Raw genomic sequence first — 57,671 nt, forward strand, 5'->3', positions numbered from 1 at the left:
TGGGGTTTCCCCATGTGAGAGTAGGTCATCGTCAAGATTAAATTCCAGAACCCCTGTTTGCTAACGCAAACAGGGGTTTTGTTTTGGGCGGTCGAAAAGTGCTAGGAGGAAGGGTTTGTCACAGTTCCTGTTGCCGTAGTCCGAGCCTCCATGAAAAATCCTCCATCCAGCATACCGTTGGGGAAATCGATACAAAGTGTTTCTGCATTTTTGGTATGGTGCAGCACATTTTCACAGGGATTGATTTTTCATCCGCAGGACGCGGCGTCGACCTTCTTCAACGAGATGCTGTAGAAATGCCTGAACCGATACCGATCAAAGATCACGAAAAAGAAAACCGCCTGGTCAACAAGCGCCTGCTCGCCTGCGCACTGTTAGTGATTGGCATCACCTGCGCCTTGGTAGGCCGTATGTATTTCCTGCAGGTGGTGCAGTACGACTATCACTCCACGATTTCTGAAAACAACCGTGTCCACGTGTTGCCCATCACACCAACGCGCGGGTTGATCTATGACCGCAATGGTGTGGTGCTGGCCGACAACCGCCCCAGCTACAACTTGACCATCACCCGTGAGCGCACAACTGACCTCAAAGGTGAGCTGGACGCCATCGTCAGTTTGCTGCACCTGCCGACTGAAGACCGCGCTGTGTTCGACAAGGCGCTGAAACAGGCACGCCACCCCTTCGTGCCTGTGACATTGTTTTACGAGCTGACCGAAGAACAGATCGCGCTGCTGGCTGTGAATGAATTCCGCCTGCCTGGCGTAGACGTAGAGCCGCAATTCGTTCGCCACTATCCTCTGGGTGCCCACTTTGCCCACTCCATCGGGTATGTGGGGCGGATCAATGAGAAAGAATCCAAAGCCCTCGACTCTGTGGAGTATCGCGGTACGCAATCCATCGGCAAGACCGGTATCGAGCGCTTCTACGAGTCCGAGCTGCACGGTCACGTAGGCTATGAAGAAGTCGAGACCAATGCTCAGGGCCGCGTACTTCGCGTGCTCAAGCACACGGATCCGATCCCGGGCAAAAACATTGTGCTGAGCCTCGACGTTCACCTTCAGGAAGCGGCAGAAGAAGCCCTTGGTGATCGCCGTGGCTCGGTGGTTGCCCTCGACCCGCAAACCGGGGAAGTGCTGGCCATGGTCAGCAAGCCGAGTTTCGACCCAAACCTGTTCGTCACCGGCATCAGCTTCAAGGAATATGCCGCATTGCACGACTCCATCGACCGGCCACTGTTCAACCGGGTCCTTAGAGGACTTTACGCACCGGGCTCGACCATCAAGCCCGAAGTCGCCATTGCCGGCCTCGACAGCGGTGTCGTCACACCGCAAACCCGCGTCTTTGACCCCGGTTACTATCAACTGCCGGATTTTGACCACAAATACCGCAACTGGAACCACAGCGGCGACGGCTGGGTAGACATGGATGCCGCCATCATGCGCTCCAACGACACCTACTTTTACGACCTGGCCCACAAGCTCGGCATCGACCGCCTGCATGACTACTTGGCGGAATTCGGCCTGGGCCAGAAAGTGTCGCTGGATATGTTCGAAGAGTCAGCTGGCCTGATGCCATCCCAGGCCTGGAAGCGCGCCACAAGGCGTCAGCCGTGGTTCCCGGGTGAAACCGTGATCCTCGGCATCGGCCAGGGCTATATGCAAGTGACGCCGCTGCAGCTGGCCCAGGCCACTGCGTTGATCGCCAACAAAGGTGTGTGGAACCGACCGCATCTGGCCAAGACCATCAACGGCGTGCCGCCCGTGGATGAAAACCCCATGCCTAACGTGGTTCTTAAGGACCCCCGCGATTGGGAACAGGTCAACCATGGCATGCAACTGGTGATGCACGATCCACGCGGTATTGCCCGCGCGGCCGCACAAGGAGCGCAATACCGCATTGCCGGCAAGAGTGGTACGGCGCAAGTGGTGGCGATCAAGCAGGGTGAGCGTTACAACCGCGAAAAGACCCTGGAGCGCCACCGTGACAATGCCTTGTTCGTCGGCTTCGCGCCAGCGGAGCACCCAAAAATCGTGATCTCGGTGATGATCGAAAACGGCGAGGCCGGCGGCCGCGTCGCGGGGCCGGTAGTGCGTCAGATTATGGATGCCTGGTTGCTCGATCAGGAAGGCCACCTGAAGCCGCAATATGCAACCCCGGCCAAGGCGCCTGGCGACCCAAAGGTTTAAATCAAACCTGCCATTCCTCCCACTGCTCTACGCCTTCGTAGGCAAGCCAGGGCACATCATGGGCTGTCCAGATATGCGCGGTGGGCGTGACGCCTGGATCATCATCCAGCGTCGCCACCCGCACGATGACATGGGGTTGATGCCCACGCTCTGCCATCAGATGTGAGCCACAGCGCGAGCAGAAATGCCTGAGTTTGCCTGGCGAAGATTCGAAAGACGCCAGCAGCTCCACGCCCCGCGTCCAGCGAAAGTGTTCGCGCATCACGCCGGCCGTCGCCACAAAGGCCGCCGCGTGCACCTTGCGGCAGCTGTTGCAGTGGCAATGGCTGATGGGCATGTCGAGGCAGTCCACCTGGTAGCGCACGCCTTTGCAGAAGCAACTTCCATTCAATGGGTCAGTCATAACGTATTGCCGGTTCAAGGAAGGGTCATCATCATTGCTTACAACCCCAGGTTGCGCATTGTTTGATGTCGCCTACTGTCAATGGAGGAGGTGACTTATGCACGTATTAGATCGCATAGAACGTAAAGTCCTGCTCGACGCATCACGTAAACAGGTGTGGGAAGCCCTCACCGACGCCGAGCAATTCGGCGATTGGTTTGGTATCGCCCTCAAAGGTAAGACCTTCGTTGTGGGGCAAAGCATCGAAGCGCCGATCACTTATCCGGGTTACGAGCATGTGGCCTGGAAGGCCAGGATCGAACGCATCCTGCCGCAAACGTTGTTCTCTTTCTGGTGGCACCCTTTTGCGGTAGAGGCGGGGGTCGACTACGACCAGGAAACCCCGACACTGGTGGAATTTACCATCGAGGACCGTGCACCGGGCATTCTGCTGCGTGTGGTCGAGTCCGGTTTTGACACTGTGCCCGAAGCCCGTCGGCAAAAAGCCTTCAAAATGAACTCCCGGGGCTGGGATGAGCAAATGGGCAACATCGAAACTTACCTGAGCCAAGCCCGTCAGGCTTGACCGCAACGGGCATCAGGGTTGATGCCCGCCTCTGCACCGTACTCAGCTTTCGTGAGCGGTGGTGATCTCCAGGGTGTCGGTGTAAGTCACCACCACACTCTGCCCGACTTTAAGGTCTTTGAGGCCGGCGCGAATCTCCGGTTTTTCAACGTTCAACACTTTCGTCGCACCCGCTGGATTCTCCAGGGTCACCTGGTTTTTCTTCAGGTCGATATGGGTAATCTTCAGTTGCACCTGCACCTGGCGGAAGGCTGCACCGCCGGGGTTGGGGTTGTCGGCAATGGCACGGATTACGCCGGTTTTTTCGCTGGCATCCGGTGCGCTCTTGTCTACGTCGGTATCCAGCACGGCCGCGACCGAGTGTGTGGTCAGCACCTTGACCTAGTCGCCGACCTTGAGGTTTCCCAGGTCCTTGGCAGCGTCGGTGAGTTGCACATGCACCTCACGGCCCTCAGCGCCTGCAAGCACAACCTGATGCTTGGCCGCGTCCACCGCCAGCACCTTTGTGGTGACTTCATCGGCTTCAAGGGATTTGGACAGCGGGATATCGGCGGCGTGGGCCACCAGGTGGCCGGCGGACAGGAGGGTAGCCAGGGCAACCGCCTGGCGCAGGGAACGAGATAGCCTCATTGATGAGACTTCCATGTGAGAGGAGTCTTGAGTCTAGTGATGAGTCAGCGATGCGCAAATTCTTCTTTCGCGCACTTAGCCTGCCGCGTGATCGCGGATGCCGAGTAGAATCACGCCCTGAAAGCGATTCCTGAGGTGCGTTACGGTGGATTTACAGCAGGGTTTTGTCCTGACCCGGCATTGGCGTGATACCCCGGCGGGCACGGAGGTGAGCTTTTGGCTGGCGACCGACCACGGCCCTAGGTTTATACGCCTACCCGTGCAGACCTCGGTGATGTTCATCCCCGAAGCCCATCGCAAGCCGCTGGATTGGCTGCTCAAGGGTGAGCGCGATATCGAATTGCGCCCGTTGCAGCTGTGCGATTTTCATCATCGCCCGGTCCTGGGTCTCTACACCCGCCAGCACCGCCAGGCGATGGACGTGGAAAAACGCCTGCGCGCTGCCGGTGTGGATGTCTACGAAGGTGACGTGCGCCCGCCCGAGCGCTACATGATGGAGCGTTTCATCACCGCACCGGTGTGGTTCGGTGGCACTCCCGACGCAAACGGCGTGCTCTGCGACGCGCAGATGAAACCCGCGCCCGACTACCGCCCGCCGCTGAAACTGGTGTCCCTCGACATCGAGACCACTGCCCAGGGCGATCTCTATTCCATCGCCCTCGAAGGCTGCGGCGAGCGCCAGGTGTACATGCTCGGCCCGCCGAACAAAACCGACGCGGTGAACTTCAAGCTCGACTACTGCGACACCCGCGTGCAATTGCTCGAACGCCTCAACCAATGGCTTGCCCAGCACGACCCCGATGCGATCATCGGTTGGAACGTGGTGCAGTTCGACCTGCGTGTCCTCCACGAACACGCCCAGCGCCTCAACGTGCCGCTGATGCTTGGTCGTGGCGAAGAGCCGATGGCCTGGCGCGAACACGGTAGCCGTAATCACTACTTCGCAGCGGCGCCGGGGCGGCTGATCATTGATGGCATCGAGGCCCTGCGCTCGGCGACCTGGAGCTTCGAATCGTTCAGCCTGGAGAACGTCGCGCAAACCCTGTTGGGCGAGGGCAAGGACATCTCCACGCCATACCAGCGCATGGACGAAATCAACCGCATGTTCGCCGAGGACAAGCCCGCCCTGGCACGCTACAACCTCAAGGACTGCGAGCTGGTCACGCGGATTTTCGAGAAGACTGAACTGCTCAAGTTCCTGTTGGAGCGCGCCAGCGTCACCGGGTTGCCGGCTGATCGCAACGGTGGCTCTGTCGCCGCGTTCACCCATTTGTATATGCCGTTGATGCACCGCCAGGGCTTTGTCGCGCCAAACCTGGGCGACAAACCACCCCAGGCCAGCCCCGGCGGGTTTGTCATGGACTCGCGCCCCGGCCTCTACGAATCGGTGTTGGTGCTCGATTACAAAAGCCTCTACCCGTCAATCATCCGCAGTTTCCTGATCGACCCGGTGGGCCTGATCGAAGGCCTCAAGTACCCCGATGACAGTACGTCGGTGGAAGGCTTTCGCGGGGCGCGTTTTTCCCGCACCCGGCACTGCCTGCCCTCAATCGTCGCGCGGGTTTCCGAAGGCCGCGAAGTGGCCAAGCGCGAACACAACGCGCCGCTGTCCCAGGCCCTGAAAATCATCATGAACGCCTTCTACGGCGTACTCGGTTCCAGCGGCTGCCGTTTCTTCGATACGCGGCTCGCTTCGTCAATCACCCTGCGCGGTCATCAGATCATGCGCCAGACCCGCGAACTGGTCGAAGCCCAAGGCTATGAGGTGATCTACGGCGACACCGACTCCACCTTCGTCTGGCTCGGCAGTGCGCATTCCCAGGAAGAGGCCAGCGGCATCGGACGGGCGTTGGTGCAGCACGTCAACGACTGGTGGCACGAGCACCTGCAAACGGCGTTCGGCCTGCAAAGCGCCCTGGAATTGCAATACGAAACCCACTTCACGCGCTTCCTCATGCCCACCATTCGTGGCGCGGAGGAGGGCAGCAAGAAGCGCTACGCCGGCCTTGTCGTGCGTAGCGATGGCAGCGAAGAAATGGTTTACAAAGGCCTGGAAACCGTGCGCAGCGACTGGTCGCCCCTGGCTCGCCGATTCCAGCAGGAGCTGTACCAGCGCATTTTCCATCGCCTGCCCCATCAGGACTACATACGCGACTACGTGCGCCGTACCCTGAGCGGCGAATTCGATGAGTTGCTGATCTACCGCAAACGGCTGCGCCGACGGCTGGACGATTACGAGCGCAACGTGCCGCCGCATGTGCGTGCTGCGCGCCTGGCGGACGAATACAACGACCGCCTGAACCGCCCCCGTCAATACCAGCGCGGTGGCTGGATCAGCTACGTGATCAGCGTCAACGGCCCGGAACCCCTCGAAGTGCGGCAAGCACCCATCGACTACGACCACTACGTCACCCGGCAATTGCAGCCGGTGGCCGACGCGATCCTGCCGTTTGTGAATGACGATTTCAGCACGCTGGTCGGCGGGCAAATGGGCTTGTTTTAAAACACTTGATTCGACTCCGTGGTTACTTGCACTCTTGGGCACAGGCACCGCTAGGAGGACAGGCCCATGTACACGCTCTACGGCATCGACGAATCCGGTTCCTGCATGATTGAAATCGCCCTGCAACGATGTGCGGTGCCGTGGCGAAGGGTAGACGCGGCCTCCTGGGCGGAAGGTGAGGGCAGTGATGAGCTGGCCCGTATCAACCCGCTCAAACAGGTGCCCACCCTGGTCACCCCCGACGGCCAAGTGCTGACGGAAAGCGCAGCGATCCTGATCCACCTGGGCCTGGAGTTTCCCGGCTCCGACCTGCTGGCCGGAAACCGTGCGCAGATCATTCGCGGCCTGGTGTATATCGCAGCCAATTGCTATTCGGCGATCGGCATTATCGACTACCCGCAACGCTGGATCGGCGACGTCGACGAAACGGTGCAGGCGCAGCTTGTTGCGGGCACCCGGCGCTACCTGCACCAGGCCTGGGTGGTATTTGCCGATCAGTTTGCCGGGCAGTTGTTTGGCCCGAACCACACGCCGAATGCACTGGGCTTGATGGCCGCAGCGGTGTCGCGCTGGGACGAGGCACGGGACGCGTTGAACGGGCTGGCGCCGAGCTTTGCGCAGAGCCTGGGGCAAGTGGATGCCGATCCCATTGTCGCCCCCGTATTTGCGAGGCATTGGCCGGAGTGGAAGGTCGCATGATGTTTCCGCAATCAGTGGAAACAATGACGGTTGAACCCATCAAACCCTTGCGCAGCGGGCGCCCTGACCTACGCTTTCTTAAAGTGGTGTAGGAATCATCCTTGAATTTGACTGTCGCAGACATGAAACTCAAGAACCCTGCATGGAATTCAAAGGAGGTGCGCATGCTCATCCGGTCGCTGACCCTGGCTACCTTGATGGCTTTAACGGGGCCGCTGTTGGCTGCTGATGATATCAACCCGCTCAAGCAGGACTTGGGCAAAGCCCGGCCGCTGGTGGTGGTGGAGCTTGATTCTGGCAACGACACCTTGGCGACCCTCAAGAAACAGTTGGACGAGCCTGCGACCAAGCAGTCCTTTGAAGAGCGCAGCATGGTGTTCTACACCGTGAAATTCGGCAGCATCGGTGCCGAAGGGGAGAAGTTTGCCAAGGACCCAAAGGACAACAAAAAGCTCACGCCGCCTGAAACCAACGCGCTGATTCGTGCCCTCAAACTGGGCGCCGGCAGTGGCACTAAAGTGATCCTGGTGGGCAAGGACGGTGAGAAGAAAGTCGAGAAGACCGTGCCACCGGATACCCTTGATCTGAAGGAGTTCTTCAGCGCCATTGACCAGATGCCGATGGCCGAAAAAGAAGCTGCCGCCGCTGCAGAACCTGAACCCGCAGCCCCCGCTGCTGCGCCGGCCAAGGGTGCCAAACCGGCCAAGCACGGCAGCAAGCCAGCCCCGCAACAACTCGACGACTGAAATAAACAACCCACTGTGGGAGCGGGCTTGCCCGCGATGGCTATAAGTACCTACACAACCCTGTAGTGAGCGGGCTTGCCCCGCGCTGGGTGGCGAAGCCGCCCCCATAGAGGCACCGCCGAGTTCCAGACAAAACCAAGTCGCCTGGTTTGGGGCGGCTTCGCCACCCAGCGCGGGGCAAGCCCGCTCACTACAGGTTGCTCTCGAGATGTGTAGCTACCAATGCCGCGCATCTTCCAGTGTTCCTTAAGTTGCCGCCTTCTCCCCGGTCGCCTTACGCAACGGAAAGTAGAAAAACCGCAAAAACGCCACCCGCTTGATCACTTCCCCGATCAACAACGGCACCACCACCGCCACCACAAAACTCACGCACGCCGCCGGCAGCGCAGGCAGCCCCAAGCGCTCCATCAGGTCGAAGGTCTTGTGCTGGATCTCGCCGTGGAAGATCAGCAGGATCAAGGTGTTCTGGCCGATGTAGGTCATGGCCCGCGTGACCCTGTCTGAGACCATCATTACTCGCGCCAGTGCCCAGCAGGCGTACACGCCGATCGCGGCCGACAGGGTGGTCCAGAACCAGTGGTCGTAGCGCCGCTGCGCCAGGTCCATGGTGTCCCAGGTGAAGGTGAACACCAGGGCAAACGACGCGATCGAGACCAACAGCGTCAGCCAGGAACCCGAGTGCCGGCGCAACCAATCGCGCAACAGGTAGCCGACAATGAAGTAAGTGCTGCTGATCAGCGTGATATCCAGGCTGAACGGCAGGCCGGGCAGCACCCACGTATGCTCGCCCAAGGTGACCGGCAGTTGCCAGAACCACGGCAGCATCCAGGCGCCCACGATCAATTGCAGTGCCACCAGCGCGAGGCTCAACCACAGCGACAGCTTCAAGCGCTGGATCAACCGCAGCATCACCCAACTGAACAGGATCGCCACCCAGAAGTGCGGCAGAAACCACAGCGCCTGCCACGGGATGGTGTCCACCGAGGCATACAGCACGCCACCCACATCCGGTAGCAGCGGCTGGCCGCGCAGAATGCTGCGCACGATCACATAGGTGAGCATGGTGAAGAAAAACGGCTTGAGCAGGCCATCGGCCTTGCGCACCGCCATCTCCACGAACGGTTGTTCAGGCTTGAAGAATACCCCGGACAAAAAGAAGAACAACGGCAAGATAAACGACGCCAGTACCGGGTACAGCAAGTCCGGCGAGGTGGCGACGAACCAGCTGTGGGCAAATACGATCACCAGGATGCCGATACCCTTGGCAATATCCATTTGAATCCAGCGATGTTTCATCTGAGTCGTCCCGATTGATCGTTCATGCCTTGCGCCACGGCTTCAGCCACAGCCCCATCCCGAGCAACACCACCGCGCCGGCCAGGGTGCTCAGCCCCAGTTGCAGCCACACGTCTTCAACCCGAAACAGCGCCAGCGCCGCCGCGCCCATCAGCACTGCGCTGAGCAGCCAATGCCGAGCCCAGTGCAGGGCGCCAAGCAAGGCCTGGCGCTGCATCAGCAGTAGCGCGGTGCAGATCACCCCGGCCAGCGCAGCCAGGGGAATGCCCGCCATGCCGAACACAAAAGGCAGAGCGCTGAGCAGCAGCACATTGACCAGGCTACCGAGCAATTCGCAGCGCAGTGGCTGGCGCGTATCGCCGGCGGCATAGGCATAGCGCGCGAGCAAGGCGTTCCAGGCGCCGAACACCAGTGGCACAGCAAACCAGGCCAGCAACAGCGGCAACGGCGAGTCCACCGATTGCTTGGGCAGCAGCAACGCCACCAGGCTCGGTGCCGCTGCCACCAGGCCAACGCCAGCGGGCAGGGTCAGCACGCTGGCGGTTTCCAGGCCGCGCTTGAGCAGGGCCAGGCGTTCATCGCCCTGGCGACGGCTCATCATGCCCAGCAGCACCTGGTTGAGGCTCATTAGCGCAATCAGCGGCAGGTTCATCAGCTTGCGCGCCAGGTTGACCCAGGTCACCGCGCCTTCCCCCAGCAACGACGCCACCAGCCGCTCGATCAGCGCCAGGCCCTGGCTCGCGCCATTGCTCAACAACAGCGGGCCGATGCGCTGACCCAACTCCCGTAGTGGCGCCAATGACAATTGCCAATGCCATGGCCGCCAACCCTGACGCCACATCGACGGCAGCAGCGCCAACGGCATCAACACGCTGCCGGCCAGGCAGGCCAGTGCCAGGGCGTGCGGTTGGGTGGCGGTGCCTGCGAGCGCGAGGTAGGTCACCGGCGGCAGGTTGAACAACAATGAGCCCAAGCCTGCCAGCACAAAACGCTCGCTGGCCTGCAACGGAATACTGAACAGTGCATGCAGCATCAGACCCGGCACGCACCACGCGACAATCTGCAAGTTGCTGCTTGCCAACGCCGTCGCACTGGCCGCCAAGCCCGGCCCGAGCAGTTGCACCAGCCACGGCGCCACCAGCGTCAGCAGCAGGCTGATGAACAGCGCGATCAGCAGCAATGCCGGAAACAACACCGCCAACCAGCCCAGCCGCTCGTCGTCTTTGCGCGCGAGATAAAGCGGCAGCGCAGCGGCACTCAGCACACCGCCAGCCAGGGACATGCGCAACGCCTCCGGCAAAAACAGCGCGATCAGGAACGCATCACTGCGCTCACCCGCCCCCCAGGCCGCCACCAGCAACCATTCGCGGGCGAAGCCCAGGCATAAGCCCAGCAGTGTCGCCAGGGTCAGCCAGACGGCGGAGCCCAGCATCAGGGTTGCGCGCCATTAATCAGCGGTTTGCGCAACGCCACGCTTTTTACCTGTGGCAGGCGCGCCGGAAACAGTCGGCGGGCTTCCAGCACATTGATCCCCACCATCAGCCAGAACAGCGCGACCATCACCACCGCAAAGCTGAAGTAGTGGTCGAACAGGCCGCTGACCAGCGCCGAGAGAATCCCGGCGCTGGTGCCCAGCCATAGCGCATTGTCCTTAGTCAGGCGGATCGGGCCGCTGTCCGGGCGCGCTTCACGCCACCAGCGCACCGTCACCGCCACAAAAAACAGCATGCCGACGATGCCGGTCTTGTAGATGAAGTTCAGCCACAGGTTCGAGATGCCTAGCAAATGCGTGCCTGGTACGGGCGGATCGACCTTGAAGCCAATACCGAACGGGTACGACACCACCGCCTGCGGGAACATGCGGTACTCGTCGAAACGCACTTCGGTACTGGCGTTATCCGACGAAAAGATCGTCGCCAGGCGCTCCTGCAACGGTGGATAAGCCATCACCAACGCCACCGTCAGCGCCGCGCCGATCATCAGCAGGCGGCCGGTGTAGGGCACCCGGCGCGTGGCCATCCACAGCAGCACCAATGCCAGGCTGACCATCGCGCCGCGGCTGCTGGCCAACAGCAGCGCCGCCGCGCCCAGGCACGCCACGCTCAGGCCCAGCGCGCGTTTCCAGCCTTGCTCGGTCATGCCGAAACAGAAGGCCAGGGGCAGCAGCAACGCCATGATCCCGCCGATGGCATTCGGGTGCATCCACGGCGAGCCCATGCGCGAAGACATGGCCTCCAGGCCAAACTTCAACATGTCGAAGTTGGCGTAGTTGAACAGCCCCAGGATCGGCGCAATGCCGGCCCCGGAGCGCGTGCGCACAAACACTGCAATCGACAGCACCAGCATCGCCAGGCTGCCCAGCAGCAGGGCGATTACCAGCGATTCGCGGTGCTTGTGGTCCACCAGCAATTTGGCGCAGAGGAATACCGCCGACAGGCTCAACAACCAGCGCAACCAGTTGGCCACACCGCTGGTGTCGGCGTGGATGGTGACCTGGCCGACGATAAACGGGAACACACTGAACAGCATCAGCCACAGCAGCATCTGGTCGGTAGGCCGGCGGGAGAGGCTCGGTGTGTCGGGCAAGCGTGCCAGGAAGTTGTGCCACAGCACCGCGCCCCATGTCAGCGCCAGGATGGCTTCGCTGACGGTACTGCGAATGCCCAGGTTGACCGTGGAGTACGGCATGAACGTGGCGATCAGGGCAAACAGCAACAAGCCCCAGAGCGGAAAGCGCAGAATGGTCACGGTCCCGGCCAGGCCGATCACGGCGAGGAACGCCTTGGCCGGTGACAGCAGCAGCGCGAGGGCGCCAAACAGCAGGCCGAAGAGGATCGCGAAGAGGCTGGGCAAGTTTATTTTCACTTCAGCTCCTCAATCAGTTCGCCCAGGCGCCTGCGATAGGCGTGATGGTTGAAGCGCTCCGCCCACTGGCGCTGTTGCTCGGGCAATTCCTCATTGGCGCGTTCGCCCAGGCTGATCATCAACTGCGTCAGTGCCGGGCCATCGGTGGGCGAGAAGCGCGGTGCCGACGGCGGGGTGATTTCATCCAGCGACGTACCGCTGGCCACCGCCACCGGGGTGCCCACGCTCAGGGCTTCGATCACAGGCAGACCAAAACCCTCGGCATACGAAGGTTGCCACAAGCGCGATGCCCGGCGGTACAGCGCGTGCAATTCGGCATCCGACACGCCACTCAGCGCGCGAATGCCCGGCAGGCTGCGCTGGGCTTCGGGCAAATGGTCGAGGCTGCCCACCAGCACCAAATCCGGCACGGCAGGGGATTGGCGTCGCGCTTTCTGCCAGGCCTCCACCAGGAATGGCACGTTTTTGCGCAGCTCGCGGGTGCCCACCAGCAGCCAGTAGTGCTCGGGGAGTTGGCGGGCGCTGAGGTCCGCCGCCAGTTCAGAAAACCCATCGACCTGATTGGGCAGCACACGAATCTTGCCCGCCGACTTGGGAAACAACCGCACCGTTTCATCGGCACTGTATTGCGACGGCGTCCACACCCGGTCGGCGCTGTGCACCGCGTAGGCAATCGACAGGCGATCGCTGGTCTTGTAGATCAGCGCCTTCAAACGGTTGGCGTGGTAGTTGTCAAGGGTGATTTGAAACAGGTCATGCAGCAGCACCACGGTGCGCAATCCTTTCGGCTTGGGCGGCAACGGCAGGCCCATGTTAAAGGTGCTGATGTACAGATCGATATGCTGCTCACGCAACGCGCGCGGTAGAAAACCGGCCTCGAAACGCAGGCGATTCTGCGGCTGGTGCATGGCGGTCTTCGCGCAGCCCCAGGCTGGGCAGTGGGCCTGCAAACGGGTTTCATCGCCCAGGGGCGCCACGGTAAACCGTTCAAGCTCAATGCCCGGCAGGCTGTGCAGGGCGCTTTCCAGCGCGTACACCTGGCGGCTGATGCCCGATTGCGGCGAGGTGCCGACGGTGCGGTAATCCAGGCCTACACGCATACGGGCTCCTTTTGATTCAACGGCGAAAGGCTCGCGTACACCTGCTCCAGCTGGCTGGCGGCGACGCTCCAGTCATGGGCGCGACGCACGTACGCGCGTCCCGCTTCACCCATGGGCACGGCGGCATCGGGGAACTGCAGCAGGCGCACCACGGCGTCTGCCAGGCTCGCGGCGGTCTGTCCGCCCAGGTAGTCCAGGCCTTCTACCAGGTCGAGCCCCGAGACACCTTGCTCGGTACTCGCCAGCGGCAGGCCGGCGGCCAAGGCTTCAAGCACCTTGAGTTTGGAACCGCCGCCATGGCGCAACGGCGCAAGAAAAACCGAGCAACTCGATTGCAGGTCTATCAGGTTGGGCACAAAACCTTGCCACTCAATGCGCGGGTCCTGCCAGCGCTCGCGCCAGCTGGCTGGCATGCCGAAACCACACACGCTCATGCGTGCCTGCGGGCAGCGTTCCCAGACCTTGGGCAGGATCTCATCCAGCGCCCACTCGATAGCGTCCACATTGGGGGCGTATTCGTAATTGCCCAGGAACAGCACGCGGCGTGCCGATGGATCGGGACGGGCCACCGCGAAGTGATCGCAATCCACGCCATTGACCACCACCGACACCGGTTTTCCGGCGATCTTCGTCAGGGTCTGTGCATCGCTGTCAGTCACCGCCACGACCTGCGTGGCCTGGCGCATCACACGACGTTCCCAGCGCGTGTAGCGCCATTGATCGTAGCGAATGAAGGGCAGCGCCCAGCTCGGCAAACGGTCATAGGTGGCCGCGCCGAGGGCCGACTCGACATTGTGTTCGGTCAGCACGAACGGCTGGGATTTACGCGCCAGCGCGTCCTCGTAAGGCTGGAAGCTGTAGCTGTGCTCAACCTGCACCACGTCCCAATGGTCACCCAGCAACCAGTTGAAGGTTTCCTGCAGTTCATTCGACAGGCCATTCACACTGGCCAGCAGCGGGTAGGGTGCAAACAGCCCGGCCACGAGGGTCTTCACACTGCGCAACGGGCGGCGCGGCAGGATGATCAGTTGTTCGAGAAATGCTTCCAGCACCTGGCGGTCTGTGAGGGAGACCGGGTGCTTGTCATGCAGCAGCAGGGTGATCCGATGCCCGCGCGCGGCCAGGCTGCGCAGCAGGTGAAACTGGCGCGTCTTGCCGCCGCTGGTGGCGGGCCAGGGTGAGTAGGGCAGGATCCATAAAATACGCATCGCAGGCCTCAATCCCATAACAGAATTTGCAGGTTCGACTTGACCGGTACAGTCAGGCCGTTGGTGCCGCTCACCGGGGTCTGGGTGCCGCGCAACGGGTCGTACAGGGTGGCGCTGGCCAGGCCCGGCAAATGTGCGTTGCCGCCCTGGGCCGACCAGAAAAACCACAGCTTGCGCCCGTCCGCACGGGTCCAGCCGATGCTGAACAAACCGCCGGGCAACTGGTCGGCAACCGGTGGGTCGCCCGGCGTGAGTTGCGGCCCGCTGACGTCGAGGAAGTTTTTCAGCGCGGTGTAGGCGGGCTTGGGGTTGGCGTCGATATCGAGCAGGCCATACGACTGGTCGCGCACGCTGGCGCGCTGGTCGAGGTCGCTGAGGGTGAACAGGAAGATTTTGTCGTAATCCATCGCGCTCATCAGCGCCACGCGCCGCACGATGTAATCGGCCTGGGCTTTTAGCGTGATGATGTCCTGGGCGTCTTTTGGCCCAGGGTAAGTCGACCAGCCCCACTCGGTGCTCCACAGGGTTTGCACGCCGCCGTTGCGCAGGGCCTGGTTGAGTTGGGTGGTCTTGGCGATGAAGTCCAGGTTCGCCGGATCGTTGCCTTCAGGCAGTTGGGTGTAGGGGTGATAGGAAATTACCGTATTCAAGCTGGCCACACCCAGCGCACCGAGGGCCGCGAGCATGGTCTGCCCATTAGGCATTTCACTGAAGAACGCCATACCAGCGGCCACCACCGGTTTGTTCGGGTTCACGGTGCGCAAGGCATTGGCGGTGGTCGTCAACAGGGCGGCATAACCGGCCGGGTCCGCCACCGGGCGCCAGAAGCCCAGCAGGTTCGGCTCGTTCCACACCTGCCAGGCATCCACACTGGGATAACGCTGGGCCAACAGCGCCATGCGGTTGGCGAACACGTTCGGATCCTTGGGCGGGTACTGATCCTGATACGGCGCACCGGCTGGCGCGGTGGTCGCGAAGGGCGCCGAGCCGACCAGGTAGAACACCGACTTGAGCTGGTTGTCCTGCAACTTGCCGACCAACTGATCCAGGGTTGCGACCTGGTACTGGTTCTCGGCAGGTTCAAGCTGATCCCAGTGCAGATCTAGGCGCACCCATTCCAGGCCCAGGGCCTTTAGGCGGTCGATCTGCATCTGGTAACGCGCAGGGCTGAACCACAGGAATTGCGCGTTCACCCCCAGGAAATCCTTCCACACCACGACCTTGCTGCCCTTGAGCACATGGTTCTCGGCATCGGCCTGGCGCCCCCACAAAAACGCGCTGAGACCCAGGGCTGCGACCACCGCCAGGGTGGCCAGGTAAGTGCGTTTACGCGACATGGCGGGCTCCGACGATGGCCTCGTCAAACAGCGTGACAAATTTCTGCGCCGTCAACGGCCACAACCGTTCGCGACCAATTTCCCCGGCACGCTCGGCCCAATCCCGCGCCAGCAGCGGCGTGCGTGCCAGGCGTAACAGTTGTTCGCCGAGCGCAGCCACATCACCCTCTGGGTAAATGGCGCCGTTGCCACTGGCGACTTCCTCGGCAAACGCGCGCGCATCGGAGGTGATCGCGCCGCGCCCGCAGGCGGTCGCCCAGGACAACGCCCCACTGGTGCCGCGCTGGCGCCCGAGCAGGCCGAGTTTTTTCGATTCGCGGTACGGCAGCACCATCGCATGGTGGGCCTGGATGGTGTGGGCAATTTCATCGGCAGGCAGGTTCAGCCGCCAGTCGATGGACGCGGTCAGGCCCAGTGACGCGATCTGCGCGTTCAGTTGCTCCAGGTAATTACCGCCCGCGCCAAACGCCATCTCCGGGGCAGTGCCGCCGGCCAGGGTCAGGCGCACGCGGTCGCGTAATTCGGGGGCTTGCTTGAACACATCCGCCAGGGCCTGCACCAGGTCTTCGATGCCCTTGCCGCGGTAGATGAAGCCGAAGTACAGCAGGTGCAGCGTGTCCAGTGACGGCAGCGGTGCCGGTGTAATCGCCAGGTTGGCATGGTTGATCACCACCACTTTGCCGGCGGGCAATTGCATGCGCTGGCTCAAGCACTCGGCACCCAGGCGGGTGAGGGTCACCAGCCGGGTCAGCCCTTTGGCGACCTGGCGTTCTTCGCGCAACGTCAGCGGGTCGGCCAGCACCACGGCCGCCTGGGGCAATGGGCTGGGTAAACGCTCCAGCAAGCTCAAAGGGAACGGCAGATGCTCACGCCGCCACACCATGCGTTCCGGGTCATGCACGGTGGCGGTCAGTGGCAGTTGCGGGTAAGCCTTGCGCAGCTCGCGCAGGGCCAGGAACTCCCCCAGCCGCCCGCCGCCCAGCTCGGCGTGCACCACGTCGACGGTTTGCCAATCGAAGCCAGCAATGGCCAGCTTTATCGCCTCGGCGTTGCCCGCCACTCCGGCCAACGGCGTCAGCACCGTCACACCGAGTTGTTCCAGCGCCGTACGGAAATGGTTCGCGTAGTCGGCGATGCCGTTTTTTTCCGGTGGCAAGGGCGCGAGCAGGGCGATACGCATCAGAACGCTCCCCGGTATTTGCCAATGGTCTGCAGCACCTTGCTCGGCACTTCGAACTTGCGCCGGTTAATGATGATGCCGTCCACCTTGCCGAACGCCGTGTTGAGAATCGACAGCGCATGCTCCACCACCGGCACGGTACTTTTGCGCGCCTCCACCACCAGCGCGATCAGGTCGGCGCGGCGCAGGGTCACAAACGCATCGCGGTTAGCCAGCAACGCCGAGGCATCCAGCAGCACCACCTCGCCGGGCGCCGCCGCTTCAAGCCCTCCGACCCGCACATTGATGCCGTTTTCGGCCAGCAACTGGCGCAGTTGTTCGACCACAAAGGTCACCCCCTCGCCGTGACGCGCCGAGGTCAGCCCGAGTGTCAGGCCCTGTTCAGCGATGCGGGCGGGCTGCAGCAAACTGTACAGCCGGTAGATGCTCGCATTGAACGCGTTGGCGCTTTGCGCGGTGGTGGTGTCCAGCTCGGGCAGGGTGGTCCACAGCGGCAGGCCAAACTTGCGCTCCACCAGGCCACCGTCGTGAATACGCTGGTCGAGCAGGTAGCACAGGTAGATCACCAGCAAGCCGACGACGATCGCAAACGGGATTGCCAGGACTAGCATCACCAGGGTTTTCGGGAAGATGCGGCCTGGGTTCAAGGTTGCTTCTTCGATCACGGCAATGTTGCTGATCTGGCTGTTGTCCAGCTCACGGTCGATACGCGATTTTTCTAGGTTATCCACGTACAACGCGTAATTGCGCTCGGTGGTGTTCAGCTCGCGGGAGAGGCGGGCCAGCTCCGGTTCTATCTCCAGGGCTTGCTTGCGCTGCGCTTCCAGGTTCACCAATTGTTTCTGCTGTTGAACCAGCTGCGTGCGCAGTGCCAGGTTGTTACTGGTTTCATCCAGCAGCACGCGCTGCAAGTGGATTTCCAGGGTGTTCGGCGCGCGGTTTTCCGAGGCTTGAATGGTGTTGCTCTCGCTGGCGACCTGGACCTGCATGGCACGAATCGACGCGTCCAGGGCTTTGACCGGCGGCGCATTGTCCGTGTACGTGCGCATCATGTCGGCCTTTTCCAGCAGCTTCTGGTTAAGCAGGCGACGCAAGTCCTGCTGCTGCGGGTTCAGAGCGATCTGGCGCACCGTGGTGACTTCCTTCGGCTGGCCCTTGAGTTGATTGCGCGTGCTCTGGATTGCGCTGTCGGACGAGGCGATCAGCCGCGTAGTGTTGAAGGTCTCGCCGCGCAGTACGTTGATGCGCTCGGACAAGTCTTCCAGGCGGTCGGTGATACTCGCCGCGCCGATCTCGTTGAGGTGCGTGAGGATCTGTTGCTTGTAGCTCTTGATCTCGGTCGCGCTGTTGGCCGCCTGGCCTTCATAAAAGGCATACAGGCTCTTGCGCCCCAGGGCCTGGGTGCGTTCGTTGATATAGGTTTCGACCCAATCCTTGACCACCGCCTGGGCGATTTGTGGGTCGCCCCACTTGAAGCTGATATCCATCACCGTCGAACCGGCGGCGTGACTCACTTCAAAGTTCTTCTCCAGGCCGGCGGCCAGGCGTTCAACCGGGGTAGTCTTTTCAACCACGCCAACGGTTTCCAACACCACGCGCAGGCCATCGAATACCGCACCCACGCCGCTCTTGACGTAGTACTTGGTGCGCTTCCAGAAACCTTCCGGCGGTGGCGCGTTGTCGATCACTTCCAAGTAGTGTTCAGCCACCGCGCGCACGATCGGGCGACCGGTGAGCAGGCGCTCTTCGTCGACAATCGGGTCACGCTGCGTGCTGGGCATCACCAGCGCCTGGCGGTTGCTGATCTCGATGGGCAGGGTCGAATCCCGCCCAGGCTTGACCAGCAGGCGCGCAGTGGATTCGTACTTGGCCGGCAGCAAGAAAGCCCCCAGCAGGATGATCACCAGTGCGGCAATCGCCGCCAGTTTGAACTCGCGCCGGAAAATGAAGAACAAACGCAGAAGATCACGAAAAGAACGGATCTCGATCATAGGGATGTCGCTCCTTTAGTTACTGCCGCCGCTGGTTCGTGTGTAGTTGTAGCCAACCCCAATGGACTTGGTGAAGGGGATCAGTTGGTTCAGGTAGGTATCCACCCCTTGGATGCGCTCGCCCACGTTGGATTTGGGCACGAACACCACATCGCCGCGTTGCAGGTGCACGGGCTTGCGCCCGTTGGGGCCGGTCTTGAGCAGTTGGCTGAAGTCCAGGAAGTAGGCGTGATAGGCACCCTGTGCGTCTTCACGCAGCAGGGCGACCATGCTGGCATTGCCCGCCGGGCTGACCCCGCCGGCACCGATGATTGCCTGCTCAAGGGTGTTGGCCGTGGCAATCTGCACTGCCGTCGGGTTGTTCACCGCGCCACCGACGATGATCGAGCTGCCCGGTGCCTGGTTGATGTTTACGGTCACGCGCGGTTCGCGGTAGGTCGGCGCGAGCTTGGTGGTCAGCTCCGTGGCCAATTCCGAAGGCTGGCGCCCGGCCACTTGGATCGGCCCCAGGAACGGGTAGTTGATCTTGCCGTCGGTCTGCACCGTGTAAAGCGTCAGCTCATAGATGGTGCTGACGTTGAACGCTGACAGCGTCGGCATCTCACCGGCATCGCGCACGATGCGCAGCTGGTCGCCGATGCGGATACGTTCCACCGCCGGCGGTAGCTGTGCGAGCTGGTCGAGGGCGCGCTTGCCTTCTTCGACGGTCTTGCCGTCCGGCGGCACAATGCGCGCCGGCGTGTTACAGCCTGCCACCGTCAGCAGGGCGAGCACGAGCAGGGTCTGTTTGATCAAGGGGGACTTCCTGTAGGTCATGATGCTCACCTCCAATAACCGGGAAACATGCTGATGCGCCGCTTGAGGGCGAGGGGGAGACGGCGCTCCAGATGGCCCAGCCGGTAGCCGAGCAATTTGAACGCGCTGCGCACCAGCACTTCGGGAATGCGGTGCAGGGCGCCGGCCTTGCGCAAAGCCCTGAGTTCAGCCAGCACATAGCGCTTGCCTTCGCCACCCGCATCGCCGAAGGCCTGCTTGATCCACGGCTCGCGGCCGTAGAACACGCCAATGTCGAAGTAGCGGTGAAACTCATCCATGAGTTTGTAATCGTGGGAGTGGTGCACCATCGCCGTGGCGGCGTAGCGCACCTTGTAGCCTTCGAGCAGCATGCGTGCGGCCACGAAGGCGTCTTCGCTGCCGATCACGTCTGCCGGGAAACCGCCCACCGCTTCCAGCACGCTGCGCCGGTACACGGAAAACGAGTCGGAACTGAAGCAGGTCTTGATCCCTAATTCCGGTGCATCGGCCAGGCTCTTGCTGCGGCTCTGTTCCGGGTAGTTGAAGTGCCGCGATTGCGCGCCCAGCACACCGGCATCGGGGTGTGGCAGTTGGCGACCGTAGGCCACGCCGTTGAGCGGGTCTTGCTGCAATTCTGCGAGCAGGTTGGCGAAGGTTTCCGGGGCGGCGGGGATCGCGTCCTGGGTCATCACGATCAGCGCCTCACCGCCTACTTGTTCGCTGGCCCAGCGCCGCGTGCCGCCATGGTTGAAGTCGCGCGCGTCGATCACCTCGACCCGTGCACCAAACGCGCGAAAGCGCGCCACGGTGTCATCGCTGGAGGCGCTGTCCACCACCAGCATCTCGTCAGGTTGCAGGGTTTGCATCTCCAGCGCCGGCAGCAGGCGTGCCAGGTGGCTGGAGGCGTTACGGGTCGGGATGATCAGAGACGTACGCATGTCATTTTTTCACTTCAGCCGGGGCGCGCCCGTAGATGTCGTCGAAGCGCACGATGTCGTCTTCGCCCAGGTATTCGCCGCTCTGCACCTCGATCATCACCAGGTCGATGATGCCGGGGTTGGTCAGGCGGTGTTTATGCCCGGCGGGGATGTAGGTGGACTCGTTGGCGTTGATCAGGAATTCGCGCTCGCCGTTGGTGATCTGCGCGGCGCCGCTGACCACTACCCAGTGTTCGCTGCGGTGGTGGTGCATCTGCAACGACAGCGACGCCTGCGGCTTGACCACGATGCGCTTGATCTTGAAGCGGCTGCTTTCCTCGAGCACGGTGTAGGTGCCCCACGGCCGGGTGACGGTGCGGTGCAGGCTGTACGCCGGATGGTTCTGGCGCTTGAGTTCGGCGACGATGTAGCGCACATCCTGGCTACGGTGGGCGTCGGCGATCAGCAGCGCGTCGGGCGTGTCGACGATGATCAGGTCGCGCACGCCCACCGCGCCGAGTACGCGCTTGGGCGAGTCGATGTAGCAGTTGTGCACGTCATGCAGAATCGCTTCGCCATTGACTTGGTTGCCATGGGCGTCGCTGGGGGTGAGCTGGCGCAGGGCTTCCCACGAGCCGATATCGCTCCAGCCGATGTCGCAGGGCACCACGGCGACTTGCTTGGACTTCTCCATCAAGGCCACGTCGATGGAAATATCCGGCGCGCTGCCGAAAGCATCCGCGTCCAGCTCACGCTGGCGCGAGGTTTTGTTTTGCAGGCTCTGGCTATGGTCCAGCGCGTTGCGGGCGGCTTCCAGCACGTCGGGCGCATGGGTGGCGAGTTCGTCCACCAGGGTGCTGGCCTTGAAGCAGAACATGCCGGCGTTCCACAGGTGCTTGCCGCCGTCGAGATAGCCCTGGGCGGTGGCCAGGTCGGGTTTTTCGACGAAGCGTTTGACCCGGTTGCCCGTGCTTAGCGGCTCACCCTGTTCGATGTAGCCAAAGCCGGTTTCGGGGTGATCCGGCTGGATACCGAACGTCACCAGGTAACCGGCTTCGGCCAGGTCGCGGGCCTGGGTCACGGCCTCGGCAAACGCCACTTCATTGAGGATCAAATGGTCGGCGGGCATCACCAGCAACTGCGCATCGCCGCCAAAATGCTCCTGCACGTGCAACGCCGCCACCGCAATTGCCGCTGCCGTATTACGCCCGAACGGCTCCAGCAGCAGGTCCAGGGGCAGGTGCGCCTTGTTGACCAGGCGGTAGTCATCCAGTGTGCGGAACAGCAGGTCGCGGTTGGTCACCGTCAACACGCTTTCCACGCCGGGCAGTTTGGCCGCGCGCTGAAAGGTTTTCTGCAGCAGGCTCATGCCATCGCGCATGCGCATGAACGGCTTGGGCATGTTCTGCCGGGACACCGGCCACAGCCGCGTGCCCGAACCACCGGAAATGATGCAGGGAATTAATCCGTTGAGGGTGTTCATCAATAGACTTCCTTGGTGGAAAGGACGGCCGGGACCGTCATGAAGACGATGTACAAGTCAAACCACACCGACCACTTGGAGATGTACTCCAGGTCGTACTCGACACGTTTCTGGATCTTGAACAGGGTGTCGGTCTCACCCCGGTAACCGTTGATCTGCGCCCAGCCGGTGATACCCGGCTTGACTCGGTGCCGCGAGCTGTATTCGCTGACCGCCACTTCGAAGGGCACGCCTGCGGCCTTGGTTGCCGTGGCGTGCGGGCGCGGGCCGACGATGGACATGTTGCCCAGCAGCACATTGAACAGTTGCGGCAGCTCGTCGATGCTGGTCTTGCGGATGATGCGGCCCACGCGGGTGATGCGCGGGTCTGCGCGCGTTGTTTGGCGTTCGGCGGTGAAGTCGCTCTGGTCGGTGTACATCGAGCGGAATTTGAACACGCGGATTTCGTTGTCGTTGTAGCCATAGCGGTTCTGGCGAAACAGCACTGGGCCCTTGGAGTCGAGCTTGATCGCAATCGCTGTCGCCACCATCAGCGGTGACAGGCACACCAACGCCAGGCTGGCCAGCAGGAAATCCTCACAGCGCTTGATCACCGGCGACCAGCCACGCAACGGCAACTGTGAAGTGTTGAACATCAGAATGCCGCCCACATCGGTGATTTTGCTGTGGCCGTAGCGCAGGGCCGCCATGTCCGGCACCAGCATGACGTTCACCGACAACTGCCGCAGGCGGTTGACCAAGCCGTGGATGCGTTGTTCGGCGGCCCAGGGCAGGCAGATCATCACTTGGTTGACCTGCTCGGCACGGATCAGTTTTTCGAGGTCGCGGGTATTGCCCAGCAGGGGCAGCTTGCTCAGCTCCTTGGGAATGCGCTCGGTGCGGTCGTCGATAAAACCGACCAGGCCGGAACGGATATCGCCGTTGCGCTGCAGGTGATCGGCGACGTGCACAGCGGTCTCGGTAAAGCCCAGGATCACCGTGCGTTGCAGGTATTTGCCAGCCCGCATCAGCCTGCGATAAAGGCGCAACATCATCAGGCGTTCCAGGCAGAACAACGCCAGGCTGGCGACGTACCACGTCGCCAGGTTACGCGGGGTTAATTGCGGGAACATCTGCAGGATCTGGTACATGAACAACAGAATGCAAAACGCCGCCGACCAGGCTTTGATCTTGGTTTTCAAGCGCAACCGGTTGCTGAACAATTCTTCGGAATATATGCCCAGGGCCTGAAACAGAATAATGGTCAGGACCGCGAAAAAAACCAGCAGGCCCACGAAATGAGGGCGCAGTTCAGGGTCCATCGGGTCCAGGAAAAGCACCAGGACCAGAGGGGGCAAAATGGCCGTCAGGCCGTGGATCAATTTGACGAAAACGACAAAGAACTCAACAAAACCAGCACGTGTTAAAAACAAGCTGTCGACTGACGACTTCTCTCGCATAAAACCATCCCTCATTGCACTCCAGGCTGCACTGTTCGACTGTTTGCTCAATAAAGCAGCGGGCTGCTTTAGCGTTCAGCTCGAACTGGTTGCACTGGGTAATACGCAACTTTCCAATTCAAATGCACCATCCAAACACAGCTATTCATTTGAAGTGTTTTTGCGGGGGTAGTGACTAAAGGACTGTTCCCTTTATGTGCTCAGTCAATAAATTGACAATGGTGCGGGATCTGCGTAGTAGACAGTTTTATCATTCTTTTTTGTGGCATTTTATTGACATTCCTTGTCCGAACACGCGGTGATTGGGTGTGTTTTTGAGTGTAGGAACAAATAAGGAATTTTTCCTGCTTAAAGGAGAAAGCTTTTTTGCAGCGCGGTGGGAAAGAGGGACAAAACAGCGGTGGCAGGGCGCACTAAGTGCCCTGCCCATGGGGCTTTCGCCCGATCAGAAGTTACCTTTCAAACTCACCATAAAAATTACGCGGTTCACTATAGAAGTTGCCGCAAAAGCTACGCCTGCGTTCCATTTCGACAGGGCAGTGTCGAACCGGTAGTCACCCCACTCGCGATTACCAGAAACAATGTATCCAGCACAATTTTTTGTTCGCACACGGTACGCCGATTAATCTGCAGGCTTTTGCGGTGGATGGCTTGAGCATGATTGACCTTGCAACCCTGGCGGTTTTTTCGGGGGCTGTGCTGTTGCTGCTGTTATCGCCTGGGCCGAACATGGCCTTTGTGATCAGCCACGGCGTGACTCATGGCTGGCGCGGGGGAGTGGCATCAGCCTTGGGTATCAGCGTGGCCGACCTGTTGCTGACCGCATTGACCGCCACAGGGGTGACGGCATTGGTCGCCAATTGGCCGCCATCCTTCGATTTGATCCGCTATGCGGGAGTGGTTTACCTGCTGTGGCTGGTGGTCAAGACGTTGCAGAAAAACCCAGGGCTGGGCGCGGCCCAGGTCAATCGCGTGCCCCTGGGACGAGTGTTTCTGCAGGCCATGTTCAACAGCCTGCTCAACCCCAAGGCATTACTGTTTTTCGTGGTGTTTTTGCCGCAGTTTGTACGGCCGGAGGCGGGGTCCATTGCCGTGCAGTTGATGGTGCTCGGGGGCGTGCTGACGTTAGTCGCTGGGGTGTTTCATGCGGTGCTGGGTATTTTTGGTGGTGCGCTGAGCCGATTCTTCGCCAGGCGCTCAAAAGGCGCCTGGCTACAGAAATGGGGCTTGGCGACGGTGCTGATGGTGCTGGCCGTGCGCCTGGCGGTGATGTCTCGCCCAAGCTGATTCAACTCACGGTGTCAGCCCAGGCGTGCAGCTGCGCGTGCGACGATCTCGCCGCGTACGCTGCGCGATTCGGCCGTGCGCTTGTTGGCTTCCTCCAATACGTGCTTGGGCGCAGTGTCCGGTCGGCCTGCATCGAACGGTGGCGCTGGCGCGTATTCAATCTGCAACTGCACCAGTTGCGCCGTCGCGTCGCTGTACAACTCGGCCGCCAGGGTCAGGGCGAAGTCGATGCCGGCGGTGATGCCGCCACCGGTGAACAGGTTGCCGTCACGCACCACGCGCTCTTGCACCGGGGTCGCGCCGAGCGGGGCGAGCAGGTCGTGGTAAGCCCAGTGAGTCGTCGCCCGGCGCCCGCGCAGCAAACCCGCCGCGCCCAGTACCAGCGAGCCGGTGCACACCGAGGTCACGTAGCGTGCGGTTTGCGCCTGGGCCTTGAGGAAGTCCAGCGTGAGCGGGTCTTCCATCAACGCGCCCACGCCGGAACCGCCGGGCACGCAGATCACATCCAGCAGCGGGCAGTCGGCGTAGGTTATGGTCGGGGTGAACACCAGGCCGGTGCTGGAGGTGACCGGTTCCAGGTCTTTCCACACTAGGTGCAATTTCACGTCCGGCAGCGAACCAAGTACGTCATAAGGGCCGGTGAGGTCCAGTTGCTGGATGCCGGGGAACAACACAAAGCCGATCTGCAAGGTCATGGATAGCGCTCCGATAAAGGGGTGGACGGCTTCACTTTAGTGATTCAGGATTTGGCCTACACGCCATTACGCCCACGAATTACGCCAACATGACAAAAATTATCCATGTACTCGCCTTTCCAGGCGCTCAGATACTTGATGTTACCGGCCCCTTGCAAGTGTTCTCGTCCGCCAATGACCTGGCGCGACAACGGGGCTTTGCGTTGCCGTACGCGGTCAACGTGATCGCTGCTCAGACCTCGGCGGTCATGACCTCGGCAGGCCTTGCAGTGGTGGCTGAGCCCTTGCCGGTGATTGATGCCCCGTGCGATACCCTGGTGATCGCCGGTGGTTGGGGGGTTTATGGCGCTGCCGAGGACGCTGACCTGGTGGATTGGGTGCGACAAAAGAGTGTCAACTCACGCCGGACGGCGTCGGTCTGCACGGGCGCTTTTTTGATGGCGGCCGCAGGCTTGCTCGATGGCTGTCGTGTGGCTACCCATTGGACGCGTTGTGAGGAATTGGCGCTCAAGTATCCGAAATTGCAGGTGGAGGCTAACCCGATTTTTATCCAGCAAGGGGCGCTGTGGACGTCAGCGGGGGTCACCGCCGGTATTGATTTGTGCCTGGCCCTGGTGGAAGACGATCTGGGTGCCGCCGTCGCCCTGGAAGTGGCACGGCACTTGGTGGTGTTTCTGAAACGCCCGGGAGGGCAATCCCAGTTCAGCGTCACCCTGTCTCTGCAACAGGGCAGTGGTCGGTTTGCTGAGTTGCATGCCTGGATCGCCGAGCGTCTGACGTTGAATTGGAATATCTCGACACTGGCGGCCCAGGCCGGGATGAGCGAGCGCAGTTTTGTGCGTCACTACCGGGCTGAAACCGGACGGACGCCAGCACGGGCAGTGGAGCTGATACGAGTGGAAACCGCACGGCGGCGACTGGTTGACGAAGACACGCCGATCAAGCGAGTCGCCTCGCAGTGCGGTTTTAAATGCGAAGAAACCATGCGGCGCAGTTTTCTGCGCGTGCTGGCGGTGACTCCGCAGGCTTACAGGGAGCGATTTTCTCGAATATCAAGCTCGACAGCGTAGGTGTCAATCCAACGGCTCAGCCGTTCGGCAGACTCCACCAGAATACGCTCGAGATCGGAAAAACTGCCAGTGTCACTCTTCGCGCCTAGTTGCTGCAGTGCGACAGGGTCGATGTACGACGTCAGTGAGCCGTCGTGGTTCTGGATGGAGGCGTTGAGCCTGGCGATCAGTCCTTGGTCGTAGCCCGGGTCCTGAATCGACGGAAAGGCTGATTTACCTCTACGCAGGATCGAGTCAGGCAACAGGTCAGCGGCAGCTGCCCGCAACAGCGCTTTGCTCTCGCCGTTGAAGATCTTCATGGCCCACGGGATGTTGAATACGTACTCCACCAGGCGGTGATCGCAGAACGGGACTCGCCCCTCAAGGCCGCTGGCCATCCCCATGCGATCTTTTTTGTCGAGCAGCATCGGCAGCCATCGGGTGAGTGTGAGGTAGTTCAACTCGCGAGTACGTCGCTCTTCCGCAGACTCTCCGTCGAGCCTGGGGACCTCGGCCAACGCTGTGCGGTAGAGTTCGGCTTCATAGTCGTCCAGTTTCAGGTCATCGATAAACTGTTTATGAAACAGCGCTTTGGGGGACAGCCCGCGATGAGCCCCGAGTTTTAGCCATGGAAAGGTTTGCGCCGCCCGAGCCTGCGGGTCAGAAATCCACAAGTAGCCCCCGAATAGTTCATCGGCAGCCTCGCCGGAAAGCGCGACGGTGGCGTGTTGGCGCACGTTGGCAAACAGTTGATGCAGTGAGATGTCCAAGTCGCCAAAGTTGAAGGGCAAGTCCCAGGCACGCATGACTTTTTCACGCAGAGTCGGGTCAAGTAAACTTGCGCGATCCAGGACGATGTTGTGGTGCCGGCTGCCGATGTGGCGTGCGGCTTCGGCTGCGAAAGGCGCGTCGGCGGAGGGCCGGACGGGATCCGGCCGATAGTTTTCAGTGTGTCCCACAAAGTCGATGCAGAACGTCGATAGAGGATCCTCGCCATTGGCCAGACGCTTCTTTTGTGCGAGTGCAGCGACGGTACTAGAGTCCAACCCTCCCGATAGCAGTGCACACAACGGAACGTCAGCAATCATTTGTCGGGCCACAATGTCATCGAGTAGCTCGCGGATGGTGGCAATGGTGGTTTCAAGATCGTCTGTGTGCGGTTTTGCTTCGAGCGCCCAATAGCGTTCTTCGCGTATTTGTCCACGACGCACCCGCAGCAGGTGGCCAGGCTTGAGTTCTTTCATACCGCTGAAGGGCACTTGCCCCGGAGTACGTAAAAATAGGAGTGCGTCGCAGAGGCTTTCACGAGTGGAGAGTGCTTTGACGTCAGGGTTGGCCAGGAGCGCCTTGGGTTCCGAGCCGAAAAGAACGCCGTCGGCCGTTGGATAGTAAAACAGTGGTTTTACCCCAAGCCGGTCCCTGACCAAAATCAGTTCATCATTCGCGCTGTCCCAAATTGCAATTGAGTACATGCCGTTAAGGCGATGCACGAAGTCAGCGCCCCAGTGCAGGTATGCCTGCAGCACCACTTCGGTATCGCAATGCGTCGCGAATCGATAGCCCGCCTGCATCAGTTCAGCGCGCAGCTCGATGAAGTTGTAGGTTTCGCCAGCATAGGAAATGACGGCTCTGGGCAGATTGCCAGGGCCTGTCTGCTGGCTCTGCATCGGTTGCAAACCACGTTCTGGGTCAATGATCGATAGCCTGCGGTGACCCAGGGCTACGTGCTTGTCGATCCAAACACCGCGTGCGTCAGGGCCACGCAGTTTCAGGGTGTCTGTCATCGCGTCGATGGTGGCTGTTTCGTGTCTCAGGTCGTGGGCAAAGTCAACCCAACCGGTTATTCCACACATGGGAATGTACTCCGCTGAAAAAGAGAAATAATGGGTGTCCCTGACACCTCCCCTTGGGTTAGGACCAGGCGTCAGGACCAGGCGTCAGGCCTGAGATGGGATATGAGGGTTGAGCAATGGCGGATCGCTGTGGATATGAACCCGGCGCAGATGTCGACCATTTTTGCTGGTGAAGCTCTCTCGGCCGTGGAGCAGGCTGAAGTTGTCGGTGAGCACGACATCGCCGGTTTGCCACTGATGGGCGTAGTAGGCACGCGGGTCATGCAATGCGGCGCCAAGGCTATCGAGTAATGCGGCGTGCTCGCTGTCGTCGATCCCGCTGAAAGTGTATTGCGATGGATTTATGAAGTCAGTGTCCCCCGCAACCGGTTGTTCGCAATATCGCAGTACAGGGAATTCCCTCCGCGGATGTCGATTGATGATAGGTGCGCTGGCGCAGTTGCTGTAGAGCTCCACCGTTCGTCGGTACGTGCCTTGGGCCCGGCTCCATAAGTTGCGTGTTTCGGGCGTTGCGATGCGCAATGCAACGGGCGTGCAGGCGAACGTGGTGCGCCCACCGTGGGGACAATCGTCGGCTCTCACGCAATGAAATATCTGGAATTCGGGTACGCTCTCCAGATACATGCCGTCCCAATGCAGTGGTACGTAGCTGTTGGAGAAAATATGGTCGTCCGGTGCCAGTTGCTCCTGCAGCTCCAGTACAGCGCCAAAAGGCCACATCATGATTTCGCCGAACGTAGAGCAATATCGCGTGAGGCTTTCTGCTGTATCAAAACTGTCAAAACCGCGAAGAATGACGAGCTGGTGGTTATGTACCAACATGCGGAGCCAGGCAGTCGATAGCTCCCCGAGATGGACGTCGGGATGCCGTGGTGTGATCATCACGCCGAATTCAGGTGGAGTGAGTGTGGCAGGCAGACGCGCCGTGGTGATCAAGTGTGACAGGTTCGGGTCCGTCATACTGCAGCCGCCAGCAAGGAGGTCGTTTGGGATGAGTCAATCGCATAGTGGCTGCGCAGGTCATCTTGCATGATCAGGTGGGCTCCACAGCGTTGTGCGTCCTTGCGGTTCATTAGCTTGAAGTCATCTCCCATACCTACCGCTACGCCATGCCAAGGCGTAATCCAGCTGTCCTGGGCCGGCATCATATGAATGCCTATCTTCAAGCTGCTAACTGGCTGCGGATGGATGGATAATCTGATGGCGTTGGGGAACTCCTGTGCCAAGAGTTCGCCCCACGCCCAACTGCGTTGAATGACCTCGACGGACAGCAGCTTGGCTTTCTTCTGTAGGGCACTTCGTGATCCTGAATAGCCGGGTATCAGGTTGTCTTCAAACATGAAGCGGGTGATTGCCCGATACAACTCAACGCCCTCTGGCGTTTTCATTAACGTTTTTTTAACTGTCGTCAGTGGTTCTGCATAGCCCTCGATCAATAGCCTACGCAACTGGTCAAAGTCATCTGTTAACGCATTGAGTCGAGTGCAATCTTCGAGATTATAGAGCCGTAAATGATGGGCGTGTTTTTGCGCAATTATATGGCCGATTGCAGATTGATACCGACTCACATCTTCGTCATCGACACCTATCACATCGCTGAATACACGCCCATCTGAGCAGATGGTCAGCCGCGCGCCTGGCGCGTAGTGGGATTTTATATCGGTGTATAACTTATCCAGAGACTGTAAGGAAATTCTTTCCGCCAGATCAGGAAGTCGGCCGATCACTTTATCCGGATTAGGCGATTTGGCGGGAAAGGCAGGCAAGACCAATTCGATCGGTCTACCCGCTTCCACGAATCGTTGGATCCGTGGAATCTGAATGGAGTGGATTTGATCGGCTTCCTCGTCCAGCGCGATGGGCAAGGAGGCCCGCTCATCTCGCCGACGAATACGCAGAATTTCGTTCAGAATAATAGAGGACGTATCACTTGGCATGTTATGCATCGGATGTACCTTTTTTGTAGTTGTTTGGTCATTGTTTTTAAGGCGCGGTTTTTTCTGTTTTGGATGGTATTGCCAGCTGCCGTGCACGGCGCTGGCGTAAAAAATAGTTAAAATGTTAGCGATGCCTCGAGCAAGCCTGCACTAACGTTTTGTTACTTTTGCTTTTTTTTGGGTTGGCTTTTGTTTATGTTTTTTTAAGGTTGAGAAAGTACTGGGGGCAGCATTCTTTTTACGCAGGGGTGGCTGAAGTGTCTGTGCTGTATGGCGTTGAGGATTTTTGATGGTGAATGAGTCGCGCGCTGAGGTGGTTTCTAAAGTATTTATATGTACGCATGTTTAAAGTTTCAAACGGTTGTGTATATTTTTCTGTTTGTGTCGACATAATGATTTGTTATTTTTTTTTGGCGTTTCTTCATTGGTAGGTAGGTTTTTCTTTATCTGTGCGTCGAAATTGGTTCGAACGCGTAGCGCAATGACTTACAGCAAAGTGTCGCCGAAGAGGGTAGGCATGTAGCACTGATCTACTGCGAAAAAATCCTGCGTCCCTTGTCAAATGCGAGTAATTCCAATAGCGCGTCAAGGGTAGTCTGCGGCGCTTCCTGGGGGATATTGTGGCCCACGCCGGGCAGCACCTGGCGCCGGTAAAACCCGCTGAAATGCGCCACGTCATCATCCTCTTCGGGTGGCGGGCCCACCCCATCATCGGCACCGCACAGCGAAATGCTTGGCACCGAAATCGGCGGCTGCAATACCAGGGCTTGCTCGATGGCTTCGAGTGCGGGGTCACCAGGCGCATACATAAAACGGTGGCGATAGGAATGGATCACCACCTCGACAAAATCCGGGTTATCAAACGACGGCGCCGTCTGCTCATACAGCCCCGGTCCTTCGGTCCAGGACGGCGACCACAGTGACCACAGCAGTTCGCAGAGTTCGCGACGGTTGGCGGTCAAGCCGTCGACACCGCGCTGGGTATGAAAGTAGTACTGGTACCACAAGCGGTGTTCCGTCTCGGGTGCCCGTGGCGCCAGCGACTCGGCGATGTCCTGGATGTTGTAGCCGTCACCGGTCACCAATCCACTGACGCGCTCGGGCCACAGCGCCGCGACGATACACGCGGCACGTCCACCCCAATCGTAGCCGGCGAGGGTCGCCTGTGGGATGCCCAGCGCATCCATGAAGTCCAGCAGGTCCTTGGCCAACGCCGCCTGCTGTCCGGAGCGCATGACGTGTTCGTTGATAAAACGCGTCGGGCCGTAACCGCGCAGGTACGGCACCAGCACCCGCAAGCCATGCCCGGCCAGTGCCGGCGCTATCGCGTCATAGGCGCGAGGGTCGTAGGGGAAGCCGTGCAGCAGGATCACAGGTTTTCCATCAGCGGGGCCGTGGGCTTCATACGCCACATCGAGCATGGACGTACGGACGTAAAGCAGCGGGGCATTGGTGGTCATGGTGAGTGTTCATCGGCTGGCCAGAGGTGCTGGAACTCTAGCCGAAAGCCGTGAACGGGAGGGGTGGAATTTAAGGCAATAGGCTGACGTGTGTAGCCCGAGGTCAGCGCCGTTCGGCGACCTCAGGGTTGCCAGGTGGTTTTTTCCCCGCTGAGCTTACGGTCCAGGAAGGTCGCAGCGCTGATCAACGCTAAGTGGCTCAAGGCTTGCGGCGTATTGCCCAAGTGGCGGGCCTGGCTGTCGAACTCTTCTGCGTACAGCCCCAGAGGGTTGGCGTAACGCAGCAGTTGTTCGAATTCCAGGTGGGCCTTTTCCACTTGCCCGGCGCGGGCCAGGCATTCGACGTACCAGAACGAGCAGGCCGCAAATGCGCCTTCAGTGCCTTGCAGGCCGTCGATCTGGCTGTCGTCGTTGCGATAGCGGTAGACCATGCCGTCGCGCACCAGGCTTTTCTGGATGGCTTCCAGCGTTGAGAGCCAGCGTGGATCGGTCGCCGCGACGAAGCGCACCAACGGCATCAGTAGCATCGAGCCGTCGAGCGCAGTGCTGCCGATATGCTGCACAAAATGTCCGCGTTCTTCGTTCCAGAAGTTGCTCCAGATGTCGGCATAGATCGCTTGGCGGGTCTGGTCCCAACGTGCAAAAGGCGCCGGCAGCGAACGCTTGGACGCCAGGCGGATGGCGCGGTCCAGCGCGACCCAGCACATCAGTCGCGAGTGCAGGAAGTGATGCTGCTCGCCGCGCATTTCCCAGATGCCTACGTCTTTGGTGTTCCAGATCTCGCAGACCTGATCGGCGACTTCTACCGTATGTTTCCAGCCCTCATGAGAGATGGCTTCGCCGTACTTGTTGACCAGGTACACCGCGTCCATCAGTTCGCCGTAGATGTCGAGCTGGATCTGGTCGAACGCCTCGTTGCCAATGCGCACCGGCTTGGCGCCGCCGTGGCCGCTGAAGTGGTCCAGCTCGGCTTCCGGCAGCTCCTGGCGACCATCGATGCCGTAGAGAATATTGATTTTGGTCGGCTGGCCGCAGCAGTCACTGACCCGGCCTTTGAGCCAGCGCATATAAGCGTTGGCTTCTTCGACAAACCCCAGGCGCATAAAGGCGTAGACGGTGAACGAGGCGTCGCGGATCCAGGTGTAGCGGTAGTCCCAGTTACGTTCGCCACCGGGCGTTTCCGGCAGGCTGAAGGTGGCAGCGGCGATGATTGCGCCGTGTTTGCGCGAGGTCAAAAGCTTGAGCGCCAGGGCCGAGCGGTTGACCATTTCGCGCCAGCGGCCACGGTAGTTCGACTGCGCGATCCAGCCGCGCCAGAACTTCAAGGTGTGGGACAGCGCCAGGTCGGTGCAGCCGCCGTCGACGCGTTCATCCTCCTGGCCGCCCAAGACGAACTCGGCACCTTCTTCCTGGTCCAGGGTAAAACTGGCCACGGCGGCGCCGTCCTTGATCTGCAACGGCTGGCTGCTGGCCAGGCGCAGGCCAGGTTGGCCGTCGGCGCTGAAACACACCTTGCCGTTGTCGAGGCTGGCGTGGGTAGGCGTGCGTGCGTAGTCGTGGCGCACCGCGCAACGCAGATGAAGGGTGGCCTTGCCACTGACCACGCGCACTCGGCGGATCAGCAGCGGCAGGTCTTCGATTTCTTCGCTGATGACCAACAGATCAGTGATCTCCACCACGGCTTCGTCGCTGAGCCAGCGGGTCTGCAGCACGTTGGTGTCGGGCAGGTAAATTTGTTCGCGCCGCGCGTTGGGCAGGTCCGGGGAGAGTTGGAAAATGCCGGCGTCGGGGCTGTCCAGCAGCGAGCAGAAGATCGACGGGCTGTCGAATTCCGGCCAGCAGAAGAAGTCGATGCTGCCTTTATCGTTTACCAAGGCCGCACTGCGCATATCGCCGATGATGCCGTGGGCATCGATGGCGCTTTGTTGTTCGTTCAAATCAACCATTGCCACGAAACTCCGGATAAAGGCTCATGCCGCCATCGATAAAGAGCGTGCTGCCCACGACGTAGTCGGAAGCATCACTGGCCAGCCACACCACGGCGTTGGCTACATCTTCTACATCGCCGACGCGGCCATAGGGAATCAGCTTCAGCAACTCCTTCTCTGCGGCACCTTCAGTGGCCGCACGGTTGATCGCCGTACGAATCGCGCCCGGCGCAATGCCGTTGATGCGGATGCGCTGTTCGCTGACTTCCTGGGCGAGAGTGCGCATCAGCATTTCCACGCCACCTTTGGACGCCGCGTAATTCACATGCCCGGCCCAGGGGATCAACTGGTGCACCGAGCTCATGTGGATGATTTTGCCTGCCGCCCGCGACACACCCTCGCGCACGCCCTGGCGATTGAAGATCCGCACAGCCGCCCGCGCACACAGAAACTGGCCGGTGAGGTTGACGCCGATCACTGCGTTCCAGTCGTCGAGGCTCATGTCGACCAGGTTGGCGTCCTTTTGCATGCCGGAATTGGCCACCAGGATGTCCAGGCGGCCAAAGGCATCCAGCGCCTGGGCAAACAGCCGCTCCACGTCCGCTTCTTTAGACACGTCGGCGCCGATCGCAATCGCCCGGCCGCCGCTGGCATTGATCTGTTCGGCAAGGGCTTCGGCGGGCGCCGCCTGGGCATTGTAATTCAGCACCACGGCCGCTCCGGCCTGTGCCAGAGCCTTGGCCGCGCCGGCACCGATGCCGGAACTGGCGCCTGTCACCAGTGCCACTTGTTGTTCCAACGAAATATGCATTGCTCACCCAGCCTTAAATCCGTGAGTTCAAGTAGCTGACTGATAGCGCGCAAGGGAAGTTCACCCGTGTGAAATTAGCGACTACAACCATGGTGAAAAATGGAATAACATAACTATAAAAAATAACCATAAGATACTAAAAAACCGCTCAAAAGCGTTTGACAGGCTTTTTCGCCCCGTGTCTTATAGGCACACCTCAACCCGCTCCGTTGGTAGTTCGGAAGTCATCGCGGGGCCAGCAATAAGAGATATCTATGTGCCTCTCGGCCGATATAGGGGAACTGCCCGTTCAGGAAACAGCCGCTGCCTTAGTTGGCGTGCCTAAGTTAGTTATCTTCGATTGCGACGGTGTGCTTGTCCAAAGCGAAGAAATAACCCTGTCTGTGTTGATCGCCCTGCTAAATGCGTTAGTACCGGACGACGCGATGTTAGATGCCACACGTTTTATCGAACACTTCCGTGGGCGCAAGGTTGTTGAGTGTTTACGCGAGGCGGAACAGCTTTTAAATGTTCGCCTGGACAGTGAGTTTGAACAGCGCTTTCGAAAGCAGGCATTGGACGCACTGACAAAACGTTTAAAAGCCACTGATGGAATGATTGAAGTACTGCAAGCGCTGACCGTTCCTTTTTGCGTAGCGTCCAGTGCGCCACGTGACAAGATAGAACACTGTCTGCGCCTTACCGGGCTGCTCTCTTATTTCGAAGGGCGAATATTCAGTTGTTATGAGTTGGGCAGTTGGAAGCCTGATCCCTTAGTGTTTCTGACGGCGTGTGATGCTTACGGTATTGATGTGAGTGATGCATTGGTTGTTGAAGACAGTGTGACCGGTATTCAGGCTGCTGTTGCCGCCCATCTACGTGTCTTGGGCTTTGGCCCTCCGCATCGGCATCCGCAGTTAGTGGCTGCCGGCGCACGGCCGATTGCCGATATACGTGAAATGCTGGCCGTTTTTAATTGATCTTATTACTCAGGGAGGAGGCGTCGTGAATATACGCGGTTACGTAGAACGGCTTAAACGCAACAATCATTATTCAGAAGTGTGGTGGGATTCATCGCCTGCCGTGTACCTGCCTTATAAACAGCACTTGTTGGAAAAGTACCCGGCGGCGACGACTTATATAGATGCGTTGATGCCGGATGATATCGCCCAGCCCAGAGGCTTGTGCAGTGTGACCACCAACCCGCGGTTGGTGACGGCCGTTATCCTCGAAAAGCGCGAGTATTGGTCATCGCGTTTCAACCTCGCGAGCCTGTCTCCCAGTGAGCTGCGCAAGCAGTTGTACAACGAAGTCATCCTCGAAGGCGCCGCGACGCTCAAGCCGCTGTGGGTTCAATCGGCGCAGGTCGAGGGCTGGATTTCCGCCCAGGTCGACCCGGTGGATGTGCGCTGCACCGAGCGCATGACCGCCAGGGGCCTGGAACTGCATCGCCTCGCACCTAACGTGATGGTCAAGGTGCCGGGCAGCCTCGAAGGGATGGCGACTGTAGAACAGCTGGTCGCCCTGGGCGCGTCGGTGAATATCACCTTCTGCTTCACGGTGGCGCAGTTCCAGGCCGGTATCCAAGCCATCGAACGCGGCCTGGCGACTGCACGCCGCAACGGTATCGACACCCGTCGCTGCAAGTACGTCATCACCTTCATGATTGGGCGTTTCGCCTGCCAACCTGAGTTCACGTTGCAGGCGGCGGAGCGTGGTCTGGTCTTGAGTGCCGAGGAACTGCGCTGGGCTGAATTGATGATCTACGAGCAGGTCCAGGCGCTGGTCGCGGCCTCGACCGTGCCGGTCAAAACCTTGCTTTCCAGTATAAAAATCGACGTGGACGAGCGTGGCAACAAGCACTGCTGGCACTTGGAAAAGACCGGGCAGACGGCGACCTGCTACACGCTGACGCCGGAGGTGGTGGAGTTTCTGATCGAGCGCGAGAGCCATGGCAAGCCGGTGGTGCCTGCGGTGGAACCCCAGAAGCCGCCTGCGTCGACCTTCGCCAAGCTGATCCGCATCCCGTATTTCTACGAAGCCTATTTCATCGACAGCATCGAGCCGTACGACTTTGGCAACCACGAGGCGTTTATCAACGCCTGCAATGAAGCCAACAGCGCACACCGGCGCCTGGCGGACTACTGCGTGCGGCTCTGCCCGGTAACCAAACCCTTCAAGCGCGCGCTCAACGCGCTGCTGGCCGCCGAATTCGGGGTGATCGCATGAACCGGATGATCGGGTTGTGGGCCCACCCACGTTCGCGCTCCACCGTATTGGAGCGCGTGTTTATCGAGCGGGGGGATTTCGAGGTCTTCCACGAGCCCTTTGCGCATATGGCGTTTTCAGAGGACTCGGCGATCCCTTCGGATGAGTGGGATCACAGTTTGCCCACCACTTACCAGGGCATAAAAGAACACTTGGTCACGGCGCGCGAACGAACTAACGTTTTTCATAAAGATATGTGTTACCACTGTTTGGATGATTTGAAAGTTGATGTCGGCTTTCTGGCGCAACAGGATAATATCTTTCTTATTCGCGAACCCGCCAGCAGCATTATTTCCCATCATCGAGTCCACCCCGATATGCCGTTGCAGGCCATCGGGCATAAAGCGCTGTACGACATATTCTGTGTGGTCACTAAACTCACAGGCCACGTTCCTTATGTCATTAATGCAGATGATTTGGCCGCCGAGCCGGAGCGGGTGATTCGCAAACTGTGTGATCACTTGGGTATTGAGTTTCTGCCGCACGCAATGACCTGGAAACGCGAGTGTCCACAACAATGGAAAACCTGGCGGAGTTGGCATGTGGCTGCGGAAAATAGCGATCGCATTGTTTCGCCGGATCATCACACTATCGATATCGAGGCTTTCGAACAGTATCCAAAGTTAAAGAAAATGTATGAATACCATCGGACGTTTTACGCGCGCATGAATGAGTTTTGTCAATAAGGATATTTGTATGAAGAAGCTGATTATCACCGGAGCGGCCAACGGAATTGGTCGAGCGACTGTCGAGATGGCTATTCAACAGGGTTACTTTGTTATCGGCGCCGACAAAGATGCCGGGGGGCTGAAAGTGTTGCAGGACCTTTACAGCGCGGACGTGTTTGAAGCACAGGTTGCCGACTTTTCTGATATGACCGTTATCAAAAGTTTTATCCCAACCCTGTATGAGCGCCACGCGACTGTTTATGGACTGGTCAATAACGCCGGCCTTTATCACGGCAAAAGTGTCTACGCCTATTCCGATGAGCAAATAGACGAGATCCTCAACGTCAACCTCAAGGCGCTGGTCTATCTCTCCAAAGACTTCGCCGAACGGGAAATGAAGCACGAGGCCCCGCGCAGCATCGTCAATATCGCCTCGGTGGCCGGTGAAGTCGGCAGCTGCGATGCCCTCTACGGTGCCACCAAGGCAGCGGTGATCGGCCTGACCAAGGCCAACGCCTGGAATTTCGCACCGTTTGTGCGGGTGAACGCGGTGTCCCCGGCGCTGATCCACGAAACCGCCATCTACGACACCATCCCTGAATACCGGCGTGCCGAGTACGCACGCCAGGAAGTCCTCAAGGACCCGATCCTGCCCAGCGGCGTTGCCGAGGTCATCATGCTGCTGGTTGGCGATGCAATGCGCCACATCACCGGCAGGGTCATTCCGGTCGACAACGGAGCCTACCCACGATGAGCCAGTCGATGCCCAGGAAAAAACTGCTGCTGGTCGGCGCCGGCAACCTGTGCCTGCAGATCCTCAAGATTCTCGGCCCCAAAAACGCTTTCGACTTTGTAGTACTGGGCCGCAATGAAGAGTCGACGATTCGGCTGTGTAACCTGGTAGAGCTGTCGTGTGCGCAATTAGGGCAATTCATTGCCATCAAGCCGGTGGTCGCCGACCTGACAGATATCGCGACAGTCGCGCAATTGCTGCGTGAAGAAGCGCCGGATATGCTGGTGAACTGCGCGTCGCTGCAGTCCTGGCGGGTTATTACCGGGTTGCCCAAGCTGTCGTTCGAGAAGCTTGACCAAGCTCAGTTCGGTCCCTGGCTGCCCATGCACCTGACGCTGATGCATTGCCTGATGCGAGCGGTAAAAGCCTCGGGCATCACCACTAAAACCGTTAATGCAGCGTTCCCCGATGCGGTCAATCCGATTCTGGCGCGCATTGGCCTGGCGCCGGATATCGGCGTGGGCAATGTGGCCAACCTGGTTCCCGCTGTGCGGTTTTCCATCGCCCGCTTGCTCGAATGCGCGCCCGCTGATGTGCAAGTGCAGCTGTATGCCCAGCATTACTTCAGCCACTACGTGCCGCGTGGTGGCTTGCCCCCGCGTGCCAGTTACCGGTTGTTGTATGAGGTGCGCGATCGGCCGGAGCTGGCTGGTCCGTCGGCCGAGGCGATTTTCTCTACGGTGAAATCCGAATTCCGTCGCCTGGGCGGGGTGGATGGGCAGTTCCTCACGGCATGTTCCGCCGTCACCGTCATCGAAGGGCTGTTCTCACCCACGCCGGTTGTGGTGCACGCACCAGGCCCCCTCGGGCTTCCGGGCGGTTACCCGGTGTTGCTGCACGAGGGGCGGATCGAGGTGCAGTTCTCCGAGGCTTGTCCAAAGGACGAAGCGGTGCGCATCAACACCATTTGCCAGAGCCAGGATGGCATTGACGAAATCCATTGTGACGGCTCAGTCAGCTACAACCCCCAGTGCATGGCCGTCATGCAATCGATGCTGGGGTATTCCAAGAACACCATGTCTATCGAGCAGTCCGCCGAGTTCGCCCTCGAGTTGGCGAGCAAGTACCTGTCCTTCAAGAATTCAACCTGGTAGGTGTGTGATGAATCAGATTTCCGAGCGCAAGCACAACGAAGTTGCCAGTTATTCCACGCAGTACTCGGCGGATTTCGTCGAGCGTTGGGATGAGTTGATCGACTGGGAAAAACGCAAGGCAGGGGAGGGCGGGTTCTTTGAAAACCTGCTGCACAAGCACGGCGTGCGCTCGGTCATCGACGTATCGACGGGCAGTGGTTTTCATGCGGTGCAGCTCAAGCAGGCGGGCTTTGATGTGGTCGCCACGGATGGCAGCAGCACGATGTTGACCAAGGCGCGGGCGAACTTTCGCAAACACGGGCTGGACATCGAGTCCAATTACCGCGACTGGCACTCACTGGACCCGCAGGAGCTGGGCCAATTCGACGCCGTGGTGTGCCTGGGCAGTTCGCTGTGCCATGTGTTCGCCGCTCACGACCGATTGAGCGTGTTGGCGAAGTTCAGGGCATTGCTCAAGCCGGGTGGCCTGTTGATTGTGGACCAGCGTAATTTCCTGGCTATTCGCGCAGGTAATTTCAAAGCCAGCGGCAATTATTATTACTGCGGTACAAACGCATCCGTGAGCTTGGGGCAGGTCGATGAGCACCTGTGTGAGTTCATCTACAACTTTGATAACAAGGAACGCTACACGTTGAAGGTTTACCCGTTGTTGCCGGGCGAGTTGGCCACTGAAATGCTGGCTTCCGGGTTTCGCGCCCATGAGAGCTACGGTGATTTCAAGTCTGTCTACGACATGATGAATTGCGATTTCGTCATCCACACCGCGCGCGCTGAATGAGAGGTCGATGATGAGCACACTGGTTCAGAGCAATACCCGCCCCTTGGACAGCGTCGTATTGGCGGTCGTCCTCACTGGCTTCGTGGCCAGCACCTACGGGTTTGGTGTCTACCTGTTCGCCAACCTCGTGGTGGACATGCGCCGCGACATCGGCTTCGACTACACCACGGTGGGCTTGATCACCGGCGGCGCGCAGATCGGATTCCTGCTGTTCTCGTCGGTGACAAGCGTAATCAGCCGGTTTTTCGAGGGCTGGAAAATCAGCCTGGTGTCCACGGTGATGACCTCCCTGGCGCTGCTGGGCCTGAGTATCAGTGACAGTATCTGGCTGTCGGGCGCTCTTTTGATCCTGCTCGGTGGCTGTTCCGCCTCGGTGTACATCCCGTTGGCGGAAATCGCCACCAAGGGTTTCAGCCCGGGTAATCGCTCCCGGGTCATGGGGCTGATTTCCAGTGGCACCAGCTACGGCGTGTTTATCAATGGCTTGCTGGTGTCGTTCCTGACATTGAATGGCGGCTGGCGCTCGATCTGGCTTACCGCAGGCCTGATATCGGTTGTGCTGTGCGTGGTGGCGTGGTTTCTGTTGCGCACCCTGGCCACGAGCCGGGACACCGGATTTTCCGGGGAGCGCGCCGCTGCATTTGACAGTCAACGACCCTGGCTCAGCCGTTCGTTGTACCTGACGTGGGCCATCGCCTTTCTCAATGGCATGGCGCTGCTGCCGTTCCAGACGTACCTCGCGCCGTTCCTGCGTGATGAATTGGGCGTGTCGGTACAAGACGCCGGGTTTATCTGGACCACCATCGGTGCCGTGGGCATGGCGTCGGGCTTTCTGGTGGGGTGGATTGCCGACAAGGTCGGTGTGCGGGCGTCGCTGGCGATGTGTTTTCTCAGTGCCGGGCTGGCCGCCACCCTGGTGTTCAGTTTCAACAGCCTCCCGCTGTTCTACCTGGCGGCGTTTCTGTTTGCACTGGCGTTTTACCCCATCTTCGGGCTGGTCCCCAGTTACATCGGGCAAATCGTGCCGGTCAACCGGTTGACCCAGGCCTTTGGCATCGCCAACGTTCTGATCGGCTTGGGTGGGGTGTGCGGCAACTTCCTGGGCGGCTTTTCCAAGGACCTGACCGGGTCGTTCTCGACGGTCTACTGGGTGGTTGCGCTGTTGCTGTTCGTGCAATGCGTGATGGTGTTCATGTTGGGTAAACAGCCTGTTTCGGTCGAGGAGGGCGAGCAGTCATGAGTTATTTTCCAAACAGTCAAAACCAGAATCTGCATGCGTTTGCGTTCAGCCACCGGCGCGCCGAACACGTGCGGATGAACCACAAGCCTGCCGTCATCTGGATGACCGGTATCTCTGCTTCCGGCAAGTCGACCATCGCTGATGCGTTGGACATTGCCCTGCAGGAACAGGGGCGGATCACGGCCATTATTGACGGCGACTCGGTACGTGGCGGGCTGTGCCGGGACTTGGGTTTTACCGACAGCGACCGCGATGAGAATATCCGCCGGGTCGCCGAGGTCGCGCGGCTGATGCTCGACGCGGGGCTGATGGTGATTGTCGCGCTGATTTCACCCTCGTCGGCCAGCCGGCACTACGCGCGCTCGATTATCGGCAATGAGTACTTCGTGGAAGTGCATGTGGACGCGCCGCTGGAAACCGCCGAACAGCGTGATCCTAAAGGCCTGTATAAAAAGGCCCGCGCGGGGTTGATCAAGAACTTCACCGGTATTGACTCCAATTATGACGTGCCGGTGTTTCCGGAAGTGCACTTGAACACCCAGGCGCTTTCCGTGGCGCAGTCTGTGGCGGCTATCCTTGATTGGGTGGCGCATAACGACAAGCGCACCTAGCCGTCTGTCTTTGCGTCGGGTTTGCGCCGGGATCGCAATGTCTGCCATTCGAAAAAACAAGGTAATCTGCGCCATCGCAAGGAGAATGCGTTTTTTCGGGAGCAGGCATGACACATTTTACGGGCACTGCAAAATCGATCCGTCTGATTGGTGGGGCTCGGGTATTGGACTTTATCAATACCACCAATGGTCGTCGTCCCGGCACCGGACTCAAGGTCCTGGAAGAGCGACTCACGAGCTTTCAGTTCTTCTTTGAATGGGCATTCCATGCGTCGTTGATCTCGGCCCAGGAGTTTGCGGACTACAAGCCGATGGTGCTTGGGTCATCGATCGCCTACCAACCGGACCTGGACGCCGTTATCGCATTCAGGGAGTGCCTGTACGAGGTGTTCTATCCGTTGTCGTTGCGCGGCGCTGCACCCGATGAGGCGTTGCAGCAGATTAACCAAACGTTCCAGCACGGTGTTGCACGGCGCGTGCTGCGTACTGTCGACGGCAAGCCTACCTGGGAGTGGAGGCCTTGCAGTACGGCACAGGAACTGACGGCCACTGTGCTGGGGCGCCTGGCGATAGACGCCACGCAATTGCTGGTATCGGGTGATTTGCAGGCGTTGCGCAGTTGCACCTCGACTGACTGCGATTGGGTGTTTCTGGACATCTCCAAGAACAAACAGCGCAAATGGTGCCAGATGAGCGTGTGCGGCAGCCGCGAAAAACTCAGCCGACTCAAGCAGGTTGGCGGCGCGCAGTAGTTTCGAGGTCATACGGCGGGTAGCAATTGCTCCACTTAATAGGAAGCATTACTATTCACGCCCCGCCTCACCAGTGCACCCGCAATGATCCCTCAGCCGCCCCGCAGAACAGGCTTTTTCGAACACTACGAAGAGTTGATCGGGACCTGGACGCGCCGCCTGAGAAACCGTCAGCAGGCCGAAGACCTGGCCCATGACACCTTTGTGCGGGTCCTTGAATCAACCGCCTCCGAGGTTGCGCAACCGCGCGCCTACCTGCATCAAACTGCGCGCAATATCGCCGTGGACGCCTATCGACGCGAAGACCGTCGCGAGGCCCTCACGCTGCAAGCCTGTGATCAGCGTTCGCCGCACAGTGACGACCCGGAGCATTTCATGCACGCGATCCAGTTGGCGGACTCTATCGAGCGGGCCCTGGCGGAGCTGCCGCTCAACTGCCGCCGAATTTTTATCTGGCAGAAAATCGAGGGCCTGACTCAACAGGAAATCGCCGAACGCCTGGGGCTGTCTAAAAACATGGTGGAAAAGTATATGATCCGCACCCTGCGGCATTTGCGCGACCGCCTGGACGCGATGGCGCCATGACCGCCCGTTTGAAACAGGATCTTCCATGACGGATAACCGTGCCCGAGACGAAGCCGCGCAATGGTTTGTGCGCCTGCAAGACGCCGAGTTGAGCGCTACCGAGCGCCAGCACTTCGACGCATGGCGCAATGCGCATCCCGACCACCAATACGAATTCGATGTGCTGCAAGGCGTGTGGCGCGCTACCGATTTGCTGCCCAAAGCGCATCTGCAAGCGCTGTGCGAAGCCCCGGTGGTGCGGCCCAAGCGTCGCACCGCTTTGCGTTACGCGGTGGCGGCCAGCGTGGTCGGTGTTGCTCTGGGATTGGGCCTGTTCAGCGGGCTTGGTGATCCCAAGCCTTTCAGCGCGGAGTTCAGTACACGCTTGGGCGAGCATCGTCAGGTGGCATTGCCCGATGGCTCGGTGATGGACCTCAATAGCCGCAGCATCGTCGCGGTGCACTATGAAAAAGGCCGGCGCGGTGTGGAGCTCAAGCGGGGCGAAGCGATGTTCAGTGTCGAGCATGACACCCGCCGGCCTTTCGTCGTGGCCGCCGGGGCAGGGCAGGTGACAGTGACCGGCACGCGGTTCGATGTGCGCCGTGATGAAGATCAGACCCGCGTCATGGTCGAAGCCGGTACGGTGAAGGTGCAAGGTAGTGCGCCGGACAACGTGGTGACGCTGACGGCGGGCCTGGGCACCCATGTCGACAATAAGGGGATGGTAGCGGCAGCTTACTCAGTGAATACCGAGGAACTGACCGCCTGGCGCACGGGCAAGCTGGTCTTCAATAACGCTACGTTGGGCGATGTGGCGCGGGAGGTCTCGCGTTACCGCGAGCAACCGCTGCGGGTCAGCACGCCGGCCGTGCGCGACCTGCGGCTGACCAGCGTGTTCAAGGCCAACGATACCGACGCCTTGCTCAAAGCCTTGCCGCACATCCTGCCGGTGGCCCTGCGAACCTTGCCAGACGGCAGCCAGGAAATTATTTCACGCTGACATTCAGGTTTTTTCCACGTTCTTCGTCTTCTCCTGCAACTGCAACTGGTTTGCATTAACAGCCGCGCACTCTTGCGATCACAGGACTGGGTTCGACGTGAAAAAACTTGCCGTCAACAACAATAAAATCTCCCGCTGGGCGCCACTGGCCCTGGCGCTCGCGGTCAGTGCCGCGCTTCCTGCGGCTTATGCCGCCGACGCCATTCATATCGAGGCCCAGCCCCTGGGCGCGGCGCTGAGCCAATTGGGCCAGCAGACGGCCCTGCAAGTGTTCTTCAGCCCCGACATGGTCGCTGGCAAACAAGCGCCAGCGGTAGACGGCAACCTTTCCCCTGAACAAGCCCTGCGCCAGTTGCTGCAAGGCAGTGGCCTGGATTACCGGATAGATGCAGGCTCCGTGACGCTGCGCCCGCTGAGCGTTGGCAGTGGTGAGACCGGCTCCCCGCTGGAACTGGGCGCCACTGATATCAAGGTGGTGGGCGACTGGCTCGGTGATGCCAACGCCGAAGTGGTGCAGAACCACCCCGGGGCACGCACGGTGATCCGCCGCGAAGCCATGGCGGAGCAGGGCGCAATGAACGTCGGCGACGTGCTGCGGCGCGTGCCCGGTGTGCAGGTGCAGGAATCCAACGGCACCGGCGGCAGTGATATTTCCCTCAACGTTGGTGTACGTGGCCTGACGTCGCGCCTGTCGCCACGCTCCACCGTGCTGATCGATGGCGTACCGGCTGCATTCGCGCCGTACGGCCAGCCACAGCTGTCGATGGCGCCGATTTCGGCGGGTAACCTCGATAGCATCGACGTGGTACGCGGCGCCGGTTCCGTGCGTTATGGGCCACAAAACGTCGGCGGTGTGATCAACTTCGTGACCCGCGCCATTCCCGAGAAATTCTCCGGCGAAGTCGGCACTACCCTGCAGACCTCCGCCCACGGTGGCTGGAAGCACGTCGAGAACGCCTTTATTGGCGTCACTGCCGACAACGGTATCGGCGTTGCGCTGCTGTACTCCGGTGTCAATGGTAACGGGTACCGTACCAGCAACAATTCCAACGACATCGACGATGTGATGCTCAAGACCCACTGGGCGCCGACCGATCAAGACGACTTCTCGCTGAACTTCCACTACTACGACGCCAGTGCCGACATGCCCGGCGGCCTGACCCAGCGGCAATTCGACGCCAACCCTTACCAGTCGGTACGCGACTGGGACAACTTCAGCGGCCGCCGCAAGGATGTGTCCTTCAAGTACATCCGTCAGATCGACGACCGCACCCAGGCAGAAGTACTGACCTACTATTCCGACAGTTTCCGCGGCAGCAACATCGCTAACCGCGACTTGCGCACCGTTGGTTCTTATCCGCGCACCTACTACACCTTCGGCATCGAACCGCGAGTGTCCCATGTGTTCGATCTGGGCCCGAGCACCCAAGAGGTCAGCGTGGGTTATCGCTACCTCAAGGAAGGCATGCATGAGCAGGCCAGTAGCCTGGGCCTGGTCAACAACGTACCGACGCCGGTCGGTCGCAGTGATGGCCATGTCTACCAGGACCGTACCGGCGGCACCGAGGCCAACGCCTTTTACGTCGATAACAAGATCGATATCGGCAAGTGGACTATCACGCCAGGCATCCGCTTCGAGGATATTCGAACCGAATGGCACGACCGTCCGGTCATCCCTTTGACCGGTCCGCGCACCCTGGAAAAACGCCGCGAAGTCCACAACAACGAGCCGCTGCCGGCGTTGAGCGTGATGTACCACGTCTCTGATGCCTGGAAACTGTTCGCCAACTACGAGACTTCGTTTGGTAGCCTGCAATACTTCCAGCTGGGCCAGGGCGGCACCGGCGACCAGACCGCCAACGGTTTGAACCCGGAAAAGGCCAAGACCTACGAGGTCGGCACGCGCTACAACGACGCTGTCTGGGGCGGTGAGCTGACGTTTTTCTACATCGACTTCTCGGATGAGTTGCAATACGTCAGCAACGATGTGGGCTGGACCAACCTCGGTGCTACCAAGCACACGGGTATCGAAGCCTCGGCCCACTACGACCTGGCAAACCTGGACCCACGCCTGGACGGCCTGACCGCGAACGTCGGTTTCACTTACACCAAGGCCACCTCCGAAGGCGACGTACCGTTCAAGGGCCGTGACCTGCCGTTGTATTCCCGTGAAGTGGCGACGTTGGGCCTGCGTTACGACGTCAACCAGTGGACCCACAACCTGGATGTGTACGCCCAGTCAGGCCAGCGTGCGCCAGGTACAACGAGCACCTACATCACCCAAGGTACCGCCGATGGTCAATTTGGCGATATCCCCGGCTATGTCTCGGTCAACGTGCGCAGTGGCTATGACTTTGGCGAGCAGTTGTCTAACTTGAAGCTGGGAGTCGGCGTGAAAAACGTTTTTGATCAACAGCACTACACCCGTTCGAGCGACAACAATGCCGGGCTGTACCTGGGGGAGCCACGTACGTTCTTTGTACAGGCAAGCGTCGGGTTCTAAGCCTGCATTGACTCGACATGTCCGCTCATCCTGGCCAGGTTGGGCGGCCACCCATGCCGATGGTGTGGTTTGTCTCTCACGCCTTCAGACGTTCTTCCTACCTCGATTCTGGAAACTTTCAGCGGCCTCAGGAACCGGCTCCCACAGTTATGCCACACAGGATATGCCTGCCTCCACTGGTTTCCCTGACGACTCATTAAGCGCCGGGGTCGCTGGAACAGTGAGGCCAGGCACCTGAATACACCGAACTGGAGAACTAGAATGTCGGTATCAGCATACAACCAGAGCGTCGCTCCTTCCCTCGATAACGCCTCCCTCGCAGATGCAAAGCCCAGCACCGAGCGGACTGCTACCGCGTCTAGTGCCCAGGTCACGATAGGCGTCAACTTCAGCTCGCAGCCTGATCAATGCGGCCCAGTATTCGGTGGCCCGCCGCCGCGCCCAGTCCCAGAAAACGTGCGCCCCAATCCCGGCCCGCCGTCGCGCCCAGTCCCAGAAAACGTGCGCCCCAATCCCGGCCCGCCGCCGCGCCCAGTCCCAGAAAACGTGCGTCCCAATCCCGGCCCACCTCCGCGCCCGACCCCCACGTTGCCAGACCCTTACTACTCCAAGCAAAGCAATGAGCAACTGGCCCAGGGGCTTTTGAATAATTATGACGCGCTCAAGGGCCGCTGGCCTTCGCGCGAGGTCACGCGCCAGAGCTTGCAGAAAATGGCCGATCAACCGTTAACGGGCAACCCCTATAAGGACCCGAACATCCGACTGGCAAACGAGGTGCTGCGGCGTCCCGGGTTGCTGCAATCGCTTGACCGAAATGGCAGCACCGGTGCATTGGATGGCCGTTTGTCCAAGGACGATATCCGGAGCTTTGTTCGTTCAGATAACCCCTTGAAACTGAATGACGACAAGCAGATCGTGCAAGACGTACTGAATAATTTCAACGCATTGAAAGGTGGCTACTTCAGCAGCACGATAAAGCTCAGGGAACTCAACGCACGCGCCATGCAGCCGTTGACGGGCAACCCTTACACCGACCATCTCACCCAGCTGTCGAGGGAAGTCATGTCCCGTTCAGATCTGAGGTCGGCGATGGACAATATTGTCAGTTGGCAACGCGATGGCAAGATCTCTCGACAGGAACTGTACGCGCTGCTTCGTTAGACCTGGCTGTCTTCTGCCGTGCACACGCGGCAGAAGTTGGCAGGCGTTTGACGCAGTAAATACAACCCAGGCGTGCAGAAACCGTTTACGAAAATGCACCACCAAGAAAATATCCACCGGTCATTGATTACCGGTGGGGGCCTTCATCTACCGGATTAGGTCTGGACCATGAATTCGACATCATTTGAATCCCGTCACTCCCAGTACAACGCCTCGGCCCTGGTCGGGCTTGCGCAGGAGGCAGAAAGCCCAACAGCATCCCGGCTACAGGGGCTCAACCTCACATCCTCGCCCAAGTCCAGCTTCAAGGCGCCCACCGCCGAAGATTTTGACAAAGGCTCTCGGGTGTTCATGGAAGAGCCGGCGCCCAGCCCTGTACTTTCGATGTTTGCCAGCTTTTGGAGCAAGTTGTCCCGCCGCTAGCAGGCCGTTCCAGGCCATGGATGGCCCACAAAACTGAGGCGGTTACAAACGCTCAAGGTTCACCGGGGCATATCGGGCGTCTTGGACGACCGTCTGCGGAACCATTGTTTTCTGAGAGCCACTCAGTCGGTGCTTGTGCCATGTTGATTTCGAGGCGTTTTCGAGGATCAGGCAATCAGGCCCAGGCTACGGAATCTAGATAGGGTGGAGGTGAATCATGATTGGTAGTGTCAATAATCCGGGCTTTACGCAAATGGCGGCGCCAGCGACATCAGGGTCGGCGGGAAGCGGTCACTCTCGTTTTGAGGTCGATGCTCGCGCATTAGGTAAACCGCTGCCAGCGGCGCAGCCAATCAACTCCCGATTCGCGAATGGCGCCGACCGGCACTTTGACGGTCAGAATCTGTACGGAGGCATGACGAAGGTTGGTAACCCCTTTGTCAGCTCAGACGATCATCTGTTGGCGACTGACCTGAAGAACAACCTGCCATTGCTGGACGCCTTCAAAAAAGAGGGACGACTGACCCAAAGCTCTTTGCAGGAGATTGCCAAAGAGGAACCCAGCAGCAGTAAGGTCTCCGAGCGCACGATTATGTTGGCGCGAGAGATACTCAACCGCCCCCGGCTGAACGATGCCATTACTGCAAAGGGCGGTGAAATCACCCATGAAAGCCTTACCTCGGCGAGCGACTCACAGATCGGTAATACCAACCCCAACACGCAGAGCGCGGATCCGTTCCATGGGAAAACTAACGCGCAGGTCGTCCAGGCATTCAAGGGGAAATTCAATGATTGGCGGGACAAGTCACAAGACAACGATATTTTGTTTGGATTAGAAAAACATCGCTACGTTCGAAGGGAGACAATTATTGAGATTAGCAAGGACCCTAACGTAACGGATGCTAAGGGTGAGGTTGTGCGGGATCCGCGCACCGGGTTCCCTTTGAAAAAATACAGCGAGGATGAGGTATATCTGGCCAAAAATCTTGTGGGGAGACCAGGCTTATTGGACTCTCTGGACAGTTACAAGGCTAACGGTTACAACATCTTCGGTAGCCGTAACGACGATGGGTGGTTGAAGAACTACAGCATTGATCGCTGGCTGGAGAACGACAAGAAAGAGAGAGGGTAATTAAAGAAGCGCACAGCGGCATGAGCAGCTGAAAGACTCAAGCTGCTCATGCCGCTGTGCGGTCATACCCGCAGTATTTTCCCACTGACCGCCACTGCCGCCAGCAACATGCCTATCAACAGGAAGGCGGTTGCCAGGCTGCTGCCATGGGCGATAAATCCAATTACGGCAGGCCCGGCCAATATCCCCGCGTAGCCCAGGGTTGTAATGGCCGGCACGGCAATGTGTTCTGGCATGACATTCTGTTTGCCAACCGCGGTATAGAGCACCGGGACAATATTGGAGCACCCGGCACCTACGAGTGCATAACCCAACAATGCCACTTCCCAGGCTGGGGATAATGTGGCGAGGAATGTGCCGGCGGCGGCGAGGGCGCCACCGGCCACGATGACCCAGGTCGCGCCCAGCCGGCGCACGATTGCGTCACCGGTCAACCGCCCGGCAGTCATGGTCAAGGCAAATGCCGCGTAACCCAGGCCAGCATAGGCTTCGTCAAGGCTGCGCTCGTCACTGAGGAACACTGCGCTCCAGTCGAGCACCGCACCTTCGGCAAGAAACACGATAAAGCACAGGCAACCGATGAACAGCACCACGCCGTGGGGCACGGCAAAAGCCGGGCCCGAACTCTCACTGCCATAAGGCAACAGATGCGGTGCGGCCTTGAGCAGCGCCGCCAGCGTAATGACGATCACCACGAGGGTTGCCTGCAGCGGCGACAGGCCCAGCCCCAGCAATGCCGAAACCCCCGCCGCGCCGACGATTCCTCCCAGGCTGAACAGCCCGTGAAAGCCAGACATCATGGTTTTGCCGCTGGCCCGCTCCACGATCACCGCCTGCAGGTTGACGGTGGAATCCACCGTGCCCAAGCCAGCACCAAACAGAAACAAGCCCGCCATCAGTAACGGAATTGAACTGACCGTCGCCAGCATCGGCAACGCCAGGCAAATCATGATTGTCCCGGCGCTCAACACCTTTCGGCAGCCATAGCGCGAAGCCAGCGCACCCGCTGCGGGCATGGCGATGATCGAGCCGACACCCAGGCACAACAACAGCAGGCCCAGCGTACCTTCGCTCAGTCCGGCGCGCGCCTTGGCATACGGCACCAGTGGCGCCCAGGCCGCGATGCCGAAACCGGCGATAAAGAAAGCGATACGGGTCGACATTTGCTCCAGCCGCCCGGGAACCACGGGCGCTGAGGTGGGGATGGCAGTCATGAATAATCCTTGGTCTTGCGTTCAACGAACGATGTCCGGCGCGACATCGTTGCATATCAGGCCGTGGCACGCGAGCCGGGCTCCCCTGGGATTCTGCTGGTCGTGGATTTTGTTTTAAAAACCTGGAACGTAAGGGCAGTTTGCAGCCACGTATGCCGTATCGAGTGTGTAGGAGGCGGTCTGGAAGGTGCGTAATCCCTGTGGGCGCTTTTGAACCCCTGGGTGCTCACGGTGGATTACCACCTTCCAGCCCGCCTCCCATCATCGGTAGGTTCTGTAATACGCTGTTGTCTCAATAGGTAGGCAAGCGCACGGACTCATCGATGAAACACTTCAGGCAAACAACGTCATGACCCTGTTCTATGACGCCCGCGGCAATATCTACGGCGTGGTCAGCCCGGCCTCATTAAGAAGCAAGGGTATTGATCTGCCCGAAAGCGCTGCCTTGGCCGCGCAGACTCGTGACCGTTGGGCAACATCCGCCATCGCCCGCGAATGCGATTGGGGCTCGACACCGCGCCCGGCCGGCGCAAAGGCCCACCGCAGCGACGGTCTGCTGGTCGGCCCGTTCCAGGCCGAGCCGCCGTTTGACCTGCTGATCGTTAACACCGACGGCTCTTTGGCCGAGCGCAGTGGCAATGGCTTGACGATTTTCGCCCAGGCGCTCACTGACCAGGGCCTGATGACTGGAGCCAGTGAGTTGCGGGTGCATCACGACAAGTCGGATGCGTTGACACCGGTACCGACACGGGTTGAGCCGGCAGTCCACGAACAGGTTGCCGGGTTCTGGCTTGAGCTGGGTTTTCCAGCTTTCGGGCCCATGGCGGTGGGGGCGCAGGCCGTTGGGCGGACGATGCTAGGCGCAACTGAACTGAGCCACGTGAGCGCGTTGGCGGTGATCAACCCACAGTGGGCAACCAGTCAGTTTGTGCGGGTGGGCAACCCTCATTGTGTGACGCTGGTCGAGCACGTTTCGGCATTGCCGGATAACGCACAGATGCAGCAGCCAGCCCTGTTCGAACCCTTGAAAGCGATTGCCTTCGCGCCCCCAGCGGGTGGCGGTGAACCCTGTGTGGCCGGTATCAACTTGCAATGGGCGGCGCGCCAGCCCGGCAACCGAGTCATCGCACGGGTGTTTGAGCGCGGGGAAGGGCCCACTGCGTCTTCCGGAACCAGCGCCAGCGCTGTGGCTTGCGCGGCATGGCGTGCTGGATGGGTTGAGAGCGGTGAGGTTGCCGTGGTGATGCCGGGTGGCATTGCGCCGGTGCGTTTGCACGCTCAGGGCGAGACGTTGCTGAGTGTCAGTCTTTTCGGGGCTGCACAGCCGCAGGCGTGAGGTTGTTCAGCCGCTGACGCTGCGATCCGGTGTCAGCTGTTTCTCTATCAGTTAGTCATTCCAGCGAAAGTTTGCGTAGGGCATTTCTTATTGCTAGGAAGTGGCTCATTGACTCGTTTTCTTATTTCGTAAAAGACACTTCCAACTTCGTCGTACGAAACTTCTTTTTTATTTTCAAACGGCCGATTTTCGCCTGGAATCGCTAAGCTTCAGGGCGTTCAAGGACTTTTTCTCAGCAACTTATTCCACGTTTAGCGAGAGGAAGTATCTCAGGGCGTTCATTCATTAACGGCGGGTAACAACGGATGGTTAACGCGTTTGTTTCGTCACGTTTCAATCTGATTCTTCCACGCATAAATATCGACTTACAAGTATTGGCATTCAAAGGCAGTGAGGCCCTTGATCAACCGTTCTTTATCCACGTGCAGGTGGTCAGTGAAAACCCTTCCCTTGATCTACAGGCGTTGCTTCACCAACCCGCCTACCTGGACTTCGGCGAAATCAACGAAGGCCTGCATGGTCAGGTTTACGCCGTGGGCCGGGACGACCCGGGCCGGCGCATTACTCGTTATCACCTGACCCTGGCGCCCCGCCTGGCTTACCTTGCACACCGGCATGACCAGCGGATTTTCCAGCAGCGCAGCGTGCCGCAGATCATCGCGGCGGTCCTGGAACAGCATGGCATCCTGGCGGACGCCTATGCATTCGAGCTAGGCCCTGTGGTTTATCCGCCGCGCACGTTCTGTGTGCAGTACGCGGAAAGTGACTTGCACTTCATCCAGCGGCTGTGTGAAGAGGAGGGCATTCACTACCATTTTCGTCACAGCGCGGACGCTCACCTGTTGGTCTTTGGTGATGACCAGACCGTGTTTCGCCGCTTGCCCGTGCAGCGCTACTGCCCTGACGGCGGGCTGCAAGCCGATACAAAAGTGATCCAGCGTTTCGACCTGCGCTTGGCCATCCGTAGCCAAAAGACGGTGCGCCGGGATCACGACTTTGAACATCCCTCGTTGCACCTGCAGGACAGCGCCGGTTCTGCTTCGATACTCCCGCTTGAGGACTATCGGTACCCCGCAGGTTTTGCCGGCCATGCCCGCGGCAGGCAATTGGCGCGTCGAGGGCTGGAGCGTCACAAACGCGACCGGCATCGGGCATTGGGCAAGAGTGATCAACCCGCACTGCGCAGTGGGCATTTCCTTGAACTGCGTGATCATCCCGACCCTTCCTGCAACGACCTTTGGCTGATCACTTCGGTACGCCACGAGGGTTATCAACCGCAGGTGCTGGAGGAGGCTACACCTGCGGCTGAGGTGTTCCGGGGGTACCGCAATCGCTTTGTCGCGACACCCTGGCAGGCTGTGCATCGGCCGCCCCTCAAGCACCCCAAACCGACCATCAATGGCAGCCAGACCGCAACGGTGACTGGGCCAGACGGTGAGGACGTGCATTGCGACGCCTATGGCCGGGTGAAAGTGCGCTTTCACTGGGACCGCCTGGACAAGGCGGATGATAAAAGCAGTTGTTGGGTTCGGGTTGCATCCGGGTGGGCCGGCGATGGGTTCGGCGCAACGATGATCCCGCGCGTGGGCATGGAAGTGCTGGTGACTTTCCTGGAAGGGGACCCGGACCGGCCGCTGATCAACGGTTGCCTGCCGAACGCACTGCACCGGCCGGCCTATCCTTTGCCACAGCACAAGACCCGCAGTGTCTTGCGCAGCCGCAGTTCCCTTGGCGGCGAGGGCGCCAACGAAATGTACCTGGAAGACCGTCGTGGCGAAGAGCTTGTTTACCTGCGTGCGCAGCGCGACCTGGAGCAACGGGTCGGCCATGACAGTCGGTTGGAGGTCGCGGGGGAACGGCGAGAAGTTATCCATGGTTTAAGCACGACTCACGTTGAAAGTGAAGAGCATCGTCATGTCACCGGCGATCGCAAAGTCGTGCTCAAGGCGAGCGATTACCTTGATGTGCAAGGCGATAGCCGGACCCACGTGACTCAGAACTTGGTCATTGAGGCGGGGCAGCAGCTTCACCTCAAGTCCGGTGCCAGCCTGGTGATCGATGCCGGTGCGCAACTGAGCCTCCGAGCGGGAGGAGAGCATCTGGTCATCCAGGCGGGCGGCATCTTCAGCAGTCGCCCTATCACCCAGGGGGGGTCACCGTCAGGGGGCCTACTGGAGAACACCTTTACGGTGTCCGATGTGCCACGGGTCTCCAAGGTACAAAGCAGCATCATGAACCTGTCCAGGCACCTGGGGGCGGATTACTGCCCGGTGTGCGAGCGCTGTCGTGAAGGCCAGTGTGAGCTGCCGGGGAGGGCTGCCTGATGCAGAACTTGCCAGGCCAATGGATGGCTCAACAGCAGCAAGCTGGGCGACAGCTGTGTTTGATCCTTGAGGGGCACAGTAACGCGCGACAGCCGCTGCTGGCGGCGCGCAGTTTGTCAGAGTATCGCAGCCTCTATGGCCAGACCGTGCTGGCGGAACTGGCGGTGGAGGGCCCGGTGATCCTTCTGTTGAAACAGATGAGCGAGCCCGCGCTGCTCAACCTCTTGCAACAGCCCGAAACGAACTGGGGCTGGCTGGGCGCTTTGCCATGCGAGGACCTGACAGGCGTGGCTCAACACTGGCGCGACCGTTTGCTGGTGGGGCAGGAAGGCGAGCAATCGCTCTACCGTTTTCACGACAACCGCACTCTGGCGCGTGCATTGGCCTATCTGTGCCTGGAGCACTGGCCGGTATTCCTCGGCCCGTTGATCAGCGTGTGCTACTGGCACGAAGACCGCTGGCGCACGGCTGACAACCCAGCCCCCGGTGAGCATTCGCTGCCTGACCCGGTCCCTTGGCTGAACACGCCCAACCCAAACGCCGAAGCCATCCTGCACGCCAATATCCTGCGTTACCTGTTGACCGAACACAGCGAAGACTTGGTCGCACTGGTGGAATTCCAGGACCCGAGAATCTGGCTGATACAGGTGCTGGAACAGGCGCGGGCCTGGCAATGGCAGGGGCCGGAGCAGTTGGAGTTTTTGGTGGTACGCAGGTTGGAGGAGGCCACAAGGAACAGCTTTATCCGGTGGCAACCGAAAGTGGGAGAAACACCGCAGGAACATTTTCAACGGATGGTGGAGCAGTGGGAATTGATGGGGGAAAAGGATGGGTAGGCGAAGTGTTGGAGTGTTGGTCGCGCTGGGTCTAATGGGTTGTGCGGGAGAGCCGGTTGATAGCGTTACGTTGGAGGTGGATTTACCAGCGGAATTTGAACTCAAAACGGCTGCGAATTATCTGCCCACGACTGGTGAGACCTGCACTTTGCCGCGACGTCGAGGCAAGAGGTCGGAACGGAAAGTGTTCTTTACTGATTACAAATCTTTGCCAAGTCGGGTGAGCTATGAACTACCGCTGAGTGAAAAAATCGAGGGTTGCCCTTCGGTGCTGCGAAGTCTGGAATTTGAGTTTTATGCGAAGTGGGGTAAGCGTGATACGGACGTAGGTGGGGATCGTGCAGGTATTGCCATTCGAGATGGCTGGAATGATCAACTTGGTATGCCTGAGTCGGGTGTACAGGAGCTAATCGGGCAATGTCAGTGGCGGTTCAGGACGGTGGGGCCGTTTCATGCGATCAGGAAGCTTCTGCGATGTCGCTCGATGAATGAAAGGGGAGAGTTGCAGAATTCTCTGGCCGGTGGTGTTGCTCAACGTGATCAGTTAGCAGGGAAAACGCTCAGGATGGTGCTGACGGTCACTGATGAGGAAGAGCCAGCTGTTGGGGATAACTGGGTAGTCGTACCAGGAGGCTGGAGGCGTTGTAAAGGTAAAAACTTTGAGGACCTTTACGGCTTTTGTGACGGCAATACCACCGACTTTAAGCCTATAAAAATGCCGGATGGTCGTGTTTGTGATGTCTATCCATCGTGTAAATAACAAGGAGCAAGTTCATGACGCTGGATGCATGGAAGCAATCTTTTTTCAGTGATAGAAAGCCGGCCTGTTCAGTGCGTGGGCATTGGGTGAGCTTTTGCCTCGTCGATGAACTGGGCGTGGGAACGGCATACGGTGGCCTGCCTTACACTGTCCACGATAGTGCAGGGCAGCAGTACAAAGGCAGGTTAGATGGAGAAGGGTTTGCCAAGTTGCAAGATATTTATTGTGGGCCTGTGGTGCTTGTTTTTGATGACCTGTATTCAGGTACAGAGCAGCCCTATCATTGGCTGATGTTGCGTTCCACCTACAAGCTACCTATCACCGAGCTTCAAATTCGGGCGGAGCAGACTCGGTTTGCTGCTTCTGATGGCCGGCGGCCCGACAGTAATCCTGCTCAGCAAAAGGCCAACCGGTTTTATCAAGTTGAAGTGCGTGATTTAGTCCGTCATGTCGCCCACTTGCCACCGATTATGCGACGGACTTATCAACCCCAGCAGCATGCATTGAAAATGATGGGTGACTTGGGATTCGGGCCCCCTCAGTCGATCTTGGCAGGAATCGTGTTGTTTCCCAACAACCACACCGCTATGGAGGTTCGACCACTGCGGGCCTTACGCCCGATGCTTTCAACGGCAGACAGTTTCTGTGCCTTGAACCTTTATCAGCTGGCACTGATGGCCACCTTGAGTTATTGCCATTTCGGCCAGGAGCCACCTAAAAAGCCTCACGACCAGGTTCAATTCCCCCTCAACCCAAGCGTCGGCCATCTATTTGCCGAAGAGCTATCGGGTTACCACGAGGCTTGGCGATTTGATGCAGAGCAAGTGGACCGTTTCTACCCCCTTTACGAAGAGGTCCCTTACTCCCGGCGTTTTGAGATTCTACCTTTCGATCCTGAGTTATACCCACAAAACCAACCGGAGCTGGAGGATGAGCAGGAGCACCCAGCCAATTTGCACTTTTTCGATGATGAAAAGTTTGGGACGGATACCCAGGCTTTTATCACCCATCACGATGACGTAATCCTGATTGCCGTGCGTGGTACCGCGAGCGCTGCAGACGGGTTGCGAGATGCCAACGCCCATCAGGTGGATTTTCTCGAGGGTGTCGGCAAGGCTCACGAAGGTTTTTATGAGGCCTACCGGGCAATGCGTAATTTCGTGCTGCGCTACCTAGACCAATTCCACACCGACCAACGAATAATCATCTGCGGCCACAGCCTGGGCGGCGCAATCGCTTTGCTTTTGGCAGAAGGCCTACGCCGAGCACCGGATGCCAACTACAACATCCTCCTCTATACCTACGGCGCCCCCCGCGCCGCTGATGCCGAATTCACAGCAGGCGCCTCCACCTTGGTCCACCACCGCATCGTCAACCACAACGACCCAGTTCCCAGCGTCCCGGCGCCATGGATGAACACCACCGCCAAACTCTGGGTCCCTGGTGCCGTCACCCTGTTCAGTGCCCCTGCACCGGGCGGCCTGCTGTTCGCCGCCGGTCTGGTTCGTTTCGGTGGGAACCCTTATCAGCACCATGGCGAACAACAACACTTCATGCCGATCATGCTCGCGGATGGCACGCGTTCTTCGGTGCTTTGGAAGCCCGGTTGTGAATCCATTCAAGAAGCGGGTTGCAACCGAGCGTTGCAAGTCCACGGCGACATGCCCGACCGCGAAAACCTGCTAAAACAGCTGTTCCAGGCCAACCAGCACTTCATGACCGCCAGCTACATCCCGGCTGCCTGGGCGACGTTGCGTCGCTGGCAACAAACCCAGGAAAGCGACGGCCCATTGGTCACGCCAAGAGAGTTTGAATTACTTGATCATGCACTGGAGGGCATGCGCCAGCAGTTGCGAAACAAACGCAGGG

Annotated in this window: 48 protein-coding genes and 1 pseudogene (1 of these 49 running past the window's edge); 27 read left to right on the forward strand and 22 right to left on the reverse strand. The window is 59.5% G+C overall.

What is annotated here, in order from left to right; translation table 11 throughout:
- The first annotated feature begins 296 nt into the window (after window positions 1-296).
- Window positions 297-2,189, forward strand: coding sequence for a penicillin-binding protein 2 (mrdA, locus tag JBO08_RS26790; protein ID WP_220075240.1), 1,893 nt, complete (start codon window positions 297-299; stop codon window positions 2,187-2,189).
- 1 nt (window position 2,190) lies between these two features.
- On the opposite strand, the gene JBO08_RS26795 is transcribed toward mrdA, so the two are convergent.
- Window positions 2,191-2,592 carry a GFA family protein gene (locus JBO08_RS26795; RefSeq protein WP_065874594.1) on the reverse strand — a complete coding sequence of 134 codons (402 nt, stop codon included), beginning with the start codon at window positions 2,590-2,592 and terminating at the stop codon, window positions 2,191-2,193.
- Window positions 2,593-2,689: 97 nt separating this feature from the next.
- Here JBO08_RS26795 and JBO08_RS26800 point away from each other — a divergent pair, with 97 nt between their 5' ends.
- Window positions 2,690-3,157: an SRPBCC family protein gene (locus JBO08_RS26800; RefSeq protein ID WP_049709134.1), complete on the forward strand. Its 468-nt coding sequence runs from the start codon at window positions 2,690-2,692 to the stop codon at window positions 3,155-3,157.
- Between the two features lie 42 nt (window positions 3,158-3,199).
- On the opposite strand, the pseudogene JBO08_RS26805 reads toward JBO08_RS26800, so the two are convergent.
- Window positions 3,200-3,787, reverse strand: a pseudogene (locus JBO08_RS26805) (hypothetical protein).
- Window positions 3,788-3,932: 145 nt separating this feature from the next.
- Between JBO08_RS26805 and JBO08_RS26810 the strand changes: the two are divergent.
- The 3 genes from JBO08_RS26810 (at window position 3,933) to JBO08_RS26820 (ending at window position 7,735) form a co-directional block, all read left to right on the forward strand.
- Window positions 3,933-6,290, forward strand: a complete 2,358-nt coding sequence (locus JBO08_RS26810) for a DNA polymerase II (RefSeq protein WP_065874595.1) — start codon at window positions 3,933-3,935, stop codon at window positions 6,288-6,290.
- 66 nt (window positions 6,291-6,356) lie between these two features.
- Window positions 6,357-6,989, forward strand: a complete 633-nt coding sequence (locus JBO08_RS26815) for a glutathione S-transferase N-terminal domain-containing protein (RefSeq protein WP_065889176.1) — start codon at window positions 6,357-6,359, stop codon at window positions 6,987-6,989.
- Window positions 6,990-7,153: 164 nt separating this feature from the next.
- Entirely contained in the window at window positions 7,154-7,735 is a 582-nt protein-coding gene (locus tag JBO08_RS26820) for a DUF4174 domain-containing protein (RefSeq protein ID WP_065874597.1), read from the forward strand.
- A gap of 246 nt (window positions 7,736-7,981) precedes the next feature.
- On the opposite strand, the gene JBO08_RS26825 is transcribed toward JBO08_RS26820, so the two are convergent.
- From JBO08_RS26825 to JBO08_RS26880, 12 genes are read right to left on the reverse strand one after another with little or no spacing between them, the layout of a single operon-like run.
- Window positions 7,982-9,031: an acyltransferase family protein gene (locus tag JBO08_RS26825; RefSeq protein ID WP_220075241.1), complete on the reverse strand. Its 1,050-nt coding sequence runs from the start codon at window positions 9,029-9,031 to the stop codon at window positions 7,982-7,984.
- A 22-nt stretch (window positions 9,032-9,053) separates the two neighbouring features.
- Window positions 9,054-10,463: a lipid II flippase MurJ gene (locus JBO08_RS26830; RefSeq protein WP_220075242.1), complete on the reverse strand. Its 1,410-nt coding sequence runs from the start codon at window positions 10,461-10,463 to the stop codon at window positions 9,054-9,056.
- A complete protein-coding gene (locus JBO08_RS26835; RefSeq protein WP_309304245.1) occupies window positions 10,463-11,890 on the reverse strand; it encodes an O-antigen ligase family protein in 1,428 nt (475 codons plus the stop codon). Before JBO08_RS26835 ends, JBO08_RS26830 begins: the two co-directional genes overlap by 1 nt.
- A gap of 2 nt (window positions 11,891-11,892) precedes the next feature.
- Complete coding sequence (locus tag JBO08_RS26840) at window positions 11,893-12,996, reverse strand: glycosyltransferase family 1 protein (protein WP_220075244.1); 1,104 nt, start codon at window positions 12,994-12,996, stop codon at window positions 11,893-11,895.
- The gene (locus JBO08_RS26845; RefSeq protein ID WP_065874601.1) at window positions 12,987-14,204 is read right to left on the reverse strand and encodes a glycosyltransferase family 4 protein; all 1,218 of its coding nucleotides are present in this window, start codon (window positions 14,202-14,204) and stop codon (window positions 12,987-12,989) included. Before JBO08_RS26845 ends, JBO08_RS26840 begins: the two co-directional genes overlap by 10 nt.
- A gap of 8 nt (window positions 14,205-14,212) precedes the next feature.
- Window positions 14,213-15,541, reverse strand: coding sequence for a GH39 family glycosyl hydrolase (locus JBO08_RS26850; protein WP_065889186.1), 1,329 nt, complete (start codon window positions 15,539-15,541; stop codon window positions 14,213-14,215).
- Entirely contained in the window at window positions 15,531-16,721 is a 1,191-nt protein-coding gene (locus JBO08_RS26855) for a glycosyltransferase (RefSeq protein ID WP_065889188.1), read from the reverse strand. The genes JBO08_RS26850 and JBO08_RS26855 overlap by 11 nt, the downstream gene beginning before the upstream one ends.
- On the reverse strand, window positions 16,721-18,712 hold the full coding sequence (locus JBO08_RS26860) for an exopolysaccharide transport family protein (protein ID WP_065874604.1): 1,992 nt from the start codon (window positions 18,710-18,712) through the stop codon (window positions 16,721-16,723). Before JBO08_RS26860 ends, JBO08_RS26855 begins: the two co-directional genes overlap by 1 nt.
- Window positions 18,713-18,727: 15 nt before the next feature.
- Window positions 18,728-19,504, reverse strand: a complete 777-nt coding sequence (locus JBO08_RS26865) for a polysaccharide biosynthesis/export family protein (RefSeq protein WP_065874645.1) — start codon at window positions 19,502-19,504, stop codon at window positions 18,728-18,730.
- Window positions 19,505-19,533: 29 nt separating this feature from the next.
- Entirely contained in the window at window positions 19,534-20,445 is a 912-nt protein-coding gene (locus tag JBO08_RS26870) for a glycosyltransferase family 2 protein (RefSeq protein WP_065945884.1), read from the reverse strand.
- Window position 20,446: 1 nt separating this feature from the next.
- The gene (locus JBO08_RS26875) at window positions 20,447-21,907 is read right to left on the reverse strand and encodes a mannose-1-phosphate guanylyltransferase/mannose-6-phosphate isomerase (RefSeq protein WP_065945885.1); all 1,461 of its coding nucleotides are present in this window, start codon (window positions 21,905-21,907) and stop codon (window positions 20,447-20,449) included.
- The gene (locus JBO08_RS26880; RefSeq protein WP_065874607.1) at window positions 21,907-23,346 is read right to left on the reverse strand and encodes an undecaprenyl-phosphate glucose phosphotransferase; all 1,440 of its coding nucleotides are present in this window, start codon (window positions 23,344-23,346) and stop codon (window positions 21,907-21,909) included. The genes JBO08_RS26875 and JBO08_RS26880 overlap by 1 nt, the downstream gene beginning before the upstream one ends.
- A gap of 657 nt (window positions 23,347-24,003) precedes the next feature.
- Here JBO08_RS26880 and JBO08_RS26885 point away from each other — a divergent pair.
- A complete protein-coding gene (locus tag JBO08_RS26885; protein WP_220075245.1) occupies window positions 24,004-24,633 on the forward strand; it encodes a LysE family translocator in 630 nt (209 codons plus the stop codon).
- Window positions 24,634-24,647: 14 nt separating this feature from the next.
- On the opposite strand, the gene inhA is transcribed toward JBO08_RS26885, so the two are convergent.
- Window positions 24,648-25,328: an isonitrile hydratase gene (gene inhA / locus JBO08_RS26890; RefSeq protein ID WP_220075246.1), complete on the reverse strand. Its 681-nt coding sequence runs from the start codon at window positions 25,326-25,328 to the stop codon at window positions 24,648-24,650.
- Window positions 25,329-25,417: 89 nt separating this feature from the next.
- Between inhA and JBO08_RS26895 the strand changes: the two genes are divergently transcribed.
- Window positions 25,418-26,398, forward strand: coding sequence for a GlxA family transcriptional regulator (locus JBO08_RS26895; RefSeq protein WP_065880032.1), 981 nt, complete (start codon window positions 25,418-25,420; stop codon window positions 26,396-26,398).
- Here the strand turns inward: JBO08_RS26895 and asnB are convergent.
- The 6 genes from asnB to JBO08_RS26925 all read right to left on the reverse strand — a co-directional run bounded on the left by asnB (window position 26,356) and on the right by JBO08_RS26925 (window position 34,366).
- Window positions 26,356-28,230 carry an asparagine synthase (glutamine-hydrolyzing) gene (gene asnB / locus JBO08_RS26900; RefSeq protein WP_065874610.1) on the reverse strand — a complete coding sequence of 625 codons (1,875 nt, stop codon included), beginning with the start codon at window positions 28,228-28,230 and terminating at the stop codon, window positions 26,356-26,358. The two genes, JBO08_RS26895 and asnB, sit on opposite strands and share 43 nt — an antisense overlap.
- 84 nt (window positions 28,231-28,314) lie before the next feature.
- Window positions 28,315-29,190, reverse strand: coding sequence for a TauD/TfdA family dioxygenase (locus JBO08_RS26905; protein ID WP_083214635.1), 876 nt, complete (start codon window positions 29,188-29,190; stop codon window positions 28,315-28,317).
- The gene (locus JBO08_RS26910) at window positions 29,187-30,176 is read right to left on the reverse strand and encodes an L-tyrosine/L-tryptophan isonitrile synthase family protein (protein WP_220075247.1); all 990 of its coding nucleotides are present in this window, start codon (window positions 30,174-30,176) and stop codon (window positions 29,187-29,189) included. The genes JBO08_RS26905 and JBO08_RS26910 overlap by 4 nt, the downstream gene beginning before the upstream one ends.
- A gap of 521 nt (window positions 30,177-30,697) precedes the next feature.
- Window positions 30,698-31,627 (reverse strand): alpha/beta fold hydrolase, encoded by a 930-nt coding sequence (locus JBO08_RS26915; RefSeq protein ID WP_220075248.1) that lies wholly within the window; start codon window positions 31,625-31,627, stop codon window positions 30,698-30,700.
- Between the two features lie 122 nt (window positions 31,628-31,749).
- Entirely contained in the window at window positions 31,750-33,573 is a 1,824-nt protein-coding gene (locus tag JBO08_RS26920; protein ID WP_220075249.1) for a glycoside hydrolase family 15 protein, read from the reverse strand.
- Window positions 33,566-34,366 carry a glucose 1-dehydrogenase gene (locus tag JBO08_RS26925; RefSeq protein WP_065874616.1) on the reverse strand — a complete coding sequence of 267 codons (801 nt, stop codon included), beginning with the start codon at window positions 34,364-34,366 and terminating at the stop codon, window positions 33,566-33,568. Before JBO08_RS26925 ends, JBO08_RS26920 begins: the two co-directional genes overlap by 8 nt.
- Window positions 34,367-34,620: 254 nt before the next feature.
- Here JBO08_RS26925 and JBO08_RS26930 point away from each other — a divergent pair, with 254 nt between their 5' ends.
- The 15 genes from JBO08_RS26930 (at window position 34,621) to JBO08_RS27000 (ending at window position 49,332) form a co-directional block, all read left to right on the forward strand.
- Window positions 34,621-35,325, forward strand: coding sequence for an HAD family phosphatase (locus JBO08_RS26930; protein WP_065910727.1), 705 nt, complete (start codon window positions 34,621-34,623; stop codon window positions 35,323-35,325).
- 25 nt (window positions 35,326-35,350) lie between these two features.
- Entirely contained in the window at window positions 35,351-36,574 is a 1,224-nt protein-coding gene (locus tag JBO08_RS26935) for a transaldolase family protein (RefSeq protein WP_065874618.1), read from the forward strand.
- Window positions 36,571-37,299, forward strand: coding sequence for a sulfotransferase family protein (locus JBO08_RS26940; protein ID WP_065880029.1), 729 nt, complete (start codon window positions 36,571-36,573; stop codon window positions 37,297-37,299). Before JBO08_RS26935 ends, JBO08_RS26940 begins: the two co-directional genes overlap by 4 nt.
- A 10-nt stretch (window positions 37,300-37,309) precedes the next feature.
- Window positions 37,310-38,035, forward strand: coding sequence for an SDR family NAD(P)-dependent oxidoreductase (locus JBO08_RS26945; protein ID WP_065874620.1), 726 nt, complete (start codon window positions 37,310-37,312; stop codon window positions 38,033-38,035).
- On the forward strand, window positions 38,032-39,168 hold the full coding sequence (locus tag JBO08_RS26950) for a hypothetical protein (protein ID WP_065874621.1): 1,137 nt from the start codon (window positions 38,032-38,034) through the stop codon (window positions 39,166-39,168). The genes JBO08_RS26945 and JBO08_RS26950 overlap by 4 nt, the downstream gene beginning before the upstream one ends.
- 7 nt (window positions 39,169-39,175) lie before the next feature.
- Window positions 39,176-39,946 (forward strand): bifunctional 2-polyprenyl-6-hydroxyphenol methylase/3-demethylubiquinol 3-O-methyltransferase UbiG, encoded by a 771-nt coding sequence (locus JBO08_RS26955; RefSeq protein WP_065874622.1) that lies wholly within the window; start codon window positions 39,176-39,178, stop codon window positions 39,944-39,946.
- Between the two features lie 10 nt (window positions 39,947-39,956).
- A complete protein-coding gene (locus tag JBO08_RS26960) occupies window positions 39,957-41,186 on the forward strand; it encodes a nitrate/nitrite transporter (protein WP_220075250.1) in 1,230 nt (409 codons plus the stop codon).
- Window positions 41,183-41,797: an adenylyl-sulfate kinase gene (cysC, locus tag JBO08_RS26965; protein ID WP_065874623.1), complete on the forward strand. Its 615-nt coding sequence runs from the start codon at window positions 41,183-41,185 to the stop codon at window positions 41,795-41,797. Before JBO08_RS26960 ends, cysC begins: the two co-directional genes overlap by 4 nt.
- Window positions 41,798-41,904: 107 nt before the next feature.
- Window positions 41,905-42,549, forward strand: coding sequence for a CGNR zinc finger domain-containing protein (locus tag JBO08_RS26970; RefSeq protein ID WP_065874624.1), 645 nt, complete (start codon window positions 41,905-41,907; stop codon window positions 42,547-42,549).
- Window positions 42,550-42,633: 84 nt separating this feature from the next.
- Complete coding sequence (locus tag JBO08_RS26975) at window positions 42,634-43,134, forward strand: sigma-70 family RNA polymerase sigma factor (protein WP_065874625.1); 501 nt, start codon at window positions 42,634-42,636, stop codon at window positions 43,132-43,134.
- Window positions 43,135-43,159: 25 nt separating this feature from the next.
- The gene (locus tag JBO08_RS26980) at window positions 43,160-44,113 is read left to right on the forward strand and encodes a FecR family protein (RefSeq protein WP_065874626.1); all 954 of its coding nucleotides are present in this window, start codon (window positions 43,160-43,162) and stop codon (window positions 44,111-44,113) included.
- Between the two features lie 97 nt (window positions 44,114-44,210).
- Window positions 44,211-46,616, forward strand: coding sequence for a TonB-dependent receptor (locus tag JBO08_RS26985; protein ID WP_065945889.1), 2,406 nt, complete (start codon window positions 44,211-44,213; stop codon window positions 46,614-46,616).
- A gap of 261 nt (window positions 46,617-46,877) precedes the next feature.
- Window positions 46,878-47,777, forward strand: coding sequence for a hypothetical protein (locus JBO08_RS28255; RefSeq protein ID WP_256530452.1), 900 nt, complete (start codon window positions 46,878-46,880; stop codon window positions 47,775-47,777).
- A gap of 168 nt (window positions 47,778-47,945) precedes the next feature.
- On the forward strand, window positions 47,946-48,200 hold the full coding sequence (locus JBO08_RS26995; protein ID WP_065880026.1) for a hypothetical protein: 255 nt from the start codon (window positions 47,946-47,948) through the stop codon (window positions 48,198-48,200).
- A 217-nt stretch (window positions 48,201-48,417) separates the two neighbouring features.
- Complete coding sequence (locus tag JBO08_RS27000; protein ID WP_065874628.1) at window positions 48,418-49,332, forward strand: hypothetical protein; 915 nt, start codon at window positions 48,418-48,420, stop codon at window positions 49,330-49,332.
- A gap of 62 nt (window positions 49,333-49,394) precedes the next feature.
- Here the strand turns inward: JBO08_RS27000 and JBO08_RS27005 are convergent, their stop codons facing one another.
- A complete protein-coding gene (locus tag JBO08_RS27005) occupies window positions 49,395-50,546 on the reverse strand; it encodes an MFS transporter (protein ID WP_065880025.1) in 1,152 nt (383 codons plus the stop codon).
- A 349-nt stretch (window positions 50,547-50,895) separates the two neighbouring features.
- Between JBO08_RS27005 and JBO08_RS27010 the strand changes: the two genes are divergently transcribed.
- From JBO08_RS27010 to JBO08_RS27030, 5 genes are all read left to right on the forward strand, one after another.
- Complete coding sequence (locus tag JBO08_RS27010) at window positions 50,896-51,882, forward strand: diaminopimelate epimerase (RefSeq protein ID WP_220075251.1); 987 nt, start codon at window positions 50,896-50,898, stop codon at window positions 51,880-51,882.
- Between the two features lie 305 nt (window positions 51,883-52,187).
- Window positions 52,188-54,206: a type VI secretion system tip protein VgrG gene (locus JBO08_RS27015; protein ID WP_220075252.1), complete on the forward strand. Its 2,019-nt coding sequence runs from the start codon at window positions 52,188-52,190 to the stop codon at window positions 54,204-54,206.
- A complete protein-coding gene (locus JBO08_RS27020; RefSeq protein ID WP_065910723.1) occupies window positions 54,206-55,042 on the forward strand; it encodes a DUF4123 domain-containing protein in 837 nt (278 codons plus the stop codon). The genes JBO08_RS27015 and JBO08_RS27020 overlap by 1 nt, the downstream gene beginning before the upstream one ends.
- Entirely contained in the window at window positions 55,035-55,802 is a 768-nt protein-coding gene (locus tag JBO08_RS27025) for a hypothetical protein (RefSeq protein ID WP_065910722.1), read from the forward strand. The genes JBO08_RS27020 and JBO08_RS27025 overlap by 8 nt, the downstream gene beginning before the upstream one ends.
- A 14-nt stretch (window positions 55,803-55,816) precedes the next feature.
- Window positions 55,817-57,671, forward strand: partial view of a lipase family protein gene (locus JBO08_RS27030; RefSeq protein WP_065910721.1) — the 5' portion only. 296 nt of this gene lie beyond the right edge of the window; only the first 1,855 of its 2,151 coding nucleotides appear in the window; the start codon lies at window positions 55,817-55,819; the stop codon falls past the right edge of the window.

Source organism: Pseudomonas sp. LAP_36 (genome assembly GCF_019456785.1).
Classification (GTDB): domain Bacteria; phylum Pseudomonadota; class Gammaproteobacteria; order Pseudomonadales; family Pseudomonadaceae; genus Aquipseudomonas; species Aquipseudomonas tritici.

Bases quoted from the DNA above. Each gene is read 5' to 3' on its own strand.
- mrdA (WP_220075240.1), top strand. From the start codon at position 297: ATGCCTGAACCGATACCGATCAAAGATCACGAAAAAGAAAACCGCCTG.
- JBO08_RS26795 (WP_065874594.1), bottom strand. From the start codon at position 2,592: ATGACTGACCCATTGAATGGAAGTTGCTTCTGCAAAGGCGTGCGCTAC.
- JBO08_RS26800 (WP_049709134.1), top strand. From the start codon at position 2,690: ATGCACGTATTAGATCGCATAGAACGTAAAGTCCTGCTCGACGCATCA.
- JBO08_RS26815 (WP_065889176.1), top strand. From the start codon at position 6,357: ATGTACACGCTCTACGGCATCGACGAATCCGGTTCCTGCATGATTGAA.
- JBO08_RS26820 (WP_065874597.1), top strand. From the start codon at position 7,154: ATGCTCATCCGGTCGCTGACCCTGGCTACCTTGATGGCTTTAACGGGG.
- JBO08_RS26825 (WP_220075241.1), bottom strand. From the start codon at position 9,031: ATGAAACATCGCTGGATTCAAATGGATATTGCCAAGGGTATCGGCATC.
- JBO08_RS26830 (WP_220075242.1), bottom strand. From the start codon at position 10,463: ATGCTGGGCTCCGCCGTCTGGCTGACCCTGGCGACACTGCTGGGCTTA.
- JBO08_RS26840 (WP_220075244.1), bottom strand. From the start codon at position 12,996: ATGCGTGTAGGCCTGGATTACCGCACCGTCGGCACCTCGCCGCAATCG.
- JBO08_RS26845 (WP_065874601.1), bottom strand. From the start codon at position 14,204: ATGCGTATTTTATGGATCCTGCCCTACTCACCCTGGCCCGCCACCAGC.
- JBO08_RS26850 (WP_065889186.1), bottom strand. From the start codon at position 15,541: ATGTCGCGTAAACGCACTTACCTGGCCACCCTGGCGGTGGTCGCAGCC.
- JBO08_RS26855 (WP_065889188.1), bottom strand. From the start codon at position 16,721: ATGCGTATCGCCCTGCTCGCGCCCTTGCCACCGGAAAAAAACGGCATC.
- JBO08_RS26860 (WP_065874604.1), bottom strand. From the start codon at position 18,712: ATGATCGAGATCCGTTCTTTTCGTGATCTTCTGCGTTTGTTCTTCATT.
- JBO08_RS26870 (WP_065945884.1), bottom strand. From the start codon at position 20,445: ATGCGTACGTCTCTGATCATCCCGACCCGTAACGCCTCCAGCCACCTG.
- JBO08_RS26875 (WP_065945885.1), bottom strand. From the start codon at position 21,907: ATGAACACCCTCAACGGATTAATTCCCTGCATCATTTCCGGTGGTTCG.
- JBO08_RS26880 (WP_065874607.1), bottom strand. From the start codon at position 23,346: ATGCGAGAGAAGTCGTCAGTCGACAGCTTGTTTTTAACACGTGCTGGT.
- JBO08_RS26885 (WP_220075245.1), top strand. From the start codon at position 24,004: ATGATTGACCTTGCAACCCTGGCGGTTTTTTCGGGGGCTGTGCTGTTG.
- inhA (WP_220075246.1), bottom strand. From the start codon at position 25,328: ATGACCTTGCAGATCGGCTTTGTGTTGTTCCCCGGCATCCAGCAACTG.
- JBO08_RS26895 (WP_065880032.1), top strand. From the start codon at position 25,418: ATGACAAAAATTATCCATGTACTCGCCTTTCCAGGCGCTCAGATACTT.
- asnB (WP_065874610.1), bottom strand. From the start codon at position 28,230: ATGTGTGGAATAACCGGTTGGGTTGACTTTGCCCACGACCTGAGACAC.
- JBO08_RS26905 (WP_083214635.1), bottom strand. From the start codon at position 29,190: ATGACGGACCCGAACCTGTCACACTTGATCACCACGGCGCGTCTGCCT.
- JBO08_RS26910 (WP_220075247.1), bottom strand. From the start codon at position 30,176: ATGCATAACATGCCAAGTGATACGTCCTCTATTATTCTGAACGAAATT.
- JBO08_RS26915 (WP_220075248.1), bottom strand. From the start codon at position 31,627: ATGACCACCAATGCCCCGCTGCTTTACGTCCGTACGTCCATGCTCGAT.
- JBO08_RS26920 (WP_220075249.1), bottom strand. From the start codon at position 33,573: ATGGTTGATTTGAACGAACAACAAAGCGCCATCGATGCCCACGGCATC.
- JBO08_RS26925 (WP_065874616.1), bottom strand. From the start codon at position 34,366: ATGCATATTTCGTTGGAACAACAAGTGGCACTGGTGACAGGCGCCAGT.
- JBO08_RS26930 (WP_065910727.1), top strand. From the start codon at position 34,621: ATGTGCCTCTCGGCCGATATAGGGGAACTGCCCGTTCAGGAAACAGCC.
- JBO08_RS26940 (WP_065880029.1), top strand. From the start codon at position 36,571: ATGAACCGGATGATCGGGTTGTGGGCCCACCCACGTTCGCGCTCCACC.
- JBO08_RS26945 (WP_065874620.1), top strand. From the start codon at position 37,310: ATGAAGAAGCTGATTATCACCGGAGCGGCCAACGGAATTGGTCGAGCG.
- JBO08_RS26950 (WP_065874621.1), top strand. From the start codon at position 38,032: ATGAGCCAGTCGATGCCCAGGAAAAAACTGCTGCTGGTCGGCGCCGGC.
- JBO08_RS26955 (WP_065874622.1), top strand. From the start codon at position 39,176: ATGAATCAGATTTCCGAGCGCAAGCACAACGAAGTTGCCAGTTATTCC.
- JBO08_RS26960 (WP_220075250.1), top strand. From the start codon at position 39,957: ATGAGCACACTGGTTCAGAGCAATACCCGCCCCTTGGACAGCGTCGTA.
- cysC (WP_065874623.1), top strand. From the start codon at position 41,183: ATGAGTTATTTTCCAAACAGTCAAAACCAGAATCTGCATGCGTTTGCG.
- JBO08_RS26970 (WP_065874624.1), top strand. From the start codon at position 41,905: ATGACACATTTTACGGGCACTGCAAAATCGATCCGTCTGATTGGTGGG.
- JBO08_RS26975 (WP_065874625.1), top strand. From the start codon at position 42,634: ATGATCCCTCAGCCGCCCCGCAGAACAGGCTTTTTCGAACACTACGAA.
- JBO08_RS26980 (WP_065874626.1), top strand. From the start codon at position 43,160: ATGACGGATAACCGTGCCCGAGACGAAGCCGCGCAATGGTTTGTGCGC.
- JBO08_RS28255 (WP_256530452.1), top strand. From the start codon at position 46,878: ATGTCGGTATCAGCATACAACCAGAGCGTCGCTCCTTCCCTCGATAAC.
- JBO08_RS26995 (WP_065880026.1), top strand. From the start codon at position 47,946: ATGAATTCGACATCATTTGAATCCCGTCACTCCCAGTACAACGCCTCG.
- JBO08_RS27000 (WP_065874628.1), top strand. From the start codon at position 48,418: ATGATTGGTAGTGTCAATAATCCGGGCTTTACGCAAATGGCGGCGCCA.
- JBO08_RS27005 (WP_065880025.1), bottom strand. From the start codon at position 50,546: ATGACTGCCATCCCCACCTCAGCGCCCGTGGTTCCCGGGCGGCTGGAG.
- JBO08_RS27010 (WP_220075251.1), top strand. From the start codon at position 50,896: ATGACCCTGTTCTATGACGCCCGCGGCAATATCTACGGCGTGGTCAGC.
- JBO08_RS27015 (WP_220075252.1), top strand. From the start codon at position 52,188: ATGGTTAACGCGTTTGTTTCGTCACGTTTCAATCTGATTCTTCCACGC.
- JBO08_RS27020 (WP_065910723.1), top strand. From the start codon at position 54,206: ATGCAGAACTTGCCAGGCCAATGGATGGCTCAACAGCAGCAAGCTGGG.
- JBO08_RS27025 (WP_065910722.1), top strand. From the start codon at position 55,035: ATGGGTAGGCGAAGTGTTGGAGTGTTGGTCGCGCTGGGTCTAATGGGT.